This is a genomic window from Rhodosalinus sediminis, from assembly GCF_003385555.1.
In the GTDB taxonomy this organism is placed as follows: domain Bacteria; phylum Pseudomonadota; class Alphaproteobacteria; order Rhodobacterales; family Rhodobacteraceae; genus Rhodosalinus; species Rhodosalinus sediminis.
The window spans coordinates 1-55911 of record NZ_QOHR01000004.1 but is presented as its reverse complement, the minus strand read 5'-3'; the positions used below and the strand labels follow the sequence as shown (position 1 = coordinate 55911).

Here is a 55911-nt window from a genome sequence, read left to right as displayed (position 1 = left end):
AGGTGCTCGAGGCCTTCGAGCAGGCGGTGCGGCGGGTGCCGGACGTGCTGGAATGTCACCTCATGGCAGGGACGGCGGATTACATCCTGAAGCTCGTGGCCGAGGACACCGAGGATTTCGCCCGCATCCACCGGCAGTATCTGACCCGCCTGCCCGGGGTCGCGCAGATGAAGTCGAGCTTCGCGCTGCGCACCGTTTCGGAGACGACCGCGCTGCCGGTCTGAGGGCGCGGCGGCCGGGACCGGGGCGCGGCACCGCGCGCGCCGCATCCGCGGGGCCTGACGCCCCACATGTGCGACCGGCCCCTCGGGCCGGTGGCCCGCGCCGCCGCGCCCTGCCCCGGCAAGGCCTCCGCTCGTCTCACACGTGGACCGGCCGTCAGGGGCCGCGCCAGGGTCGCGCAGTGGGCCGCAACTCCGACGCACGCGGCGCGGCGCCCGCCCTCACCCCGCCGCCTCGCGCAGGAAGGCGGTGCCGCGGGCGAGCGCGTCCTCGGTGGTCTCACCATCGAAGGAGAGGAAGCTCAGCGCCGCGCGCTCCTGCTGGTCGAAGCCGTGGGTGACGCCGGAATAGACGTGCTCCCGCACCGGCAGGCCGCGGCCCGCCTCGCGCGCGACGAGGCGGCGGCAGGGCCGCTCGCTCGCGATGGCGTCGCCCTCGACGAGCAGGAAGAGCGCCGGGACATGGCTGCGCCAGCCCTGCCGGCTCGCCCGCGAGAGCTGCCCGCAGTAGGGGTAGAGGAGGAGCGCCGCCCGCACGCCCTTGAGCGGGCGCGCGGCCATTCCCTCGGGCCAGTGGGTGAGCGTGAGCGGCACCTGCCCGTGGTCGGCCATCGACAGGAACTCCAGCACCGCCCAGCCACCGTGCGAGAAGCCGACGAGCGCGATGCGCCCCGCGTCCACCTCGGGCCGCGCCTTCGCCGCGGCGACGGCCACCGCGACGTCGCCCGCGCGCTCCGCGCCGGTCAGGAGCTGCCCCGCGCAGATCAGCCGCCAGAGCTGAAACTCGGTAAAGCCGCGCGGCGCGTGGCTGTCCACCACGAGCGAGGCCCACCCCGCCTCGGCGAGCGCGCGCGCCCAGCGGTCGAGATTGTCGCGCGGCCCGTCGCAGCCCGAGACGAGGATCGCGCAGGGCACCGGCCCCGTGGCCCCCTCGGGCGCGGTGAAGCGCAGATGCGGCGCGAGCAGATGCGCGAGCGTCGCGGGATCGGTGCGCGGCACGGTGAGCCCGGTGTAGCGCCCGAGCATGTTCGCCGCGACGAGCGCGGCCGCGCCGCCCGCCGCCGCGGCCCCTGCGATCAACGCCCACATGGGCCGGTCCCTTCCGTCTCCGCCCTTTCCGGGTAGTATGCCACGCCGCGCCGCGGCGCGCGAGGTCAGGCGGCGGTGGCCTGCGCCTCTTCCATCGCGGCGAGGAAGCGGGCGACCTCGCCCTCGGTGTTGTAATGACAGACCGAGACGCGGATGCAGTCCTCGCGTCCCAGCGGCCCGAGGATGTTGCCGCAGTAGTGATCGTTCTTGCGGATGTGCACGCGCACGCGGCGCGCGCCCAGGTGATCCACCAGATCGGCCGAGGCCATCCCCTCGAGCCAGAGGGAGACGACGCCCTCCCGCCCCGCCGCGTCGGCCGGGCCGATCAGCCGCACGCCGGGCATCTCGGCCAGCCCGCGCAGGTTGCCGGTGCCGTGCAGCATCGCGCCGAGGAGATTCGCCTCGTGCGCCGCGATCGCGCCGCCCGCGGCCTCGAGCCGGGCGCGGCGGTCCTCCGCCCCGCTCACCTCGGCGCCCAGCCAGTCGAGGTAGTCGATCACGTCCGAGAAGGTGGCGTAGGCGCCGGTGTCCCGTGTGCCGAGCTCCCAGGCGCGGGGCGGCCCGCCCGCGAGCTGCTCGTGCGGCAGGGCGGTCAGCCGGTCGGAGGCCCAGCCGACGCCGTAGCCGTGGCGCGAGAACATCTTGTAGGGCGAGACGGCGTAGCCGTCCGCGCCCGCGACCGAGACGGCGCCGTGGCTCGCGTGCTGGATGCCGTCCACGATGACGAAGGCCTCCGGCGCGACCGCGCGCACCGCGGCGATGACGCGCGGAACGTCCACCGCCATGCCGGTGACCGGCGAGGTGTGCACGATGCTGACGACTCGCGTCTCAGGCGTGACGTGGGCCGCATAGGCCTCCGCCGTGACGGTGGCGGCGGCGTCGTCGTGCGGCACGGCGACGAGCGGGCGGCCCGTCGCCTCCGCCCAGTGGGCCATGGCGCTGCGGCTCGCCGGGTGTTCGAGCGTCGAGCAGAGCATCGTTCCGCCGGCCTCCGCGCCCGTCGCCGCGGTGCGGATCAGGCGAAAGAGGATCTCTGTGCCGCTTTCGCCCACGAAGACCTCGCCGTCCTCCGCCCCGAAGAAGGTGCGCATGTCGGCGCGCCCCCGGGCGATCCTGTCCATCAGCGCGCGGGAGGCGGCGTTGGCGCGGCCCTGGTTGTCGGGCAGCGCGGCGTAGAAGGCCGAGGTCTCGGCCACCGTCTTGAGGTGCAGCGCGCCGCCCGCGTTCTCGAAGAAGACGCGCGACCCCTCGAAGGGGCACTCCTCGACATGGGCGAAGCGGGCTCTGACGGCCTCCATCAGGCCGGGGGTCTCTGCGATCACTGCGCGGGCTCCATTTCCGCGGCCCTGTCCCTCAGCCGCAGGCCCTTCGGGTCGAAGGGCGGCTCCGCGAGGACGCGGGCGGCGTGCGGGCGGCCGAGGATCGCGATATGCACCACGTCCCCCGGCCCGGCCAGTTCGGGCGCGAGATACGCCAGAGCGAGCGAGCTGTCCACGTGGTAGCCGTAACCGCCCGAGCTCACCTGCCCCGCGGGCGTGCCGTCGGGCAGGAAGACGGGCTCGCCGCCGCTGGCGTCGGCCTCGGTCGCGTCGATTTCCAGCAGGCGCAGCACCTCGCGCGGGGGCGCGTCGGCCACGGCCTCCCACGCCGGCTTGTTCAGGAAGTCCTTGTCGCGGCGGATCAGTCCGTCGAGCCCCGACTCCTGCGGCCGGTATTCGGGCGAGTAGTCCCGCCCCCAGGAGCCGTAGCCCTTCTCCAGCCGGAGCGACATCAGCGCCCGGCTGCCCGCGGGGCCGGCGCCGACCGCGCGCCCGGCCTCCAGGAGCGCGGTGTAGAGCGCCACCTGGTCCCCGGCCGCGCAATGGAGCTCCCAGCCGAGCTCGCCGGTGAAGGAGACCCGGATCGCCACGCAGTCGATGCCCGCCACGGTGATCCGCCGCGAGCGGAAGAAGGGAAACGCGGCGTTCGAGAGATCGGCGTCGGTGAGCGGCGCGAGCAGGTCGCGCGCCCGGGGACCGGCCACGTTGAAGCCGCAGACCGCCTCGGTCAGGCTCTCGACCGTGGTGCCCGCGGGCCGCGGCACCTCTGCGAAAAACCGCTGGTGGAAGCGTTCGGCGGCCCCGGCGCCGATGACCCAGAACTCCTCCTGCCCGAGCCTCGTGACGGTGAAATCGCCCGCCACGCCCCCGCGCTTGCCGATCAGCGGCGCGAGGCAGGAGCGCCCGACCTCCCGCGGCATGCGGTTGGCCAGAAGCGCGTTCAGCCAGTCCTCGGCCCCCGGCCCGGCGACGCGGGTCTTGGCGAAGTTGGAGATGTCGAGGATGCCGGCGCGCTCGCGCACCATGCGCGCCTCGCGGCCCACGCTCTCCCACCACGGCTGGCGGGTGAAACCGGCGCTGTCGGGGGTGTCCGCGTCGAAGTAGAGCGGATGCTCCCAGCCGTAGTTGAGGCCGAACTTCGCGCCCATCTCGCGCTGCATCTCGTAGGCCGGGCGCGTGCGGACGGGGCGGCCCGCCTCCCGCTCCTCGCCGGGGAAATGGATGGCGAAGCGGTGGGCGTACTGATCGCGCACCCGCGCCTTCGTGAAGTCCTTCGTCGCCCAGGGACCGAAGCGCGCGAGATCCCAGCCGAAGAGGTCGAGCGAGGGTTCGCCCTCCACCATCCACTCGGCGGCGAGGCGGCCCAGCCCGCCGTTCTGCGAGAACCCGGGGATGATGCCGCAGCAGGCGAAGTAGCCGCGCCTCTCCGGCACCGGCCCGAAGAGCGCCGAGGCGTCCGGCGACCAGATCATCGGCCCGTTGATGACCCGCTTGATACCCGCGCTCTCCAGCGTCGGCACCCGGTCGATTGCGCGCATCATGTTCTCCTCGATGCGCTCCAGATCGTCGGCGAATAGCTCGTGCCCGAAGTCCTGCGGCGTGCCGTCCTCGGCCCAGAAGCGCATGTCGCGCTCGTAGGCGCCCACGAGCAGGCCCTTGCCCTCTTGGCGCAGGTAATACTCGCCGTCGCGGTCGGCAAGCGAGGGCAGGCGCCGCTCCATGCCGGCGATCTGCGGGATCGTCTCGGTGACGAAATACTGGTGCTCGGTGGGCAGGAGCGGCAGATCGACGCCCGCCATCGCCGCCACCTCGCGCGCCCAGAGACCGGCGGCGTTCACGACCCACGGCGTGCGGATCTCGCCCTTCGCGGTGCGCACGATCCATGTGCCGTCGGGCTGCTGCTCCGTCCCCGTCACGGGCGTGAAGCGGTGGATCTCCGCGCCGCGCTGCCGCGCGCCGAGGGCGTAGGCGTTGGTCACGCCCGAGGGGTCCACGTTTCCACCGTCGGGCTCGTACATGATGCGGCGCACGCCGTCGAAATCGGCGAGCGGGTGCAGCCGCTCGGCCTCGTCGCGGGTGATCTCGTGGAAGTTCATGCCGTAGCGGCGGGCCTTCGCCTCCTGCAGGCGCAGCTGGTGGTCGCGCGCCTCGGTCTGCGCGAGGTAGAGGCTCCCCGGCTGGAACACCCCGCAGCTCTGGCCGGTCTCGGCCTCGAGCTCCTTGTAGAGCTGCATGGTGTAGTGCTGCAGGCGCGAGATGTTGGTCGCGTCGTGCAGCCCGTGGATATTGGCCGCCGCGTGCCAGGTCGAGCCGCTGGTGAGCTCGTCGCGCTCCAGCAGCACCACCTCCGTCCAGCCGAGTTTCGCCAGATGGTAGAGGATCGAGCAGCCGACGACGCCGCCCCCGATCACGACGGCTTGGGCATGGGTGCGCATGGTCTCTCCTTCCCTGCGCCGCCCAGACTAGAGGCGGCGTGGGAGGCAGACTAGAGGCCCGCGCCCCCGCGCTTCGGGCCTGCCGCCGTCAAAGACAGGCCCGAAGGCGACATGATGCGTCGCGGGCGCGTCACGCCGCGGCGCGCGCGTCCAGCATCCGCGCGACCGTCTCGCCCATGGCGGAGGGGTGCGGGGCGACGGTGATGCCGGCCCGGGTCAGGATCTCGACCTTCTCCTGCGCGCTCTCGCCGAAGGCCGAGACGATCGCGCCCGCGTGGCCCATCTGGCGCCCCTTGGGCGCGGAGAGCCCGGCGATGTAGGCGGCCACCGGCTTGGTCATGTGCGCGCGCGCCCACTCCGCCGCGTCGGCCTCCTGCGGGCCGCCGATCTCGCCGATCATCAGCACCGCGTCGGTCTCCGGATCGGCCTCGAAGAGCGCGAGGACGTCGCGGAAGCTCGAGCCGTTGATCGGGTCGCCGCCGATGCCCACGGAGGTCGAGACGCCGAGGCCGAGCGCCGCCATCTGGCTCGCCGCCTCGTAGCCGAGCGTGCCGGAGCGGCCGACGATCCCCACCCGGCCAGACAGGTAGATGTGCGGCGGCATGATGCCGAGGAAGCCCTTGCCCGGAGAGATCACGCCGGCGCAGTTGGGGCCGATCAGCCGCATGCGCCGCTCCTCCGGATAGCGCAGCAGGAACCGCTTGACCTCCATCATGTCCTGCGCGGGCAGCCCGTCGGTGACGCAGACGGCGGTGCGGATGCCGGCGTCCGCCGCCTCCATGATCGCGTCGGCGGCGGCGGCCGGCGGCACGAAGATCAGGCTCGCCTCGGCGCCCGTGGCCGTCACCGCCGCGCGCACCGTGTCGAAGACGGGGCGGCCCAGCACCGTCTCGCCCCCCTTGCCGGGGGTCACGCCCGCGACGACGTCGGTGCCGTGTTCGATCATCTCCTCGGCGTGGAAACGGCCGATGCGGCCGGACATCCCCTGCACGAGGACTTTCGTGGTCTCGTCGATCAGAATCGCCATGTCGGGTCTCCTTCAGGCGGCGCGTTGCGCGCGGGCGGCGACGGCGGCCTCGGCCGCCTCGGCGAGGGTATCGGCGGTGACGAGCGGCAGGCCCGAGGCGCGCAGGATGCGCCGCCCCTCCTCGACGTTCGTGCCGGAGAGCCGCACCACCACCGGCTGCGTCAGCCCCAGCTCGCGGCAGGCCTGCACCACCCCCTCGGCGACCCAGTCGCAGCGGTTGATGCCCGCGAAGATGTTGACGAGCACGACGCCCACGTTCGGATCGGCGAGCACCGTGCGGAAGGCCTGCGCGACGCGCTCCGGGCTCGCGCCGCCGCCGATGTCGAGGAAGTTGGCCGGCGCGCCGCCCGCGAGCTGGATCATGTCCATCGTCGCCATGGCGAGACCGGCGCCGTTGATGATGCAGCCGATGTCCCCGTCGAGCCCGACGTAGGCGAGCCCGTGATCGGCCGCCGCGCGCTCGCGCGGGTCCTCCTGCGCGGCGTCGCGCAGCTCCGCGATGCGCGGCCGACGAAAGAGCGCGTTGCCGTCGACGCTCATCTTGGCGTCGAGCGCGACCAGATCGCCCGCGCCGGTCACGACCAGCGGGTTGATCTCGAGCATCGTGGCGTCGCTCTCGCGCCAGGCGCGGTAACAGGCGCCGAGGATCGCCACCATCTGCGCCACCTGCGCGCCGGTCAGGCCCAGCGCGAAGGCGAGCTCGCGCGCCTCGAAGTCGCGCAGGCCGGTGGCCGGGTCGATCGCCCGCCGGTGCAGCGCCTCCGGGGCGCGCGCGGCGAGCTCCTCGATCTCCATGCCGCCCTCGGCGGAGGCGACGAGCATCGCCCGCTCCTCGGTGCGGTCGAGGACGAGGCCGATGTAGAGCTCCCGCGCGATCTCCGTCGCCGCCTCGACCCAGACGCTGTCCACCGGCTTGCCGGCCGCGCCGGTCTGACAGGTGACGAGGCGCGTGCCGATGAGGCCGGCGGCGGCCTCGCGCACCTCGGCCTCGGAGCGGCAGAGCGTCACGCCGCCGGCCTCGCCGCGCCCGCCGGAGTGGACCTGCGCCTTGACGACCCAGGCCGCGCCGCCGAGCGCCGCCGCCGTGTGCCCGGCCTGTTCCGGGGTGGTGGCGCGCCCGCCGCGGGGCACCGGAACGCCGGCGTCGCGCAGGATTTCCTTCGCCTGATACTCGTGAATGTCCATGGGGCCTCTCCCGTCGAATGGGCAATAGGGGAGCTGGCGGCGCGGCCGGGGCCGCGCCGTCGCCGGGGCGTCGATCAGGGGCGGCGCTACTCGGCCGCGACGCGCAGCTCGGGGGCCTCGGCGGCGCCGGTGAACCAGGACATCGCGGCCGCCGGGCCGCGGCCGAAATCGACCTGCATCCCCGCCTCGGCGAGCGCCATCTCGGCCACCGAGAGCGCGGTCAGGCACATCCCCTCGTTCAGGTCGCCGAGGTGACCGATGCGGAACACGCGGCCATCGAGCCGGGCGAGGCCCGAGCCGAAGGAGGTGTTGTAGCGGCTGTAGGCCGCGCCGATCACCTCCCGCGCGTCGATCTCGGGCGGCACGCGGATCGCGCTCACCGTGTTGGAGTAGAGCGAGGGATGCTCGGCCACGAGCTCGAGGCCCATCGCCTGCACGCCGCGCCGCACCCCCTCGGCGAGGCGCCGGTGCCGCGCGATCACGGCGTCGAGCCCCTCCTCGAAGATCAGGTCGAGCGACGCGCGCAGCCCGTGGAAGAGCTGCGTCGGCGGGGTGTAGGGGAAATAGCCGCCGGCGTTCATCTTCACCATGTCGGCGAACTCGAAGTAGGCGCGGCGCATGGTGGCGGTCTCCGAGGCCGCCATCGCCTTCTCGCTGACGCCGAGGATGCCGAGGCCCGCGGGCAGCATCAGCCCCTTCTGCGAGCCGGTCACGGCGAGGTCCACGCCCCAGTCGTCCATCCGGAAGTCGATCGACCCGATGGAGGAGACGCCGTCCACGAACAAGAGCGCGTCGTGGAAGCACTCGTCGAGCGCGCGGCGCACCGCGGCCACGTCCGAGGTCACGCCGGTCGCCGTCTCGTTGTGGGTGACGAAGACCGCCTTGATCCGCCCCTCGCGGTCGGCGCCGAGGCGCCGGGCGAATTCCTTGACCGGCACGCCCGCGCCCCAGGGGGCGTCGACCACCTCGACCTCGAGGCCGAGACGCTCGGCCATCTGCGCCCAGAGGGTGGAGAATTGCCCGTGCCGCGCCATGAGCACCCGGTCGCCGGGGTCGAGCGTGTTGGTGATCGCCGCCTCCCAGGCGCCGGTGCCCGAGCCCGGGAACATGAAGACGCGGGCCCTCTCGGTGCGCAGCACGCGCTTCAGCCCGTCGAAGAGATCGAGCGTCAGCTCGCCAAAGTCGGGGGCGCGCATGTCCTGCATGGGCACGTTCATCGCCTGCCGCACCCGCTCGGGGATGTTGGTCGGGCCGGGGACGAAAAGATGGGTCTGTCCGGTGCGCATGGGCTCGCTCCTTGGGGCTTTGTCCTTGTCTTGACCCCTCTCTGCCAGCGCCCGCGATTTGTGCAAAACCAATTCGGGTCCTGCTGTGAATGCGAAGATTTACAGCACCGCGAAGATGTGAAACTGTAAATCAAAGAGACGTAAAGCGTGTGCAAAGGCATGCAGAAGACCTTCATCGGCCCCCACCTGCGCCGGCTCCGGCGCGAGCGCGGCGAGACGCAGGCGCAGATGGCGCGCACGCTCGGCATCTCGACCTCCTACGTGAACCTGCTCGAGAACAACGAGCGCTCGGTCTCGGTGCCGGTCCTGCTGAAGCTCATGGAGGCCTACGGCGTGGACTGGCGCGCGGTCACCGAGGACGAGGGCGCCACGCGCCTCGCCGACCTGCGCGCCGTGCTGCAGGACCCGATCTTCGAGGACGCGCGCCCGGACCTCTCCGAACTGCGCGCCGCGCTCGATCACAGCCCGGCGCTGCTCGACAGTTTCCTGACCCTCTACCGCGCCTTCCAGTCCGCGACCGAGGAGCTCGGCTCGGCCGAGCCCGGCGCCGGCGCGCGGCTCGTCGCGCCGCCGGAGGCGGCGGTGCACGACGTCTTCCGCCGCCACCGCAACCACTTTCCCGAACTGGAGGAGGCCGCCGCGGCCTTCTGGGAGCGCCCGCCGCCCCCCGACGAGATCTACGGCCACGCCAAGCGCCGCCTGCGCGACCGCCTCGGCATCGCCACCCGCCTCGTCCCCGTGGAGGAGCTGCCCGACGCGCTGCGCTTCTTCGACGAGGCGCGCGGCGAGATCCTGCTGAGCCAGGCGCTCGATCATCCGAACCGCGTGTTCCAGCTGATCCACGTCGCGGGGCTGGTGGAGCATCACGATCTGCTCGACCGGCTGCTCGACCGCTGCGGCATCGCGGACGCGCAGGGCGCGGCGCGCTGCCGGGTGGAACTGGCCAACTACTTCGCCGCCGCGGTGCTGATGCCCTACGAGACCTTCCTCGAGGAGGCGCGGGCGTCCAAGTACGACATGGACCACATCGCCACCCGCTTCGGCGTGAGCTTCGAACAGGCCTGCCACCGCGCCACCACCCTGAGCCGCGACGGCGCGCACGGCGTGCCCTTCTTCTTCCTGAGGGTGGACAAGGCGGGCAACGTCACCAAGCGCTTCAACGCGACGAACTTCCACCTCGCCGAGCACGGCGGCGCCTGCCCGCGCCTCGACGTGCACACCTCGTTCCGCACGCCCGGACGGATCGTGCCGCAGTTCGTCGAAATGCCCGACCGCAGCCAGTTCTTCGTCTTCTCGCGCACCGTGGACCGGCCGACCTTCGCCCGGCACACGCAGGATATCCGCCTCGCCGTGGCGATGGGCTGCGCCATCGAGCACGCGGGCGAGATCGGCTACGCCGAGGGCTTCCGGGTCGCCGGCGCGCAGATGACGCCGGTGGGCATCAACTGCCGCATCTGCCCGCGCGCCAACTGCGACCAGCGCGCCCACCACGCCGCGATCCTCGCCCGCCCGGTGGACGCCCGCCGGCGCGGCGCCACGCGTTACGACGGCTGAACCGGCGGCGGGAGGGGGCGCTGCCCCCTCTTGGCCTTCGGCCAATTCACCCCCGGAGTATTTGCGCCAAGATGATGGGCCGGGCGGTCCTCTGGCTGTCATCACCTTGGAGCAAATACTCCCGGGGGTGAGGCCCGAAAGGGCCGAGGGGGGCAGCGCCCCCCTGACCGCACGAAGTGCCAGAGAGCGTGCGGCCGCAAGGCCGCTCCGCAGGGTCAGCGGGGCCTCGGGGCGCAGTCCGACGCGGCGGGAGGGCCGCTGTCGCGGCGGTGGCGGTCAGCCGATCTTCACCACCGGGTTGCGCATCGTGCCGATGCCCTCGACGCCGTATTCAATCACGTCACCCGGCCACATCCATTCCTGCGGCTCGCGGCCCGCGCCGACGCCCTCGGGCGTGCCGGTGGCGATCACGTCGCCCGGCTCGAGCGTGATGCCCGAGGAGATGTCGGCGATCAGCTGCGGAATCTTGAAATACATGAAGCCGGTGTTGGAGCGCTGCTTCTCCTCGCCGTTCTTCGTGAGCCAGAGGGCGAGGTCGTGCGGATCGTCGATCTCGTCGGCGGTGACGATGCAGGGGCCGAAGGGCGCGTAGCTGTCCTGGCCCTTGGAGAAGATCCACTGCCCGGCACGGCGGTTGTCGCGCGCCGAGACGTCGAGCATCACCGAGTAGCCGAAGACGTGATCCATCGCCGCCGCCTCGTCGATCCGGGTCGCCGTGGTCCCCATCACCACGGCGAGCTCCACCTCCCAGTCGAGCTGCTGCGTCATGGCGGCATTGTGCAGGATCGGCGCGTCCGGGCCGATCACGGCGGTGGGCGGCTTGGAGAAGACGACCGGCGCCTCGGGCATCCCGGCCGGCGTGTCGAGCCCGCGCGCGGCCTCCGCGATGTGCTCGAGGTAGTTGAGCCCGATGCCGAAGACGTTCTTCCGCGGGCGCGGGATCGGCGCGAGAAGCGTGACGCTCGCCCGCGGCAGGCGCACGCCGAGCGGCCAGTCGCCCCGCATCTCGTCAAGAAGATCGGACGCGACGCGCACGGCATCCGGCCCGAGGTCGATGAAATCGAGCATCGTCCCGGGCAGCGGCTCCCCCGTCGCCTCGCCGAGGCGGGCGATGTCCACCACCGTGTCGTCCACGAGCGCGCCAAGGCGCCCGGCGTCCGCCGGGTGCCGGCGGTAGGTCACAAGCTTCATCGTCGTCCCCCGTGTCATGGGCCGCGCCGGGCCACGCCCGCCCGCGACCGCCGCGCCACGGGGTAGGCCGCCGTGCAGGCCGGGCGCAAGCCCTGACCATGCGCCGGCGCCCGCGTCACGCGGGGCGGTCGAGCGGCGTGAGCGCCTCCTCGAGATGGGCGCGCAGATGCGCGTGCTGCTCGGGCAGGCAGAGCCGCTCGCCCAGCGTCTCGACCGGCTCGTCGCGGGCGAAGCCCGGGTCGTCGGTCGCCACCTCGAAGAGGATGCCGCCCGGCGTGGCGAAGTAGATCGCGCGGAAGTAGTCGCGGTCGCGGACCTCGGTGACGCGGTGGCCGGCCTCGGTCAGCCCGGCGCGGATGCGCGCCTGGCTCTCCGCGTCGCGCGTGCGGAAGGCGACGTGGTGGATGGAGCCCGCCCCCTGCCGCGCCGCGGGCAGGTCCGGCCGGTGCTCGATCTCGACGAGATGCCCCGGCCCGCCGGTGGCGTCGGCGAGCCGCGTGACCGCGCCCTCCTGCCCCGTCTCGGCGTAGCCCATGAGCGCCAGCAGCGGCAGCATCGCGGCCCGGTCCGCCACGCGCAGGGAGACCGAGTGCAGCCCGCGGATGGCCATGCCCTCGGGGAGCGCGGTCCAGGGCGCGCGGGCGTCCTCCGCCTCCACCAGCACGAGGCGTTCGCCGTCGGGGCCGGTCAACGCCAGCCGCGTCTCGCCGAAGAGGCTTTCGCGCGTAAAAGCCACGTCATGGGCGGCGAGATGGCGCGACCAGTCCGCCGCCGCGCCGGGCGGGATGGATAAGGCGACATGCCCCGCTTCCCCGGTGCCGGGCGTGCCGCGCGGTGCGGCCGGGAAGGGAAAGTGGGTCATCACCGTGCCCGGCGTGCCGACACGGTCGCCGAAGTAGAGGTGATAGACCTCCGGCGCGTCGAAGTTGACCGTCGTCTTGATCCGGCGCAGGCCCATGACCTCGCGCCAGAAGCGATCGACCGGGCGCGGCGGCCCGGCGACCGAGGTGACATGGTGCAGCCCGTCGAGATCGGTGAGCATGGCGAACCTCCTTTGCTGGAGCAGAGGTAGGCCGTGCGCAGCGGCGGGCGAACCGGCGCTCGCGCGCCGGTTCTGTGCACTCATGCACCGATCTGCCTGTCAGGACGGGTCGGCCGCGTCCCAGCCGGAGACCGCCTTGACCTCCATGAAGTCCTCGACGCCCCAGACGCCGCCCTCGCGGCCCTGTCCCGAGCGCTTCATGCCGCCGAAGGGCCGGCCGCCGCCGCCGCCGTGGCCGTTCATCTCCACCATGCCGGAGCGCAGCTGCCGGGCGAGGCGGTTGGCGCGCTCGGGGTCGGCGGTCTGCACGAAGTTGGTGAGGCCGTAGTCGGTGTCGTTGGCGATGCGCACCGCCTCGGCCTCGTCCTCGAAGGGGATGATCGACAGCACGGGGCCGAAGATCTCCTCCCGCTCGATGCGCATGCCGGGCGCGACGTCGGCGAAGACGGTGGGCCGCGCAAAGTAGCCGCGGTTCATACCCTCGGGCCGGCCCGGCCCGCCGGCGACCAGCCGCGCGCCCTCGTCGATGCCGGCCTGGATCAGGTCCTGCACCTTGTCGAACTGCCGCGCGTTGATGAGCGGGCCGATGTGGTCGCCCGCCTCCGCGGGCGGGCCGACCGCGACCCGGCCGGCGATCTCGGCGGCGGCCTCCACCGTGCGCTCGTAGACCGAGCGCTCTACCATCATGCGCGAGGGCGCGTTGCAACTCTGCCCGGTGTTCTGCATCATGTCGAGGACGCCGCGCTCGACGGCGCCCGCATCGGCATCGGCGAAGATCAGGTTGGCGCCCTTGCCGCCGAGCTCGAGGTGCACCTTCTTCAGCGTGTCGGCGGCGGTCTTCGAGATCTGGACGCCCGCGCGGGTCGAGCCGGTGAAGCTCACGATGTCCACCTCCGGATGCCCCGACAGCTGCGTGCCGACGCCCGCGCCGTCGCCGTTCACAAGATTGAACACGCCGGGCGGGAAGCCCGCCTCATGCACCATCTCGGCGAAGAGCATGGCATTGAGCGGCGCCTCCTCCGAGGGCTTGAGGACCATAGTGCATCCCGCGACGACCGCCGCGCCGAACTTCAGCGTGATCTGGTTCATCGGCCAGTTCCACGGCGTGATCATCGCCGCGACGCCGATGGGCTCGTAGATGATGCGGTCGTTGGGCGCGTGATCGCCCAGCGGGCGCTCGAACGCGAAGGCCTTGCCGGTGCGCACGAAATCCTTGAGGTGGCCGTAGCCCGCCCCGGTCTGCGCCTTGCGGGCGAGGTCGATGGGCGCGCCCATCTCGAGGCTGATCGCCTGCGCCATCTCCTCCCAGCGGGCCTTGTAGATGGTCAGCAGCTTCTCGAGCAGCGCGATGCGTTCCTCGGGCGGCGTGGCCATCCAGCCGGGAAAGGCGCGCCGCGCCGCGGCCACCGCGGCGTCGGTGTCGGCCTGCCCGCCGAGCGAGATCGTCGCGCAGGGCTCCTCGGTGGCGGGGTTCGTGACCTCGCAGGCCGTGCCCGCCACCGGCTCCACCCAGGCGCCGTCGATGTAGAACTGGCGTTTCTCGATCATCGCTCGGGTCTCCTCCGTTCGTCGGGGCCGCGGGGGCCGTCCGGTGTTTGCGTCAAACTGTCACCGGCCCATATGGGGCGCAAGGGCTGGACGGCCCGGCGCCCGCAACATATCAAGTATCTGGAATATATCATCGGCGCCGCACCGGCGCGACCAAGGAAAGGAGCCCCATGGGACTGCGCATCAACGACACCGTGCCCAACTTCACCGCCCAGACCGACCAGGGCGAGATCACCTTCCACGACTGGATCGGCGACAGCTGGGCGATCCTGTTCTCGCACCCGAAGGACTTCACCCCCGTCTGCACCACGGAGTTCGGTGCGGTGGCGCAGCTCGCCGACGAATGGGCGAAGCGCGGCACCAAGGTCATCGGCCTCTCGGTGGACGAGGCCGAGGAGCACGTGAAGTGGAAGTCCGACATCGAGACGGTCGCCGAGACCAAGGCCGGCTTCCCGATCATCGCCGACGTGGACCTCGCCGTGTCCAAGCAGTTCGACATGCTGCCCGCCGACGCCTACCTGCCCGACGGGCGCACGGCGGCGGATTCGGCCTCGGTCCGGTCGGTCTACATCATCTCGCCGGACAAGAAGGTGCAGCTCATCATGACCTACCCGATGTCGGTGGGCCGCAACTTCGCCGAGGTGCTGCGCGCGCTCGACGCGCTGCAGGCGACCTACCAGACGCCGATCGCCACCGGCGCCAACTGGGTGCCCGGGCAGGACGTGATCGTGGCGCTCACCGTCTCGGACGAGGAGGCCAAGGAGAAATTCGGCGAGGTGGACTTCAAGCTGCCCTACCTGCGCCTGACCAAGGCGCCGGCCTGAGGCCGCATAGGGCGGGGACGGGGCCGCAGACACGGCCTCGTCCCCGTGACGGCAACGTCTGCACCCTTGATCTGTACAGAAAGCTGTGCATATAGAAGGCGGCCCGACGAAAGGACCGCCTGATGGATGTCGTCACCTACACCGACGCGCGCGCCTCGCTGAAGGACGTGATGGATCGCATCATCCACGACCGCGTCGAAGTCGTCGTGACGCGCAAGAACCGCGAAGCGGTCGTGATGATCTCGCTCGACGAGTACAACGCGATTCAGGAAACCCTGCATCTGCTGAAAAGCCCCGAGAACGCGCGGCGCCTGCGCACATCGATCGCGCAACTGGACGCAGGCGAGGGCGCCGAACGCGACATCGAGGCTTGAAGCTCGTCTTCTCCGATCAGGCCTGGGACGATTACCTCTGGTGGCAGTCGCCCGGCCGGGAAAAGGGGCTCGAGCGGGTCAACGACATCATAAAGGCGACGCGCCGGACGCCGTTCAAGGGGATCGGCAAGCCCGAGCCGCTCAAGGGCGACCTTGCCGGCTGGTGGTCGCGCCGGATCACGGACGAGCACAGGTTCGTGTACCGTGTCAGCGGGAAAGGCGACGCGCAACGTCTCGAGATTGCGCAGCTGCGATACCACTATTGACCCGCGCGCCGCCGGCCCGGCCGGCGCCGGTCCGACCCGACTGGACTCGGACGGGTCCGACCGATACCCCGTCGCGAGCGACACGACAGGAGGCGACGGCGCCTTGGCGAAGGGACGCGCGGATTTCGAGCTCGGCGGGGAGCGGGTGGCGCCCGGGACGCGGCGCACCGTGGACCTGCCGGTCTCGATCCTGTCGGACCACACGCCGGTCACCATGTCCTGCCACGTCGTGCACGGGAAGCGGCCGGGGCCCGTCCTCTTCGTCTCGGCGGCGATCCACGGCGACGAGGTGATCGGGGTCGAGATCGTGCGCCGGCTGCTGCGCGCCCGCCCGCTCGGCAGCATCGCGGGGACGCTGCTGGCGGTGCCGATCGTCAACGCCTTCGGCTTCATCAACCATTCGCGCTACCTGCCGGACCGGCGCGACCTCAACCGCGTCTTTCCGGGCCACGCCGAGGGCTCGCTCGCCGCGCGGCTCGCGCATCTCTTCATGACGGAGATCGTCGCGCGCGCCGATCTCGGGATCGACCTGCACTCGGCCGCGCTGCGCCGGACGAACCTGCCGCAGATCCGGCTCACGCCCGGCAACGACCGGCTGATGGAGCTCGGGCGGGCCTTCGGCGCGCCGGTGATCCTCGAATCGCGCCTGCGCGAGGGATCGCTGCGCATGGCCGCCGAGGCCGAGGGCGTGGACGTCCTGCTCTACGAGGCGGGCGAGGGACTGCGCTTCGACGAGTTCGCCGCGCGCGCCGGCGTCTCCGGCATCCTGCGCGTGATGCGCCACCTCGGGATGGTCGGCGCGAAGGGCGTGCCGCGGCGCCACGGCACGCCCGCGCTCTGCGGCAGCTCGAGCTGGCACCGCGCGCCGGTGGGCGGGCTGATGCGCGCCTACCGCGGCACCGGCGACATCGTGGAGCCGGGCACCGTGCTCTGCGCCATCTCCGACCCCTTCGGCGAGAAGGAAGTCGAGGTCGCCTCCGAGATCACCGGCATCGTCGTCGGCCGCACGAACATGCCCGTGGTCAACGAGGGCGACGCGCTCTTCCACGTCGCCGAGACGCGCCGCCCCGGCCACGCCGAGGCGGCCGCCGAGGCCGTGGAGGCCGCGCGCGAGGCCGCGCCGCTCTTCGACGAGGACGAGATCATCTGAGGCCCCTTCGTCTGAGCCCTCATCATCTGCGGCACCGGGGGGCCGTCCGGCGGCACGGCGCGGCGCGGGTCGGCCCGCGCGTCACCCCTGCCCGAAGCGGACGGCGCTCGCCGTGACCGGGCAAAGGGCGCGCCCGCCCGAGCCGCGATGACGGAGCCCGAGCGCCGCTCGCGTGTCGGGGCGAGACAAGCGCGCCCAAGGGCGGCACCACGCGCCGCCGGATCGACGGGGACTTTCAGGTCGGCGCGCACCCGCACACCCGGGGCACCGGGCTTGCGCTGCAGGGTGCCCGGCTGCGGCTGCAGGCCGCCCGCGCGCGCCCGATCATGTGCGGGGGCGCGCAGCTTGTCGGCTGTCTCGGTCAGGGCAGCCGGGCGCGGCGGGATCACGTCGCTCGGGTCCACCGGGCGCGCGTCAGGGGGGCCGGCCGCCGGGCGCTCAGCCCGCGTCGGAGACGCCCAGCGCCTCGGCGAAATCGCGGTGCACGTAGCGCCGGTCGCAGTAGCCGCATTCGACCCAGCCGGTCTCGCGCGGGATCTGCAGCCAGACGCGGGGATGCCCGAGCGCGCCCTCTCCCCCGTCGCAGGCCACGCGCCAGCGGTCGACGATCTTCGTCTCGGGCGGTTCGATCGGCATGTCTCGCGCGCTCCTCGCGGTTGTGACTCCTCCCGCCGTGATCTAGACGCAAGCCGACGCGAAGGGAAGAGCGGGGACGCGCGCCCATGACCGAGGCCGCCATCGAGATCGAGGGTCTGACCAAGACCTACCGCGCCACCGGCGGGGCGCCGGGCAAGACCGCGCTCGACGGGGTGAGCCTGCGCGTGCCCGAGGGCGCGGTCTTCGGCCTGCTCGGCCCCAACGGCGCGGGCAAGTCCACGCTCATCAACATCCTCGCCGGGCTGGTGCTCAAGACGTCCGGCCGGGTGGCGATCTGGGGCTTCGACCAGGACGTGAACCCGCGCAACTCGCGCGCCGCGATCGGCGTCATGCCGCAGGAGCTCAACCTCGATCCCTTCTTCACGCCGCGCCAGACGCTGGAGGTGCAGGCCGGTCTCTACGGGGTGCCGCGCGCGCGCCGGCGCTCCGACGAGATCCTCGAGACGGTGGGGCTTTCGGACAAGGCGCACGCCTACGCGCGCACGCTCTCGGGCGGCATGCGCCGGCGGCTGCTGCTCGCAAAGGCGCTGGTGCATGACCCGCAGATCATCGTCCTCGACGAGCCGACCGCGGGCGTGGACATTGAACTCCGACAGATGCTCTGGGCCGAGGTGCGCCGGCTCAACGCGGCCGGCAAGACCATCATCCTGACCACGCATTACCTCGAGGAGGCCGAGGAGATGTGCGACGAGATCGCCATCATCCACCACGGCCGCGTGGTCGCCCACGACACGACGCCGAAGCTCCTCGCCCGGCTCGACGCCAAGACCATGGTGATCCACCCCGACGGCGAGGTGCCGGTGCTGCCCTCGGGCCCCGGCCTCGAGGTGGCGCGCCGCCCGGACGGGGCGATCGCGCTTAGCTACAAGACCTCGCAGACCAAGGCCGAGGCCGTGCTCGAGGCGATCCGCGCCGCCGGCATCTCGATCCGCGACGTGCGCACCGAGGAGCCCGACCTAGAGGACGTGTTCCTCGACCTGACGCGCGCCGGCTGACGGCGCGCCCGGCGGCCCGAGGGACGGGGGCGCGCGCTTTCGGAGGGCAGGACCGCAGGGGCGACAGACGGACGGGAGCGCCGACGTGACGCACGACACGGACATCTGCATCGTCGGGGCGGGCCTTTCGGGGCTGGCGCTCGCGCAGGCCCTGCGGGCCGAGGGCCGCGACGTGACCCTGCTCGAGGCGCGTGAGAGGGCCGGCGGCCGCGTGCTGTCGCCCGGCGGGCACGACCTCGGGCCGTCGTGGATCTGGCCGCACAATCGCCGGATGCGCGCGCTGATCGAGCGGCTCGGCCTGCGGCCCTTCGCGCAGCACGCCGCCGGGCGGCTCGTCTTCGAGGATGCGGGCGGCACCCTGCGCCGCGACCTCGAGTTCGCCACCATGGGCGACGCGCTGCGCGTCGAGGGCGGGCTCGCCCGGATCACCGACGCGCTCGCCGCCGAGGTGGACGACGCCCTGCGCCTCGGCTGCCCGGTGGACCATCTCGCAGAGGACGCCGAGGGGGTGACGCTGACCACGCCGGCGGGCGCGCTCCGCGCCCGGCACGTCGTCCTCGCGCTGCCGCCCCGCCTCGCGGCCGGGCTCGGCGTAGCGGGGCCCGACGTGCCGACCTGGATGGCCGGGCACGCCAAGCTGGTCGCGCGCTACGCCACGCCCGTCTGGCGCGAGGCGGGGCTCAACGGCGACGCGATCTCGCACCGCGGCCCGCTGGCCGAGATCCACGACGCCTCGCCCGCCGACGGGCAGGCGGGCGCGCTCTTCGGCTTCGCGCAGCCCGGCGCGGCGCGCGACCCGCGGTTCCGGGCGGCCGCGGTCGCCCAGCTCGGGCGGCTCTTCGGGCCCGCCGCCGGCGCGCCGGAGGAGGTGCTCGTCAAGGACTGGAGCGCCGACCCCGCGACCGCGACCGAGGCCGATCGCACCCCGCCCGCCGGGCACCCCGCCTATCGCCCCCGCCCCCCGGCCGGGCGGCTGATCTTCGCGGGAAGCGAATCGGCGCCGGAGGACGGCGGCTTTCTCGAAGGCGCGCTCGCCGCGGCGGAGGCGGCGCGCCACCACCTGCGCGACGCCGCGGCCTGAGGACTGCCCCGCTAGTGCGGCGCGCACGGGATCAGCGGGCGGGATCGCCCGCGCGCCGAGACGTTCAGATGCACGATCTGCCGGTCACGGGGAGGGCCGGGGCCGGGGCACGCACCGCGTCGCGGACCGAGACCGCCGGGATCGGCCACGCCGCGCCGGCAGCGGCGCCCCCCCCGGACCTTCGCGCGCGGGCGCCACTTTCCGCGCAGGGATGCCCTCTTCCACGGCATCGCGCGCGGGCGTCCCGCGGGGCGACGCCCGCCCGTTCCAGCCGTCGGCACGCGACGCGCTCGCCGCGCCCCGATTGCCGCGGCATCCCCTCTTGCCCGAGACGCCCGCCGACGCCCGTCCCGCAGCAAGGCGGCGCCCCGCGCGCCTCAGGGCGCCCGCACGACCCAGGGCACGTCGAACCAGTGCTCCTCGAGGTTGTCGCCCGCCCCGATCCGGTCCACCACGGCGAAGCGCCCCGGCGCGGCGAGCGGCGTGAGCACCCCGTGCCACGTGCCCGCCGGGTAGTTCACCCCCTGCGCCCCGGACGTGAGAAACGCGCGCGGCCGCCCCGGCGCGCCGCCGTCGTCCGGCGCGACCACGACGAGGAAGGGATCGTCGCTCATCGGCAGGAAGGCCTGCGCGCCCAGCGGATGCCGCTCCATCATCTCGAGCGTGAGCGGCAAGCTGCGCGCCTCCGCCTCGAAGAGGCTGATCCCCGCCCGCCCGTCAGCGATGTCGAGCCGGGCGAGATCGTGCCACCGCCCGCAGCGCCCCTGGTTGATCACCCTGTCCGGCGCGCCCGCCGCCTCCAGCACGTCGCCGAAGGGCGCGAAGGCCTCCGCCGTCAGGGCCGCCGCGACGATCTCCCGGCTCACCCGAGCATCTCCATGAGCCGAAGCTCCGCGATGCGCTCCACCTGGGCACAGGCCTCGGCGATCTCGCTCTCCCGGTCCTGCTCCAGCCGCCGCTCGAAGGCGGCGAGGATGCCGGGTTTGTCGTGGTCGCGCACCGCGATGATGAAGGGAAAGCCGAACTTCGCCGTGTAGGCCTCATTCAGCGCGGCGAAGCGGTCGCGCTCGGCGTCGGTCAGCGCGTCGAGCCCCGCGCTCGCCTGCTCCGCCGCGCTCTCGGCCGTCAGCCGCCGCGCCGCCGCGAGCTTGCCGGCGAGGTCGGGATGCGCGCGCAGCACGGCCAGCCGCTCCTCCTCGCTCGCCTCGCGGAAGGCGCGCGCCAGCGCCGCATGCACCCCCCTCGCCGTGCCGTGCGTCGGCCCCAGCTCCATCGCGTGCGCCCGCTCCGCGATCCAGGGCGAATGCTCGAAGACGCCGCCGAAGGCCGCGACGAAGGCGTCGAGATCCATCTCCGAGGGCCGCCGCCGCTCGACCGGCGGATGCACCTCCGCCCAGTGCTCGGCGATGGCGAGCCGCGTGGCGAACCAGACGCCCTCGTGCGCAAGCATGTGATCGAGCGCGCGCTTCAGCCCCATGATCCGCCCCGGCCGCCCGGCGAGGCGGCAGTGCAGCCCGATCGAGAGCATCTTCGGCGCCCCCGCCGCCCCCTCGGCATAGAGCGCGTCAAAGCTGTCCTTCAGGTAGGTCTCGAACTGATCCCCCGCGCCGAAACCCGCGGGCACCGCGAAGCGCATGTCGTTGGCCTCGAGCGTGTAGGGCACGATCAGCTGATCCCGCCCGCCGACCCGAGACCAGTAGGGCAGATCGTCGGCGTAGCTGTCGGCGACATAGGCGAAGCCGCCCTCCTCCGCCGCGAGCCGCACGGTGTTCATCGAGGTCCGGCCCGTGTACCAGCCGCGCGGCCGCGCGCCCGTGACGGCGGCATGCAGGCGGATCGCCTCGGCCATCTGCGCGCGCTCCTCGGCCTCCGGCATGCCGCGGTGCTCGATCCACTTCAGCCCGTGGCTCGCGATCTCCCAGCCAGCCTCGCGCATCGCGGCCACCTGCTCCGGCGCCCGGGCGAGCGCGGTGGCCACGCCGAAGACGGTCACCGGCAGATCGGAAAGCAGCCGATAGAGCCGCCAGAACCCGGCGCGCGCGCCGTATTCATAGACCGATTCCATATTCCAGTGCCGCTCGCCCTCCCAGGGCGCGGCGCCCACGACCTCCGAGAGGAACGCCTCCGACGCCGGATCGCCGTGCAACAGGCAGCTCTCGCCGCCCTCCTCGTAGTTGACGACGATCTGCACGGCGATCTTCGCCCCGCCCGGCCAGCGCGGGTCGGGCGGATTGGGGCCATGGCCCGTCATGTCGCGGGGATAGCGCAGCACGTGAGGCCTCCATCTTGACGCAACGCGCCGCGGATGACACCGGAAAGCGCGGCGAAAGAAAAGGGGGCGCGCATGGCCGGATACCTCACCACCCACGTCCTCGACACCGCGCGGGGCCGACCCGCCGCGGGCCTCACGATCACGCTCGCCCGGATCGAGGGCGACAGGCGCACCGACCTCGCCCGCGCCACGACCAACGCCGACGGCCGCACCGACGCCCCGATCCTGCCCGCGGACCGTTTCGCCCCCGGCGCTTACGAACTCGTCTTCGCCGCAGGCGATTACCTGCGCGCGCAGGGGCACGACGCGCCCCTCTTCCTCGACGAAATCCCGATCCGCTTCCACCTCGCCGAGGACGCGCACTACCACGTGCCGCTCCTGCTCTCGCCCTACGGCTACACGACCTACCGGGGCAGCTGAGGCGCCACCGGCGCCCACCCCATCATCTTGGTCCAAATACTCTCGGGGGTGAATGCCGCGCCAGCGGCAGAGGGGGCTGAAAGCCCCCTGAGCCCAGGCTTGCCCAGCGCGCAGGCGCCGGCCCAAGGCGCGCGCGGTCGCACGCCGCCCGGCCCTTCCCTCCGCGCCGCGGCGCCGCTATGCGGGAGGCCGGCCGCAGAAGGGGCAGAGCCATGCAGGACATCGCCATATTCTGGGACTGGGCGGGTTTCGCGCTGCGATGGCTGCACGTGATCACCGCGATGGCCTGGATCGGCACCTCCTTCTATTTCATCGCGCTCGACCTCGGGCTCATGAGACCGCGCGACATGCCCGAGGGCGTCACCGGCGAGGAGTGGCAGGTCCACGGCGGCGGTTTCTACCACATCCGCAAATACGCGGTCGCGCCCGAGCGCATGCCCGAGCACCTCACGTGGTTCAAATGGGAAAGCTACTGGACCTGGCTTTCCGGCGCGGCGCTTCTGGCGGTGCTCTACTGGGCGGGGGCGGAGCTCTACCTGATCGACCCGGCGAAGGCCGATCTCGCGATCTGGCAGGCGATCGCCCTCTCGGCGGGGTCCATCGCGGTGGGCTGGCTGGTCTACGACGCGCTCTGCCGCTCGGCGCTGGGGCGGCGGCCGACGGCCATGATGCTCGCGCTCTTCGCGCTGATCGTCGTCATGTCCTGGGCCCTGAACCAGGTCTTCACGGGCCGCGCGGCGCTTCTGCACCTCGGCGCCTTCACCGCGACGATCATGACGGCCAACGTCTTCTTCGTCATCATGCCGAACCAGCGCGTGGTCGTGGGCGACCTGAAGGCCGGGCGGACCCCGGACCCGGAGTACGGCCGCATCGCCAAGCTGCGCTCGACGCACAACAACTACCTCACCCTGCCGGTGATCTTCCTGATGCTGTCGAACCACTATCCGCTCGCCTTCGGCACCGAGCGGGCGTGGATCATCGCGGCGCTGGTCTTCCTGATGGGGGTGACCATCCGGCACTACTTCAACACCATGCACGCGCGGCAGGGGCGGCCGAACTGGACCTGGGCGGCGACGGCGGTGATCTTCATCGCCATCGTCTGGCTCTCCACCGCGCCCATGCGCGGCGATCTCGGCGCCGAGGCCGCCGGCCGCGCGCCGACGCCCGGCGAGGCGCGTTTCGTCGAGGCGGCGGGCTTCGAGACGGCCGAGAACGTCGTGCTCGGCCGCTGCTCCATGTGCCACGCCCGCGACCCGGTCTGGCCCGGCGTGCGCGTGCCCCCCGGCGGCGTCGCGCTGGAGACGCCGGCCGACATCGCGCGCCACGCCCGCGCGATCTACCTGCAGGCCGGCGTGAGCCACGCCATGCCGCCGGGCAACCTGACCTGGATCGAGGCGGAGGAGCGCGCGGCGCTGGTGGACTGGTACCGCGCCGCGACCGGAGGCTGAGCCTTCGGCGCGGGCGGGAGGGGGGCTGTCTGCCCCCCTCTTGGCCTTCGGCCAATTCACCCCCCGAGAGTATTTGGGCCAAGATGATGGACCGGCGCACGCCGCCGGCCGGTGATGCCCCGGTGCGTCGGCGCGGTTGGGGGCGGGCGCAGCGCAGGGTTTGTTCGTCCCGGCCGCCGCGGCGTCTTTGGGCAGATGGCACCGCCCGCGACGCGGGGCGGGCCGCTCCGGGCCTCGTCAGCCGAGGGGGGCGGCGGCCGGCGCGGCGAGGCCGCCGAGGGCGCGCAGCTGCGCGACGGCCTCCGCCGCGCCCTCGCCCGCGCGGAGCGCGGCGAAGACGGTGGGGCGGCCCTCGCGTGCGACCGCGGCGTCGCGGCGCATGAGGTCGAGGTCGACGCCCACGTGCGGCGCGAGGTCGGTCTTGTTGATCACGAGGAGGTCGGACTTGCGCAGGGCCGGGCCCTTCTTGCGGGGGATGTCCTGCCCCATGGCGACGTCGATCACGTAGACGGTCAGATCGGCGAGCTCGGGGCTGAAGCTCGCGGCGAGGTTGTCGCCGCCCGATTCGATGATCACCGCCTCGAGGTCCGGGTGCCGGCCTTCGAGCTCGGCCACGGCGGCGAGGTTGATCGAGGCGTCCTCGCGGATCGCGGTGTGCGGGCAGCCGCCGGTTTCGACCCCGATGACGCGGCTTGCGGGCAGGATCTGCCGGCGCAGGAGCGCCTCGGCGTCCTCTCGGGTGTAGATGTCGTTGGTGATCACGCCGATGGAGTGATCCGGCGCGAGGGCGCGGGCGATCTCGGCGGTGAGCGTGGTCTTGCCGGCGCCGACGGGGCCGCCGATGCCGATGCGGAGGGGGCCGTTCATCATGAGCGAAAGAGCCTCGGTTGCAGGGTTTCGTGGCGCATGGCGGCGATGTCGGCCGCCCATGCGGCGGAGGAGAGATCGTCGCGGGTGAGCGCCGCCGCCTCTTCGGCGAGGCGCGCGCAGAGCGGCCCCACGCCGGCGAGGGCGGCCTGCGCGTCGGTCTGGCCCAGCGGCACGAGGCGCTGCGCGGCGCCGGCGAGGTTGGCGGCCGTGGCGTGGAGGTAGAGCGCCGCCGCCTCCTCGAGCGGGAGGCCCGCGCGCGCCGCGGCGTGGCCCAGCGCGACGGGGTGGGTGAGCGGCGGCAGGTCGAGGCCCCAGACCGCGGCGGTGGTGCGGGCGAAGGCCGCGCCCTGCTCGGCCGTCTCGGCGCGGCGCTCGGCCGAGGGGGCGAAGGCGCGGGCCTCGGCGTCGAGGGCGGGAAGCGTCTCCGGCGCGGCGCGATGGGCTTCGGCGAGGAGCACCGCGTCGGTGCGACCGAGCCCGTGCTCGAGCACGTCCGCGAGCCAGGCGGCGAAGCTCGCCTGATCGGTCACGCGGCCCTCGGCCACCTCGGTCTCGAGCCCGTGCGACCACGCGAAGCCGCCCGTCGGATAGGCGGGCGAGAGCCACTGCGCGAGCGTGATGCGCGCCTCAATGGGCGTGGGCATGGGTCCTCCCGTGGCCGTAGGCGCCGCGCTCGGGGGTGAAGGGCGCCTCGACGGCCGCGATCTCGGCGCCGAGGCGCTCCAGCATCTCGCGCAGCACGTGGTCGGCCTGAATCAGCAGGCGGTCCGCCTCGATCTGGCAGGGGGTGTGGCGGTTGCCGATGTGCCAGGCGAGGCGGGCGAGGTCGCCGCGCACCTCCAGGAGCGGCTCGGGCGCGGCGATCACCTCCACCAGACGGCCGTCGGAGAGTTCCAGCGCGTCGCCGTGGTCGAGCGAGACGGTCTGCGCCAGATCGACGAGGAGCGGCATGCCGCCCCCGGTCTCGAGCCGCTTGCGGCGCAGGAAGCGCGCCTCGTAATCCAGCCGCACCCAGTCGGCGGGGCCCTGCCATTGGCCCTTGCGGTGCAGCGTCTGCGCGATCGGAAGCTCGGTCATCTCGGGGTCCTCAGAACAGGAAATAGCGCTGCGCCATCGGCACGGTCTCCACGGGCGCGCAGGTCAGCAACTCGCCGTCGGCGCGCACCTCGTAGGTCTCGGGGTTCACCTCCATCGCGGGCAGCGCGTCGTTGAGCACGAGATCGCGCTTGGTCACACCGCGGATGCCGCGCACGGGGGCGGTGTCCTTGGCGAGGCCCAGCGTCGCGCCGACGCCCGCGGCCTCGGCCGCCTGGCTGACGAAGGTCACCGCGCTGCGCTCGACCGAGCGGCCGTAGGCGCCCCACATGGGCCGGGTATAGACCGGCTGCGGCGTGGGGATGGAGGCGTTCGGGTCGCCCATCTGGGCACACGCGATGGTGCCGCCGAGGAGCACCAGATCGGGCTTCACCCCGAAGAAGGCGGGCGACCAGAGGCAGAGGTCGGCGCGCTTGCCCTCCTCGATCGAGCCGATCTCGTGGGCGATGCCGTGGGCGATCGCCGGGTTGATGGTGTATTTCGCCACGTAGCGGCGCGCGCGGAGGTTGTCGTTCTCGCCCGTCTCCTCGGACAGGCGGCCGCGCTGGCGCTTCATCTTGTCGGCGGTCTGCCAGGTGCGCAGGATCACCTCGCCCACGCGGCCCATAGCCTGACTGTCGGAGGCGATGATCGCGAAGGCGCCCATATCGTGCAGGATGTCCTCGGCCGCGATGGTCTCGCGCCGGATGCGGCTCTCGGCGAAGGCCACGTCCTCGGGGATCGCCTTGTCGAGGTGGTGGCAGACCATGAGCATGTCGAGATGCTCTTCGATGGTGTTCACCGTGAAGGGCCGCGTCGGGTTGGTGGAGGACGGCAGGACGTGCGCCTCGCCGCAGATCTTGATGATGTCGGGGGCGTGGCCGCCGCCCGCGCCCTCGGTGTGAAAGGCATGGATCGTGCGGCCCTTCATCGCCGCGACGGTGTTCTCGACGAAACCGCTCTCGTTCAGCGTGTCGGTGTGGATCATGACCTGCACGTCGTGATCGTCGGCCACCGACAGGCAGCAGTCGATCGCGGCGGGCGTCGTCCCCCAGTCCTCGTGCAGCTTGAGCGCGCAGGCGCCGGCCTCCACCTGTTCCACGAGCGCCTGCGGGAGCGAGGCGTTGCCCTTCCCCGCGAAGGCGAGGTTCATCGGAAAGGCGTCGGCGGCCTGCAGCATCCGCCCGATGTGCCACGGCCCCGGCGTGCAGGTGGTGGCCATGGTGCCGGTCGCCGGGCCGGTGCCGCCGCCGAGCATGGTGGTGATGCCGGAGTGCAGCGCATCCTCCACCTGCTGCGGGCAGATGAAATGGATGTGGCTGTCGAAGCCGCCGGCGGTCAGGATCTTGCCCTCGCCCGCGATGGCCTCGGTCCCGGGGCCGACGACGATGTCGACGCCGGGCTGCACGTCCGGGTTGCCGGCCTTGCCGATCTTCGCGATGCGGCCGTCCTTCAGCCCGACGTCGGCCTTGTAGATGCCGGTGGCGTCCACGATCAGCGCGTTGGTGATGACGGTATCGACGGCGCCCTCGGCGCGGGTGGCCTGCGCCTGCCCCATGCCGTCGCGGATCACCTTGCCGCCGCCGAATTTCACCTCCTCGCCGTAGGTGGTCAGGTCGCGCTCGACCTCGACGACGAGCTCGGTGTCGGCGAGGCGCACGCGGTCGCCGGTGGTGGGGCCGAACATCGCGGCGTAGTCGGATCGCGGAATGCGGGCGGGCATGGACGCTCCTTTTCTGGTGCGCGCCGCCCCGGCGGGGCGGCGCAGGGTCTCACATCTCTTCGGCGAAGCGGCGCAGGTCCTGCCTGCGCCGCTCGGTCAGCCGTTCGCGGCAGGCGTAGACGAGCATCGGCATCATGCTGCCGCCCCAGGCGCGGTGGCTCTCGGCGGTGCAGGCGCGGTCGCGGAACTCGATCCAGACGCGCTGCGCCGCGCGCAGGTCCTCTTCGACGTCCACCGGCGCGTCGGCGGGCAGGGCCGACTGGATGGCCCGCCCCTCTTCGATGGCCAGCCCCCAGGCGAGGGTCAGGGCCTCGTCGGCGCGCAGCCACGCCTGTTCCGCGCAGTAGGTCATCTCCACCTGCGTGACCGCCTCGGCGCAGTCGACGTCCTGCGCGGCGGCGGGCGTGGCCAACAGGAACAGCGCAACAGCGGCCTCAGACCTTGAAGGCATCGTCCACCTCCACCTGCATCGCGGTGACGAGGCCGTTCGTCTGCATCGCCATGCCGATCACCGCCAGAAGCTCGGCGTGCATCTCCTCGGTCATGCCCTTCGCCTTCGCCGCGGCGGTGTGGGAGTGGATGCAGTAGCCGCAGGAATTGGCCGTCGAGACGGCGAGATAGACCATCTCCTTGACCAGCGGGTCGAGCGCGCCGGGCGCCATCACCGCCTTCAGCCGGTCCCACGTCGCGCGGAGCTGCGCCGGATCATGCGCCAGCGCGCGCCAGAAGTTGTTGACGTACTCCGTCCCCCGCGCGGCGCGGATCTCCTCGAAGACCTCCACCGCCTCCGCCGAGAGCTCGTCGTCGGCCATTAGTCGGACGGTCGCCATCAGACGGCCTCCTCTCCGGTCAGGGGGGCTGCACAGGGGTGTCGCATGGGGTCTCCCTCCCTCTCGCAATGGCTGCTCAGAGGTCGCCCATCACCTGCCCGTTGAAGCCGTAGACGCGCCGCGCTCCTGCATAGGGGATCAGCGTCACTTCCCGCGTCTGGCCCGGCTCGAAGCGTACGGCGGAGCCGGCGGCGATGTCGAGACGCTTGCCGCGCGCCGCGGCCCGGTCGAACTCCAGCGCCGGGTTGGCCTCGGCGAAGTGGTAATGGCTGCCCACCTGCACGGGCCGGTCGCCGGTGTTGGCCACGCGCAGCGTCGCCGTCTCACGGCCCGCGTTGAGCTCGATCTCGGCGTCGGGGGTGAGGATCTCTCCGGGGATCATCGCTCAGACCCCCGCCGCCAGCGCCGCGCCCGCCGCGGCCACGAGCCCGCCCGCGACCCGGGGCGCGGTGCGCCCGGCCCGCGCGAGCGCCACGGCGAGGGCGAGGCCCGCCGCATGCAGCGCCGCCGTCGCCACGAGGAAGCCGGCGAGGTAGGGCAGCGCGCCCGCCGCGCCCATCTCGGCGCCGTGCGCCGCCCCGTGGAAGAGCGCGAAGGCGCCGACGAGCGCCGCGCCCGCCGGGACCGGCAGCCGCAGCCCCGTCGCCGCCACGAGGCCGAGGATCACGACAGAGGCGAGGATCGCGGGCTCGACCAGCGGCAGCGCGACGCCGGCGAGCGCCAGCGCGAAGCCCGCCGCCATGACGCCGACGAAGGCCGCGGGCACCGCCCAGCGCGCGCGCCCGCCGAGCATCCCCGCCCAGAGCCCCACGGCGAGCATGGCGAGCACGTGGTCGGCGCCGAAGACCGGATGCGTCGCGCCCGCGGCGAAGGAGCCGTGCGCGACCGGGTCGAGATGGGCGAGCGCGGGACCGGCGGCGAGGGCGACCGGCAGCGCGGCGATCAGGCGTTTCATGGCGTTCTCCTTCAGCGGATCTTCAGCGGATCGGGTCGTGGACGGTGACGAGCTTGGTGCCGTCGGGAAAGGTGGCCTCCACCTGCACCTCGGGGATCATCTCGGGGACGCCCTCCATGCACATCTCGCGGGTGACGACCTGCGCGCCGGCCTCCATCATCTCCGAGACGGGGCGGCCGTCGCGCGCGCCCTCCACCACCGCGTCGGTGATCAGCGCGATCGCCTCGGGGTGGTTGAGCTTCACGCCGCGGGCGAGGCGGCGGCGCGCCACCTCCGCCGCCATGGCGACCATCAGCTTGTCCTTCTCGCGGGGGGTCAGCATCATCGGTTCAGAGTCTCCAGGCTCGGGGCAGGCTGTCGTCGGTCAGCAGATCGAGGATCGGCAGGAGCGCGCGGCGCAGCCCCTCGCCGTCGGGCGCCAGCAGGCGCAGCGCGAGAACGTCCGGCGCGAGCAGGCTGGCGCCGCCCGTCTCGGCGAGGTGCGCGCGCACCTGCGGCAGCGCGGCCTCCGCCGTCTCCGCGACGAGGACGAGCGCCGCCATCGCCCCCGCGCCGCGCGCGACGCCCGGCCGCGCCAGCGTCGCCGCGATGTCGCCCGAAAGATGCACGCCGTCGCGGTAGATCGGTTGCCCGTCGCGCGTGATGGTGACGTGGTCGCGGAACATGCCGGAGGTCAGCCGCTCGCCCATGGCCGCGCGGCCGAAGATCAGCGGCTCGCACATGAGGCACCGCGCGCCGGGGGCGAGGTCGATCTCCAGCCGCCGCTCGAGCGCCGCGCCGTCGTAGAGGATCGTCTCCTGCGGCAGCCAGGCGAGCCGCGCGCCGGCCTCCGCCGAGAGCCGCACGGAAAGCCGCCCCGGCGGGCCCGGCGGCGCGCGGTAGGCGCGCTCGCAGGCCTGCGTCGAGAGGGTGAGCGCCGCGCCCGCCTCCGCCGCGGCCTCGACCGAGAAGCGATCGCCGCCGGTGACGCCGCCCGCGGTGTTGACGAGCACCGCCTCCACCGCCGCGCCGGGCCGCACGCGCGGAAAGACCGCGCGCAGCGAGCCCGCGTGCCGGAAGGTGGCGAGCGCGCTGCCGCCCCGCGCCGCGCGCACGGACAACCGCGCCGCGCCGCGCGCCCGCGGCGGCTGCGCGCCCTCCTGCGCCTCGGGGGCGTCGGTTGTCACGGCCTGCAGGATCGCTGCCTCCTGTTCGTCTCGCGGGCGCGGGCGGTCGCCGGCCGGGCCGCTCCCGGTCGGGCGCTCGCCGCGCGTCGGCGCCGATCAGAGGGAGCGCCCCGGTCCGTGTCCAGCGCCGCCGCGCGCGTTCAGGGCGCGGAGGGCCACGCAGCGCCCGCTTTCGCGGCGGGTTGCCCAAAACTTCGGCAGATTGTTTGATGAGCGCGTCCGGAGCGGCCGCTCCGGCGATTCTCCGGTGGCCTCGGGGCCCCGGGCACGCGAGTCGGGCGAGAGACCCGACACAACGACAGGAGAGGTGCCACCCGTGTTCGTCCGTCCGATCCTCACCGCCGCCGCCACGCTCGCCGCGGGCGCCGCCACGGCGCAGACCGAGATGCCCTTCGCCCTCGACTGGAAGTTCGAGGGGCCGGCCGCGCCCTATTTCGTCGCCATCGACGAGGGCTACTTCGCCGACGCGGGGCTCTCGGTCGAGATCACCGCCGGCCAGGGCTCGCTCGACGCGATCCCGAAGGTCGCCACCGGCGCCTTCCCGGTGGGCTTCGCCGACATCAACTCGCTCATCAAGTTCCTCGACCAGAACCCGGGTGCGCCGGTGACGGCCGTGATGATGGTCTATGACAAGCCGCCCTTCGCCGTGGTCGGCCGCAAGAGCCAGGGCGTCGAGGCGCCCGAGGACCTCGAGAGCCGCGTGCTCGGCGCGCCGCCGCCGGACGGCGCCTGGGCGCAGTTCCCGATCTTCGCCGCCGAGAACGACCTCGACATGGAGGCGATCACGGTGGAGCCCGTCGGCTTCCCCACGCGCGAGCCGATGCTCGCCGAGGGCGAGGTGGACGCGGTGACCGGGTTTTCGTTCTCCTCCTACCTGAACCTCGTGCGCCTCGGCGTGCCGGAGGACGACATCTCCACCATCCTGATGGCCGATCACGGCGTCGCGCTCTACGGCAACGCGGTGATCGTCAACACCGACTTCGCCGAGGCGAACCCCGAGGCGGTCTCGGGCTTCCTGTCGGCGGTCGCGCAGGGCTGGACCGACGCGATCGCCGACCCGGAGGCCGCGATCGAGAGCCTCGTGGAGCGCAACCCTGCCGCCGACGCCGCGCTGGAGGAGCGCCGCCTCGAGCTCGCCATCGAGGCGAACGTGGTCACCGACTGGACCACGGCCAACGGCATGGGCCCGATCGACCCCGACCGCATGGCCGAGGCGCTGGAGCAGATCCAGCTCACCTACGAGTTCGAGACCCCGCCCGAGGCCGGGCTCTACTTCACCGACGCCTACCTGCCCGAGGGCGGTTTCCCGCTCGAGTGACGCGAGAGTGACACGACAGGCCGCGGGCGCCGGGCGCCCGCGGCCGAGCCTTCGGAGGACCCTTGGACAAGCTCATCGACATCCGCGACGTGCGCCACACCTTCACCACGCGCACGGGGCCCCTGCCCGTCCTCGACGGGCTCGACGTTTCGGTGGACGAGGGCGGCTTCACCGCCGTGGTCGGCCCCTCGGGCTGCGGCAAGTCCACCCTGACGCGGCTGATCGCGGGGCTGATGATCCCCGACGCGGGCGAGGTGCGCGTGCACGGCGCGCCCGTCACCGGGCCGCGCTCGAACGTCGGCATGGCCTTCCAGAACCCCGTGCTGCTGGAGTGGCGCACGATTCTGCAGAACGTGCTCCTGCCGCTCGAGATCGTGCCGACCACCCTGCCCAAACGCGAGCAGGAGGCGCGCGCCCGCCGCCTCCTGTCGCTCGTCGGCCTCGAGGGCTTCGAGGACAAGCGCCCCTCGGAGCTCTCGGGCGGCATGCGCCAGCGCGCCTCGCTCTGCCGCGCGCTCATCCACACGCCCGAGGTGCTGATCCTCGACGAACCCTTCGGCGCGCTCGACGCCTTCACCCGCGAGGACCTCTGGCAGATCATGCACGAGGTGAAGCGCGCCGAGCCCTTCACCGGCGTGCTCATCACCCACGACCTGCGCGAGGCGATCTTCCTCGCCGACAGGGTCGTGGTGCTCTCGGGCCGGCCCGCGCGCACGCAATACGTGCTCGACGTGCCCGACACCGGGCCCCGGGATCTCGATCACCTCTACACGCCCGAGGCGGCGGAGATGCTCAATCTCCTGCGCCACCAGATCGAGATCGCCCAGGGTCGCGCGCCCGCCGAACCCGCCGCCGGGGACCCCTCCCCCGGGGACACCGCCACCGAGACCGACGGCGCGCCCGCCCCGCCCCCCGGTTCGGCCGCGCGCGGCATGCACTGAAACAGGAGGCCCGCTTGACCGAAACGACCAGCGCGCCCGCCCCCGTCGCCGCGCCGGAACAGGCCGCGCGCCCCGCCCTCGGCCGGCGCGTCGCCGCCGCGCTCGGCAGTCGCGCGGTGCTCGCCCCGGTGATCGCCACCCTCGTGCTGATCGCGCTCTGGGAGGCGCTCGTCGCCGCCAACGGCTGGCCCGACTACGTCATGGCCTCGCCCTCCGACCTGGTGCCCGCCTATGCCCAGTACTGGGAGCTCTTCCTCGTCATGGGCTGGCAGACGCTCTGGCGCACGGTGCTCGGCCTCGTGATCGCGGTGGTGGTGGGCGTCGGCCTCGGCATGGTCATGGGCTTCTCACGCACCATGCGCGACGCGCTCTATCCGCTGCTCGTGGGCTTCAACGCGATCCCGAAGGCGACCGTGGTGCCGATCGTCGCGCTGATGTTCGTGGGCGCGCACGACTTCAACACGGTGCTCATCGCCTTCATGATCTCCTTCTTCCCGATCGCCGTCTCGGTCTCGATCGGGCTTTCCACGCTCGAGCCCGAGTATCGCGACATCCTGCGCGCCCTCGGCGCCTCGCAGGCCACGATCTTCTGGAAGATCGCCCTGCCCAAGACCCTGCCGGAGTTCTTCGGCGCGCTGAAGGTCGCGGTGACGCTCGCCTTCATCGGCACCAACCTGATGGAGATCGTCTCGCCCCACGGCCGCGGGCTCGGCGCGCTCTTCGATTCGGGCAAGACGAACTCCGACTACCCGCTCATGTTCGCCGTGCTCATCGCGCTCGCCGTGCTGGGGATCCTGCTCTACTACGTCGTCGTCGTGCTCGAGAAGATCTTCGCCGGCTGGGCCGAACGCAGCCCCGGCTGAGGGGCGCCCGCCCGGCATCCCCGGCCCGGCGGCGGCCCGCACCGCCAGGACGAGCGCCGCCGCCCCGGCCCGGCGCCGGCCCGCACCGCCTCACCCCTTGTCAAAGCCGCGCCGGCGATGCAGCTTTCCTTATGGCGCGCGAACCGCCGGCCCCTTCTACGCCGCATCGAAGGGGAGCGCCCCGGCCCACGGGTATCGCGGCGAACACGTATCCATGCGCACAGCCTTCCTGCTCAACGGCATCCCCGTCGAGACCGAGACCCGTCCGACCGAAACACTCCTCGACTGGCTGCGCACGCACCGTGGCCTCACCGGCACGAAGGAGGGCTGCAACGAGGGCGACTGCGGCGCCTGCACCGTCGTCGTCACCGACCGCGAGCGCGGCGCGCGCGCGCTCAACGCCTGCATCCTCTTCCTGCCGCAACTCCACGGCAAGGCCGTGCGCACCGTCGAGGGCCTCGGCGACGACGGCGCCCCCCACCCCGCGCAACAGGCCATGGTCGACCACCACGGCAGCCAGTGCGGCTTCTGCACCCCGGGCTTCGTCGCGGCCATGGCCGCCGCCCACGCCGAAGAGCGCAGCGATCACGCCGACGCGCTCGCCGGCAACCTCTGCCGCTGCACCGGCTACGCGCCGATCCTGCGCGCCGCGAAAGCGATCGAAACCGCCCCCCGCCCCGCGTGGGTCGCCGGGGACCGCGCCGCCCTCGACACGCACCGGTCCTTCTTCTTGGGCGAAATATCCTCGGGGGGTGAGGCGGCGCAGCCGCCGAGGGGGGCAGACAGCCCCCCTGACCCCGCCTGCGTCCTGCCCGAAACCTCCGATCAGCTCGCCACGTGGTACGCCGCGCACCCCGACGCCACGCTGATCGGCGGCGCGACGGACGTCGGCCTCTGGGTGACGAAGGAGCTGCGCGATCTCGGGCCGGTGGCCTTCCTGCACCGCTGCCGCGACCTGCAGGAGATCGAGGTGGGCGAGCGCGAGATCCGCATCGGCGCCGCGGTCACGCTCGACCGGGTGCGCGCGCTGATGGCGGAGTATCATCCGTCCTTCGCCGAGCTCCTGCGGCGCTACGGCTCGGCGCAGGTGCGCGCGGCGGCGACGCTCGGCGGCAACATCGCCAACGGCTCGCCCATCGGCGACAGCCCGCCGCCGCTCATCGCGCTCGGCGCGACGCTTCACCTGCGCCACGGCGCGACGCGGCGCAGCCTGCCGCTCGAGGACTTCTTCCTCGACTACGGCCGCCAGGACCGCGCGCCGGGCGAGTTCGTCGAGGCGGTGAGCTTCCCGCGCCGCCCCGACCGGCTGCGCGTCTGGAAGGTCTCCAAGCGCTTCGATCAGGACATCTCGGCGGTCTGCGGCGCCTTCGACCTCGCGGTCGAGGACGGCCGCATCGCCGCCGCGCGCATCGCCTTCGGCGGCATGGCCGCCACGCCGAAGCGCGCCCGCGCGGTGGAGACGGCGCTCCTCGGACAGCCGCTCACGCCCGAGGGCGTGGCCGCCGCCGACGCGGCCTGGACCGAGGATTTCCGCCCGATCTCGGACATGCGCGCCTCGGCGGACTACCGCCTCAATGTCGCGCGCAACCTGCTCCAGCGCTACGCGCTCGACCATGCAGGAAGGGCGACCAGCGTCCTGGAGGTGCGCCCATGAGCGTCGCGAAGCCCCTGCCTCACGACGCCGCGGCGCGCCACGTCGACGGCACTGCGCGCTACGTCGACGACATCCCCGTGCCCGCGGGCACGCTGCACCTCTGTTTCGGCACGAGCACGGTGGCGCGCGGGCGGGTGACGGCGATGGACCTCACCCCCGTGCGCGCGGCGCCCGGCGTCGTCGCGGTGCTGACGGCGGAGGACCTGCCGCTGCCGGCGGATGTCTCGCCCTCGGCGCACGACGAGCCGCTCCTTTCGGACGGCACGGTGCACTACGCGGGCCAGCCGCTCTTCCTCGTCGTGGCCGAAAGCCATTTGCAGGCGCGCAAGGCCGCCCGGCGCGCGCAGGTGAGCTACGAAGAGGACCCCCCGATCCTGACGGTGGACGAGGCGCTCGCCGCCGGGTCGCGCTTCGAGGAGGGGCCGCGCGTCTACGGCCGGGGCGACGTGGAGGCCGCGCTCGCGACCGCGCCGCAGGTCGCCGAGGGCGAGATCGAGATCGGCGGGCAGGAGCACTTCTACCTCGAGGGGCAGGCGGCGCTCGCGCTCCCGCAGGAGGGCGGCGACATGATCGTCCACGCCTCCTCCCAGCACCCGACCGAGATCCAGCACAAGGTGGCCGACGCGCTCGGCCTGCCGATGCACGCGGTGCGCGTCGAGGTGCGGCGCATGGGCGGCGGCTTCGGCGGCAAAGAGAGCCAGGGCAACGCGCTCGCCGTGGCCTGCGCCGTCGCGGCGCGCGCCACGGGGCGGCCCTGCAAGATGCGCTACGACCGCGACGACGATTTCATCATCACCGGCAAGCGCCACCCCTTCGTCATCCGCTACCGCGCCGGCCACGACGCCGAGGGGCGGCTGCTGGCCGTGGAGTTCCGGCAATACGCCGTCTGCGGCTGGTCGCAGGACCTGTCGCTGCCGGTGGCCGACCGCGCGATGCTGCACGCCGACAACGCCTACTGGCTGCCCCACGTGCGGATCGAGAGCCACCGGCTGAAGACCAACCACCAGTCCCACACCGCCTTCCGCGGCTTCGGCGGCCCGCAGGGCATGGTGGGGATCGAGCGTGTGCTGGACCATGTCGCGCACCGGGTCGGGCGCGACCCGGTCGAGGTGCGCCGGCTGAATTACTACGCGGAGGCGGAGGAAGGGGGGCCGTCGGCCCCCCTCGGCGGCGATGCCGCCTCACCCCCCGAGGATATTTCCGCCAAGAAGAAGGCCCCGCGGGACCGCCGCGTGACGCCCTACGGGCAGGTGGTGGAGGATTTCGTCCTGGGGGCGATGACGGAGCGCCTGCTGGAGACGAGCGATTATGCCGCGCGGCGGGCGCGGGTGGCGGAGTGGAATGCGCAGAACGACGTGATCAAGTGCGGGCTCGCGCTGACGCCGGTGAAATTCGGCATCTCCTTCACGCTCACCCATCTCAACCAGGCGGGCGCGCTGGTGCATGTCTACCAGGACGGCTCGGTGGCGCTGAACCACGGCGGCACCGAGATGGGCCAGGGGCTGTTCCAGAAGGTGGCGCAGGTGGCCGCATCGGTCTTCGGCCTGCCGATGGAGGCGGTGCGGATCACCGCCACCGACACGGGCAAGGTGCCCAACACCTCCGCCACGGCGGCGTCTTCGGGGTCGGACCTGAACGGGATGGCGGTGCGGCTCGCCAGCGAGGAGATCGCGGGGCGGATGGCGGCGTTCCTCGCCGAGCGGCATCAGGTGAAACCGGAGGCCGTGCGCTTTCGTGACGGCCGGGTCGAGGTGGGCGCCGAGAGCTACGCCTTCGCCGAGGCGGCGCGCGCCTGCTGGATGGGGCGCGTGAGCCTCTCGGCGACAGGGTATTACCGGACGCCGGACATCTCCTGGGACCGGATGAAGGGCGCGGGGCGGCCGTTCTACTACTTCGCCTACGGCGCGGCGGTGAGCGAGGTCGCGGTCGACACGCTGACCGGCGAGCACCGCATCCTGCGCGCGGATATCCTGCACGACGCCGGCGCCAGCCTGAACCCGGCGCTCGACCGCGGCCAGATCGAGGGCGGCTACGTGCAGGGCGCGGGGTGGCTGACGACGGAGGAGCTCGTCTGGGACGGGGCCGGGCGGCTCCGGACGCATGCGCCCTCGACCTACAAGATCCCGGCGGCCTCGGACGCGCCGGAGGTCTTCGAGGTGGATTTCTGGCAGGCGGAGAACCGCGCCGAGACGATCCATCGCTCCAAGGCGGTGGGCGAGCCGCCCCTGATGCTGGGGATCTCGGTGCTGATGGCGCTTTCGGACGCGGTGGCGGCCTGCGGGCCGGGCTACCCGGCGCTCGACGCGCCGGCGACGCCGGAGCGGGTGCTCGCTGCCATCGACCGGGTGCGCGGGGGATGAGCGCGGCGGCGCTGCGTTTCGACCGGGCCGCCCTCGCCCGGGCGGTGGCGCGGGAGGGGCGCGTGGCGCGAGTCGTCGTCACCGCGGCGGAGGGCTCGGCCCCGCGCGAGGCGGGCGCGGCGATGCTCGTCTGGCACGGCGGGCAGGAGGGCACCATCGGCGGCGGCGCGCTGGAGTGGGAGGCGGCGGCGCGGGCGCGGCGGTGCCTCGACGCGGGGCGCGACGCGGCGCGGCGGGTGCCGCTCGGCCCCGGGCTCGGCCAGTGCTGCGGCGGCGCGGTGCGCCTGCTGTGGGAGGTCTACGACGCGGCGCGGCTGGCGGAGGTGCCGGAGGCCGGGCTCTACGCGCGGCCCCTGCCGGGCGCGGACGGTGGCGCGGCGCCGGTGGCGCCCGGCGTCGCCGGGGGCTGGATCGCCGAGGCGGTGGCGCCCGCGGGCCGACCGCTCTGGATCTGGGGGGCGGGGCACGTAGGCCGCGCGCTGGTCGGCGTGCTCGCGGCCCTGCCGGGGCGCGCGATCACCTGGGCCGACACCGGGCCGGAGCGGTTCCCCGAGGCGGTGCCGGAGGGGGTCGAGACCGTGCCGGCGGCGGATCTGCCACGGCTCGCGGCCCATGCGCCGGAGGCGGCGGAGCACCTGATCCTGACCTACAGCCACGACATCGACCTCGCGCTTTGCGATGCGCTGCTGCGCCGGGGCTTCGCGGGCTGCGGGCTGATCGGCTCGGCGACGAAGCGGGCGCGCTTCCGCTCGCGCCTGCGGGCGATGGGCCATGCGGAGGAGGCCGTTGCCCGCATTCGCTGTCCGATCGGCGACCCAACGCTCGGCAAGCATCCGCAGGCGATCGCCGTGGGCGTGGCGGCGGAGATGCTGCGCGCGGAGGCGGCGGAGTGAGACGGCCCGCCGGGACGCGGGGACCGCGCCGCCGTCGATCGAGGCGCCTGCGCGCGCGGCGCCGGCGGGCCGCGCGCGTTGGGCTAGGAGCCCGTCTTCACCCGGCCGAAATCGGGCGCGTCGGTGTCCTGCCCGGCCTCGATGATGCCGCGGCGGATCGCGCGGGTACGGGTGAAATAGGCGTGCAGCATCTCGCCGTCGCCGGTGCGGATGGCGCGCTGCAACGCGAAGAGCTCCTCGGTGAAGCGGCCGAGGATCTCGAGCGTGGCGTCCTTGTTCGTCAGGAACACGTCGCGCCACATCGTCGGGTCGGAGGCCGCGATGCGCGTGAAGTCGCGGAAGCCCGCGGCCGAGTACTTGATGACTTCGCTGTCGGTGACGCGGCGCAGGTCGTCGGCGACGCCCACCATCGTATAGGCGATGAGATGCGGCGCGTGGCTCGTCACGGCGAGGACGAGGTCGTGGTGATCGGCGTCCATCTCGTCGACATGCGCGCCCATGCCCGCCCAGAGCGCGCGGAGCCGCGCGGTGGCCGCCGGGTCCGTCTCCGGCTGCGGCACCAGCAGGCACCAGCGGTTTTCGAAGAGCGTGGCGAAGCCCGCGCGCGGCCCCGAGTGCTCCGTCCCGGCGAGGGGATGGGCCGGGATGAAGTGCACGCCCGCGGGGATGTGCGGCGCCACGGCGTCCACGACCGCGCGCTTGACCGAGCCCACGTCCGTCACCGTGGCGCCCGGCGCGAGGTGCGGCGCGATCTCCTCGGCGAGCGCGCCCATGGCGCCCACGGGCGCGGCGAGCACGACGAGATCGGCGCCGACGACGGCTTCGGCCGCGGTCTCGGTCACCCGGTCGCAGAGCCCGATCTCCTGCGCGGTGGCGCGCGTCTCGGCGGAGCGGGCGGTGCCCACCACCTCGCGGGCGAGGCCCGCGCCGCGGATCGCCCAGGCCATCGAAGAGGCGATGAGGCCGAGACCGATCAGCGCGACGCGATCGTAGAGGGGCGCGGCGCTCATGCCGCGCGGGCCCTGAAGCGGCCGACGGCCTCGACCACCCGGCGGCAGGCGCTTTCGTCGCCGACCGAGATGCGCAGGCACTCCGGCAGGTTGTAGCCGGCCACCGGGCGCACGATCAGCCCCTCGGACTTCAGGAAGGCGTCGCAGGCGCGCGCCTCCTCGGCGTCGGCGAAGCGGGCGAGCACGAAGTTGGCGTGGCTCGGGTCAGAGGCCACGCCATGCGCCGCGAGCCCCTCGGCGAGGAGCGCGCGCAGGCGCGCGTTGTCGCGCCGGCAGCGGTCCACGAAGACGGTGTCGGTCACCGCCGCCTCCGCCGCGGCGAGCGCCGGCGTCGAGAGGTTGAAGGGCCCGCGCACGCGGTTCAGCACGTCGGCCACGTGATCCGGGCCGTAGCCCCAGCCGACGCGCAGCCCCCCCAGCCCGTAGATCTTGGAGAAGGTGCGCGTCATCACGACGTTCGAGCGCGCCTCCACCAGCGCCGCGCCGCCGTCGAAGCCCTCGACGTATTCGGCGTAGGCGCCGTCGAGCACGAGAAGCGCCTGCTCGGGCAGTCCGGCGGCGAGACGGGCGACCTCCGCCTCGGGAATCATCGTGCCCGTGGGGTTGTTCGGATTGGCGACGAAGACGAGGCGCGTGCGCTCGCTCGCCGCGGCGAGGATCGCGTCGACGTCCGTGGTGCGTTCGCGCTCGGGCACCTCGACGGGCGTCGCCCCGCTCGCCAGCGCGCTGATGCGGTACATCGAGAAGCCGTGCTCGGTGTGGATCACCTCCGCCCCCGGGCCGGCGTAGGCCTGACAGAGGAAGGCGATGATCTCGTCGCTGCCCACCCCGCAGACGACGCGCGCCGGGTCCACCCCGTGCGCGGCGCCGATCGCCGCGCGCAGGGCCGCGTGATCGGTGGGCGGGTAGCGGTGAAGCCCGGCGGCGGCGGCCCGCACGGCCTCGACCGCGGCGGGGGGCGGGCCGTGGGGGTTCTCGTTCGAGCTGAGCTTGACCGGAGAGGCCACGCCCGCGGCGGCGGAGGCGCCGCCTTGGTAGGGCGCGATCTCGAGAATGCCGGCGCGCGGCTGGATGGGCTGCGTCATGGGCCTCTCCCCTGTCCGGCCTCTCCGCTGTGCGCCCCGTCATAACGCCCGCGCCGGCGCGCGACCAGAGGCCACCGACGCGGCGTCGCGACACACGAAAGGCGGCGGGGACACCCCGCCGCCCTGTCGGTCCGGCGCGCGGGCCGTATCAGTTCTGCGCGTAGAACTCGATGACGAGGTTCGGTTCCATGACGACCGGGTAGGGCACGTCCGAGAGGCCCGGCGTGCGCACGAAGCGCGCGGTCATCTTGGAGTGATCGACCTCCATGTAGTCGGGCACGTCGCGCTCGGGCGACTGGATCGCCTCGAGCAGCGCGGTCATCTGCTTGGACTTTTCGCGCACCTCGATCACGTCGCCCTCGCGGACGCGGTAGGAGGGGATGTTCACCCGCTTGCCGTTCACGAGGACGTGGCCGTGGTTCACGAACTGGCGCGCGGCGAAGATCGTCGGCACGAACTTGGCGCGGTAGACCACCGCGTCGAGGCGCCGCTCCAGAAGGCCGATCAGAAGCTCGCCGGTGTCGCCGCGCTTGCGCTCGGCCTCGGCGAAGATGCGGCGGAACTGCTTTTCGGTCAGGTCGCCGTAGTAGCCCTTGAGCTTCTGCTTGGCGCGCAGCTGCAGGCCGAAGTCGGACATCTTGCCCTTGCGGCGCTGCCCGTGCTGGCCGGGGCCGTATTCGCGGCGGTTCACGGGGCTCTTGGCGCGGCCCCAGATGTTCTCGCCCATGCGGCGGTCGATCTTGTACTTGGCAGAGGTGCGTTTGCTCACCGTCTGATCTCCTTCGCTGCCGGGGCCCTCCTCCGCCCTCGCGGGCGTCGTCGGGCCGCCTGTTGCGCCGCGCGCCCCCGGGGGCCGCCACGGCGATGGAAGGGCGTTGTCCTTTGCCGGCGCCCGCGGCGGGGCGCGCGGCCGACAGGCATCCCCTCGCGGGGGCCGCCAACACCAATGGAGCGCGCCGTATACACGGCCCGACCGCGCCGTCAAGGCGTGGGGCGCTTAACCGTCGCTTAGGGCCTCGCGGTGCAGGCTCGCCCCGAGAGAGGGGAGCCGCCCATGACCCGCCACGACCCCGTCGCCGACAGCCCGCTCGACCACGCGGTCGCCGCGCGCGACAGCGCGACGTTGCGCATGGTCGAAGAGGCGGTGCACCACCGGCAGGTGCTTCTCGCCTTTCAGCCGATCGCCGTGGCGGCCGAACCGGGCCGCACCGCCTTCTGGGAGGGGCTGGCGCGCGTGCTGGACGAGACCGGGCGAATCATCCCGGCGCGCGATTTCATCCACGCGATCGAGGAGACGGAGACCGGCCGGCTGATCGACTGCGTCGCGCTGGAAAAGGGGCTCGCCGCGCTCGCGCGCGCGCCCGATCTGCGCCTCGCGGTGAACATGTCGGCGCGCTCCATCGGCTTCCCGCGCTGGCGCGCCACGCTCGACCGCGCGCTCCGCCGCGACGCGCGCCTCGGCGAGCGGCTGATCCTCGAGATCACCGAGCAGTCGGCGATGCTCATGCCCGAGATCGTGGCGAGCTTCATGGCCGATCAGCAACGCCGCGGCGTCGCTTTCGCGCTCGACAACTTCGGCGCGGGCGCGACGGCGCTGCGCCACTTCAAGCATTTCACCTTCGACGTCCTCAAGATCGACGGGCAGTTCGTGCGCGGCGTGGAGGCCGACGCCGACAACCAGGTGCTCACCGGCGCCATCGTCGCCATCGCGCGGCAGTTCGACATGCTCACCGTCGCGCAGCAGGTGGAGCGCCCGGCGGAGGCGGACACGCTGCGCGCGCTCGGGGTCGACTGCCTGCAGGGCCACCACGTCGCCGCGGCCACGACACGCCCGCCCTGGGCGGAGCGCCCCCGCGAGACCGGCTGAGGCGCCACCGGCGCGGCGCGCAAGGCGCTTGCAAGCGCCTTGCGCCAAGCGGCTTGCAAGCCGCTTGGGCGGCGCCGCCGACGCGTTGCCGCGGCGCGGCGGATGCAGTATTGACGCGAGGGAGGATGGCGCCCGCACGGGCGCCGCGCGCCCAGTCTGGAGGACCAGCATGACCAACGTCGTAATCGCCTCGGCCGCCCGCACCCCGGTGGGCAGCTTCAGCGGTGCCTTTTCCACCGTCCCCGCGCACGACCTCGGCAAGACCGTGCTCGAAGCGCTGGTCGCCCGCGCCGGGATCGACGCCTCCGAGGTCAGCGAGACCATCCTCGGCCAGGTGCTCACCGCCGCGCAGGGCATGAACCCGGCGCGGCAGGCGCACGTCAACGCCGGGCTGCCGATCGAATCCGCCGCCTGGAGCATCAACCAGGTCTGCGGCTCGGGCCTGCGCTCGGTCGCGCTCGGCGCGCAGCAGATTCAGCTGGGCGACGCCCAGATCGTCTGCGCCGGCGGGCAGGAGAACATGACCCTCGCGCCGCATGCCGCGCATCTGCGCGCCGGGCACAAGATGGGCGACGTCACCTACATCGACACGATGATCCGCGACGGGCTCTGGGACGCCTTCAACGGCTACCACATGGGCCAGACCGCCGAGAACGTCGCCGAGAAGTGGCAGATCAGCCGCGAGCAGCAGGACGAATTCGCGCTCGCCAGCCAGCACAAGGCCGAGGCCGCGCAGAAGGCGGGCCGCTTCGAGGACGAGATCGTGCCGGTCACCGTCAAGGGCCGCAAGGGCGACACCGTGGTGGAGCAGGACGAATACATCCGCCACGGCGCCACCATCGAGAACATGCAGAAGCTGCGCCCCGCCTTCGCCAAGGACGGCAGCGTCACCGCCGCCAACGCGAGCGGCATCAACGACGGCGCGGCCGGCGTTCTGCTGATGACCGCCGAAGAGGCCGAGCGCCGCGGCATCGAGCCGCTCGCGCGGATCGTCTCCTACGCGACCGCGGGCCTCGACCCCTCGATCATGGGCATGGGCCCCGTCCACGCCAGCCGCAAGGCGCTGGAGAAGGCCGGCTGGAAGCCCGAGGACCTCGACCTCGTCGAGGCGAACGAAGCCTTCGCCGCGCAGGCCTGCGCGGTGAACAAGGACATGGGCTGGGACCCGGAGATCGTGAACGTCAACGGCGGCGCGATCGCCATCGGCCACCCGATCGGCGCCTCCGGCGCGCGCGTGCTCAACACGCTCCTCTTCGAGCTCAAGCGCCGCGGCGCGAAGCGCGGGCTCGCCACGCTCTGCATCGGCGGCGGCATGGGCGTCGCGGTCTGCGTGGAGCGGCCCTGAGGCCGCGCCGGGCACGGGAGGACGAGGGGCGCTCCGGCGCCCCTTTTTCCTGAGGGCTGGCGGAAAACAGGGCGCGCAACAATGTTGCGCATCGCGGCCACACAGGATACGCAATCTTTCAAAGAACGAATTGGAACTGGAGGACAGACATGGCACGAGTCGCGCTCGTCACCGGCGGCACCCGCGGGATCGGAGAGGCGATCTCCAAGAAGCTGAAGGCCGACGGCTACGAGGTCGCCGCCACCTACGCGGGCAACGACGAGAAGGCGCAGGCCTTCACCGACGCCACCGGCATCAAGACCTACAAGTGGAACGCGGCCGACTACGAGGCCTCCAAGGCGGGCATCGAAAAGGTCGAGGCGGAGCTCGGCCCGATCGACGTGGTGGTCGCCAACGCCGGGATCACCCGCGACGCGCCCTTCCACAAGATGACGCCCGAGCAGTGGCGCGAGGTGGTCGACACCAACCTCACCGGCGTCTTCAACACGATCCACCCGGTCTGGCCCGGCATGCGCGAGCGCAAGTTCGGCCGCGTGATCGTGATCTCCTCGATCAACGGGCAGAAGGGCCAGTTCGGTCAGGTGAACTACGCCGCGACGAAGGCCGGCGACCTCGGCATCGTCAAGAGCCTCGCGCAGGAGGGCGCGCGTTTCGGCATCACCGCGAACGCGGTCTGCCCCGGCTACATCGGCACCGACATGGTGATGAACGTGCCCGAGAAGGTGCGCGAGGCGATCATCGGGCAGATCCCCGTCGGGCGCCTTGGCGAGCCCGAGGAAATCGCGCGCTGCGTCGCCTTCCTCGCCGCGGACGACGCGAGCTTCGTCACCGGCTCCACGATCAGCGCGAACGGCGGGCAGTTCGTCGTCTGAGCCCGCCGCCCGGCCGATCATCGCGCCGGCCCGCGCGGGCCGGCGCCACCGCTCAGGCGATCCGCTCGCTCAGGCGCTGGATCTCCTCCTTGAGCTTGAGCTTCTGCTTCTTCAGCTCGGCGATGCGCTCGTCGGCGGTGCCGGGCGCGCGCTGCGCCGCCTCGACCTCCTCGGACAGGACCTTGTGCCGCCGTTTCAGCTCCTCGACGTGGGCGCTCAGGCTCATGGTGTCCTCCTCTTTCAAGACCCCCTCACTGCAGCACAAAGCGGGCCACCTGTCACGCCGCAGGCGCAGCATCGCGGCCCTGCGGCGGGCTCATGCCGGGAAGTCGAGCGCCGCGCCCTCGCGCAGCACGGCGCGCAGGCGGCCGGTGAAATGCTCGCGATCGCCCGGATGCGCGGCGCCCTCGTGCAGCACCTCGCCCGCGTGCAGGCGGAAGGCCGCGCGCCCGCCCGCCCGCGCGCGCGCGACGATCAGCCGCGCGGCGCGCCCCGCCCGCGGCCAGAGCGGCAGCACCTCGGGGCTGCCGACGGAGGCTGGCAGGCCCGAGAGGATGTCGGGCAGCCGCTCGGCGCGGTGAATCAGCGTGAGCGTGCCGCGCGGGGCGAGGCGCTTCGCCGCCGCGGCGAGCCAGGTGGCGAGCGGCGCGCCCTCGCCGAGCCCCGTCTCGCGCCCCGCGTCGGCGGCCGGGACGGAGGCCGTGCGCGCGAACCACGGCGGGTTGAGCATGACGTGATCGAAGCGCCGCGCCTTGAGCGCGCCGGGCATCGCGGCGACGTCCCCCTCGACCACCTCGAGCGCGAGCGCGTTGCGCGCCGCGTTCGCCCGGGCGAGCGCCGCCATCTCGGGCAGAAGCTCGAGCGCGGCCTGCGCGAGCCCCGGCACCCGCGCGCCCAGCGCGAGCGAGGCGACCCCCGCCCCGCAGCCGAGCTCCAGCACGCTCTCGCCCGGCCGGGCCGGCACCGCGGCGGCCATCACGATCGGGTCGATCCCGGCGCGATAGCCGCGCGCGGGCTGTTCCACGGTCAGCCGCCCGCCGAGGAAGGCATCCTCGGTGGTCTCCATCACCCCTCGCCCGGCAGCGGCACCTCGTGCTCGCGCAGCACGGCGGCCGCGCGGAAGTGATCGGCGCTGCGCACCATCAGCCGCCGCGGCAAAATGCCGATGGACCCTTCGAGGACGCTCATATTTACGTCGAACTCGAAGACATCTATATCCTCCGCCCGAAGGAGCGCCTGCACATAGGCGATCAGCGCGATATCGTTGGTCCGCAGCAGCTCTTTCATGGGCGGGAATTAGGCCGGAAGAGCGGGGGCTGTCGAGTCCCGCCGACGAGGGAGCGATGAGTCTGGACCAGAGCGCGCAGAAACCGCAGGATCGCCTCGCGGCGTATCTTTCCGAGGACCTTGAGCGCGTCGATGCGCTGATCCGCGAGCGGATGGCGTCGAAGCACGCGCCGCGCATCCCGGAGGTTACGGCGCATCTGGTGGAGGCCGGGGGCAAGCGGATCCGCCCGATGCTGACCCTCGCGGCGGCGCGGCTCTTCGGCTACGCGGGCGCGCATCACGTGCTGCTGGCGACGACGGTGGAGTTCATCCATACCGCGACGCTTCTGCACGACGACGTGGTGGACGAGAGCGGCCAGCGCCGCGGGCGACCGACGGCCAACCTCCTCTGGGACAACAAGTCGAGCGTGCTGGTGGGCGATTACCTATTCGCGCGGGCCTTCCAGCTCATGGTGGAGACCGAGTCGCTCCGCGTGCTCGACATCCTGTCCGACGCCGCGGCGACCATCGCCGAGGGCGAGGTCCTGCAGCTTCAGGCGGCGCGCAACCTCGCCACGACCGAGGAGACCTACCTGCAGGTCGTGCGCGGCAAGACCGCGGCGCTCTTCTCCGCGGCGACCGAGGCGGGCGCGGTGATCTCGGGCGCGGACGCGGACGCGCAGCGCGCGCTCTACACCTACGGCGACGCGCTCGGCATCGCCTTCCAGATCGCCGACGACCTGCTGGACTGGCAGGGCGACGCGGGCGCGACCGGCAAGAACGTCGGCGACGACTTCCGCGAGCGCAAGCTGACGCTGCCGATCATCAAGGCCGTCGCCGCCGCCGACGCCGAGGAGCGCGCCTTCTGGGCCCGCACCATCGAGAAGGGCGACCAGCGCGACGGCGATCTGGAGCATGCGCGCGCGCTGATGGAGCGCCACGGCGCGCTCGCCGCCACGCGGGCGGAGGCGCTGGACTGGGCGGCGCAGGCCCGCGCGGCGCTCGCCGAGCTGCCGGCGCACGAGCTGCGCGATCTCCTCGGCGCGCTGGCGGAGCAGGCGGTGTCCCGCTTGGCGTGAGATGGCGCGCGCGGGGCATGTTGCCCGGCCCCGCGGAATGCCCCATGCTCTGCCCCGTGATCCTTCGGGAGTGACCGTGCGCCTTCGTGCCTGCCTCGCCTCCATCGTGACCGCCGCCGCCCTCCTCGCCGGGGGGCCGCTCGCCGCCGCGGAGATCCGTCTCGACGTGGAGGGGCTCGGCGACGCGCTGCGCGACGACCTGCGCGCCGCGCTCCTCACGCGCGAGATCGAGCGCACGGAGGACCCGAGCGCGCAGGACCTCGTCGCCGCCGCGCAGGCGGATTACCGCCGCATTCTCACCGTCCTCTACGACGCGGGCTTCTTCGGCGCCTCGGTCTCGATCGAGGTGGACGGGACGGAGGCGGCCGAGCTCTCGCCCATCGCCGCGCCCGAGCGTGTCGAGCGGGTGACCTACCGCGTCCGCGCCGCGCAGCGCTTCAGCTTCGGGCTGGCCCAGATCGGCCCCCTCGCCCCCGGCACGACCCCGCCCGAGGCGTTCCGGCCGGGCCGCGCCGCGCGCACCGAGCGGATTCAGGGCGCGATCGACGCCGCGGTCGCCGACTGGCGCGCGATCGGCCACGCCAAGGCGCGGATCGCGCGCGAGCGCATCCTCGCGCGCCACGGCGCGCGCCGGCTCGACGTGACGCTCGACGTCGCGCCGGGGCCGCGGCTGCGCTTCGGCACGCTCGAGGTGACGGGCAACGCGGGCGTGCGCACCGCGCGCATCCGCGCCATCGCCGGACTGCCCGAGGGCGCGGTCTTCGACCCAGAGGAAGTCGAACGCGCGACGCGGCGCCTGCGCCGGACGGAGGCCTTCTCGGCCGTCGCGCTCCGCGAGGCGGAGACGCCGGGGCCCGACGGCACGCTCGACATCGCGGCCACGGTGCAGGAGGCGCCGCGCCGCCGCGTCGGCTTCGGCGCGGAACTCAACTCGGTGGAGGGGGCCGCCGTCTCGGCCTACTGGCTGCACCGCAACCTTCTCGGCGGGGCGGAGCGGCTGCGCATCGAGGGCGACGTCTCGGGCATCGACGGCGGCACCGACGGGCTCGACTATCGCCTGCGCACCGAGGTGCGCCGCCCGGCGACCTTCGGCTCGGACACCGACCTGCGCGCGACGCTCGCCTTCGAGCGCCTCGGCGAGCCCAATTTCGACAGCACGTCGGCCCGGGCCGTCGTCGGCCTCGACCGGATCGTGCGCGAGGGCTTCGAGGTCTTCGCCGGCGCCGGGCTGCGCTACGAGGACAGCGAGACGGTCTTCGGCTCCGAGGGACACAGGCAGGTCATCCTGCCGCTCGAGGCGACCTACGACCGCCGCGACGACCCGGTGGACCCGCGGGCGGGTTATTTCCTCGGCGCCACCGCCCTGCCCTTCGTCGCGCTCGACGACGACGCCTCCGGCCTGCGGCTGACCGCCGACGCGCGCGCCTACCGCGCGGTCGGCTTCGACGATCGCGTGGTCCTCGCCGGGCGGCTGCAGCTCGGCTCGGTGATCGGCCCGGAGCTGCGCGACGCCGTGGCGGAGGATCTCTTCTTCTCCGGCGGCGGCGGCACGGTGCGCGGGCAGGACTACCAGTCGCTCGGCATCGACGTGCCCGCGCTCGGCGGCACCTCGGGCGGGCGCTCCTTCGTGGGGCTCTCGGCGGAGGTGCGCGGGCGCCTGACCGAGCGGATCAGCCTCGTGGGCTTCTACGACCGCGGCACCATCGGGCGCGACGCGCTGCCCGACGCCGACAGCCCGAGCCACGCCGGCGCGGGCCTCGGGCTGCGCTACGACACGGGCTTCGGGCCGATCCGCCTCGACGTGGCGACGCAGGCCGACGCGGACGCCGCGGGCGAGGACGTCTTCTTCTACATCGGCATCGGGCAGGCCTTCTGATGCGCACGCTCCTCATCGCCCTCGCGCTCCTGACGCTCGCCCTGCCCATGCCCGCGGCGGCGCAGGACGAGGGGCCGGGGCGCCTCGCCCGGCTTCTGCAGGACGCGTTCTCGGGGGCCGGGCGCGATGTGCGGATCGAGGGCTTCGAGGGCGCGCTCTCGAGCAGCGCGACGATCGAGCGGCTGACGATCGCGGACGCGCGCGGCGTGTGGTTCACCGCCGAGGGGGTCGCGCTCGACTGGAACCGCGCCGCGCTCCTGCAGCGCCGCGTCGCGGTGGAGCGATTCGCCGCCGAGCGGATCGAGATGCCGCGCCGCCCGGACCCGGCCGAGCGCGCCGCCGACCTGCCCGCCCCGGAGGCGCAGCCGTTTTCCCTGCCCGAGCTTCCCGTCTCGCTGCAGATCGGCGCGATCGCGGCGGAGGAGGTCGCGCTCGGCGCGCCCGTCCTCGGCGAGGCGATGCGGCTCACCCTCGAGGGGTCCGCGCGCCTGCAGCGCGGCGGCGGGGCGCTGTCGCTCGCCCTGCGCGCGGAGCGCACCGACGCCCGGCGCGGGGTGATCGCGCTCGACGCCGCCTTCGATCCGGAGGCGGCGACCGCGGATCTCGACCTCTTGTTCGACGAGGGGCCCGGCGGCCTCGTGGCGCAGGCGCTGGGCATCCCCGGCGCGCCGCCGCTCCGGCTGGAGGCCGCGGGCGCCGGCCCGGTCGACGCGCTCGACGTCGACATCCGCCTCGCCAGCGACGGGACGGAGCGGCTGACCGGCCGCGTGGCGCTGCGCGGCCCCGATGAGACGGGCGGCGACTGGCGCGCGGCGCTCGATCTCGGCGGCGACATGACGCCGCTCTTCGCGCCCGAGCTGCGCGGCTTCTTCGGCCCCGACGTGCAGCTGAGCGGCGTCGCGCGCCGCGCGCCGGCCGGGGCGTTCGCGGTCGAGGAACTCACCCTCGACACCCGCGCCCTGCGCCTCGACGGGGCGGTGACCCTCGGCGCGGACGGCTGGCCGCGCGCCGTCGATGTGACGGGCGAGATCGCCGCGCCCGACGGCGGGCCGGTGCGCCTGCCCACGGGCGGCGCGGCGGTGCGGATCGACCGCGCCGCGCTGTCGCTCGCCTACGACGCGGCGCGGGGCGAGGCCTGGCGGGGCCGGCTCTCGGTCGCGGAACTGCAGGGCCCGGATCTGAGCGCGGTGGAACTCCGCCTCGGCGGCGCGGGCACGCTCCGCCCGCCGGCGGGGGAGACGCCGGGCCGCGTGACGGCCGACCTGCGGATCGACGGCGACGGGCTCGGGCTCAGCGACGCGGCGCTCGCCGCGGCGCTGGGGCCCGAGCTGATCGGCACGCTGCGCCTCGCCTACACGGGCGGCGGCCCGCTGACCGTCGAGGAGATGGACCTCTCCGGCGCGGATTACGCGCTGACCGGGGGCGTCGCGCTCTCGGGCCTCTCCGCCGGCTTCGAGGCGGAGATCGACGCGGCGCTCGCCGCCGAGAGCCTCGCGCGGTTCGGCCCGCTCGCCGGGCGCGACCTCGGCGGCGCTGCGGACCTCGCGGTCGCCGGGCGCGTCACGCCGCTCTCTGGCGCCTTCGACCTGCAGGTCAAAGGCACGGGCCGCGACCTCGCCCTCGGCGTGCCGATGGCCGATCGCCTGCTCGCGGGGCGCAGCACGCTCGACGTCGCCGCGGCGCGCGGGCCGGAGGGGCTGACGCTCCGCCGGTTGGACGTCGCGACGCCCGCGCTGACCCTCGAGGCCGAGGGCCGCGCCTCGAGCGACGGCAGCCGGCTGCGCTACGCCGCCGGGCTCACGGACCTCTCGCGCCTCTCGGCCGACGGCCGCGGCGCCGGGCGCGCGCGCCTCTCCGGCGAGGCGACGCTCGACGGCCGGACGCTCGCGGCGCTCTCGGTCTCGGGGCAGATCACGGGGCCGGAGGGCGCGCGGGCCGCCGTGCCGCTCGGCCCGCGGGAGACGCTGCGCCTCGCGGGCGGGAGGGTGTCGGCCACGCTCGACGGGGACGCCGGGCGCTGGAACCTCGAGACGCAGCTCGACGCGCCCACGGTCGCGGGCGTCGCGGCCGCGGCGCTGCGGCTCGAGGGGGACGGCACGCTGACACCCGGAGAGGCCACCCCCCTGCCGCGCGCGGCCGCGGGGCGCATCGCGCTGACCGCGGAGGGGCTCGACGCCGGGGACCCGGACCTCGCCGCGGCGCTCGGCGACCGGCTGTCGCTGGCGACGCGGCTCGACTACGGGGAGGAGGGCGGCCTCGCGCTCTCGGATCTGGAGCTGAGCGCCGACGCGGCGCGGCTCGCCGGCGAGATCGCGCTCGCGCCGCCCTTCGCCGCGCCGGCCGCGCAATTCGACCTCGCGCTTGAGACCGGGCCGCTCGGCCGTTTCTCGGGGATCGCGGGGCGCGCGCTCGGCGGCCGCGCCACCGCCACCCTGACGGGCGCGGCCGACGCTGGCGCCGAGACCTTCGACGTCACGCTCGACGCCGCGCTGCGCGACGCGCGCCTCGGCGCCGCGCCGCTCGACGCGCTCCTCGGGCGCGACGCGACGCTCTCGCTCGCGGCCCGGCGCACGGAGGCGGGGCGGATCGCCGTGCCGCGCCTGCGGCTCGAGGGCGCGGGCCTCTCGGCGCGCGCCTCGGGCGACGCGCGCGCGGCGGACTACGCCCTGCGCCTCGCCGACGTGGGCGTGCTCGTCCCGGATTTCACCGGCCCCGCGACGCTCGAGGGCCGCGCGCGCGCCGTGGCGGCGGGCTGGCGGGTGGACGCCGAGGCCACCGGGCCGGGCGGGAGCGCGGCGGAGATCGCGGGCACGGTGGCGAACAACCTGCGCCTCGACCTCTCGGCGCGCGGGACGGCGCCCCTCGGCCTCGCCAACGCGGTGCTCGCGCCCCGCCGGCTCGACGGGGCGGCGCAGTTCGACCTGCGCATCGCGGGGCCGCCGCGGCTCTCCTCCGTCTCGGGGCGCGTCACGGCCGGGGACGCGCGGCTGTCGCTGCCCGCGGCGCGGATGACGCTCGATCCGATCCGGGCCGAGGTCGCGCTCGCGAACGGGCGCGCGCAGCTCGACCTCGCCGCGCAGCCCGACACCGGCGGGCAACTGTCGCTCGCCGGAGAAACCGCCCTGCGCCCGCCCTTCGCCGGGGACCTTGAGATCGCGCTCGACCGCGTCGGGCTGCGCGACCCGCGGCTCTACGAGACAACCGTGGACGGCACGCTGACGGTGCAGGGCCCGCTCACCGGCGGCGCGACGATCGCCGGGCGGCTGTCGCTGCCGGGCGCGGAGGTGCGCGTGCCATCGAGCGGGGTGACCGCGCTCGGCGCGCTGCCGCAGGTGCGCCACGTCGCGCCGCCGCCGGCCGTGCGCCGCACCCTGTCCTACGCCGGGCTCACCCCCTCGGGGGAGAGCCCGCGCGAGGCCGAGGGTCGCCCGCCCCGCGCCTATCCCCTCGACCTGGAAATATCCGCGCCGGCGCGCATCTTCGTGCGCGGGCGCGGGCTCGACGCCGAGCTCGGCGGCACGCTGCGGCTCACCGGGACGACCGCCGCCCCGATCCCGCAGGGCGGGTTCGAGCTCATCCGCGGGCGGCTCGACCTGCTGGGGGAGCGCTTCCGGCTTTCGGAGGGCGTCGCGCGGATCGAGGGCGATTTCACCCCCTACCTGCGGCTCGTGGTGACGACCGAGCGCGACGACGTGAGCGTCTCGATCGTCCTCGAGGGGCAGGCCGACGACCCGGAGGTGCGCTTCACCTCGACGCCGCCGCTGCCGGAGGACGAGGTGCTCGCCCAGCTTCTCTTCGGGCGCGGGGTCGAGGATCTCTCGGCGCTGCAGCTCGTGCAGCTGGCCAACGGCGTGGCGACGCTGTCCGGTCGGGGCAACGGCGCCTTCGCGGCGCTGCGCAGCGGGCTCGGGTTCGACGATCTCGACATCGCGGAGACCGAGGAGGGCGGCGCGGCGGTGCGCGCCGGCGCCTATCTCTCCGAGAACATCTACACCGACGTCACGGTGGAATCGGGCGGGCGTTCCGAGATCAACCTGAACCTCGACCTGTCGCCCGACGTCACGGTGCGCGGCGGCGTCTCGACCGGGGGCGAGTCGCGCCTCGGCATCTTCTACGAGCGCGATTACTGAGCCCGGCGAATTTTCGGACGGAAATTCGCCGGGCTCGGCGGGGGGAGAAAATCCTTCGTAGGAAGGATTTTCGGCTCAGCCGCCCCGGACCGCGTCGATCATGCGCTGCACGTTCTCCGGGTCCGCGTCCGGCGTGATGCCGTGGCCGAGGTTGAAGATGTGCGGCCCGCCGGAGAGGGCGCGCACGATACGCTGGGTCTCCTCCACCAGCGCCGCGCCCCCGGTCACCATGTGCGAGGAGGCGAGGTTGCCCTGCACGCAGCCGTCGGTCTGGACATGCGCGGCGGCCCATTCCGGGCTCACCCCGTCGTCGAGCGCCACGCAGTCCACGCCGGTCGCCCGGGCGAACCCCTCGTAGGCTTCCCCTGCGCCGCGCGGGAAGCCGATCACCGGCAGCCCCGGATGGCGCGCCTTGAGCGCCGCGGTGATGCGGCGGCAGGGCTCGACCGCGTAGCGCTCGAAATCCGCGCCCCGGAGCGAGCCCGCCCAGCTGTCGAAGACCTTGACGCATTCCGCGCCCGCCTCGACCTGTTTCGAGAGGTATTCGACCGTCCCGGCCTCGAGCAGCCGGATCAGCCGGTCGAAAAGCGCCGGGTTCTCGTCCTTGAGCTTGTGCGCCGGGCCCTGGTCGGGCGTGCCGCGCCCCGCGATCATGTAGGTCGCCACGGTCCACGGCGCGCCGGCAAAGCCGATGAGCGTCGTCTCGGCGGGCAGCTCCCGCGAGAGGATGCGCACCGTCTCGTAGACCGGGTTCAGCGTCTCGTGCACCGCCTCGGCGGGCTTCAGCGCCTCGAACTCCGCCTCCGTCGTCATGGTCGAAAGGCGCGGCCCCTCGCCGGTGACGAACCAGAGATCGGCGCCGAGCGCCTGCGGCAGCAGAAGGATGTCGGCGAAGAGGATCGCCCCGTCGAAGCCGTAGCGGCGGATCGGCTGCAGCGTCACCTCCGCGGCGAGATCGGGCGTGTAGCAGAGCGACAGGAAATCGCCCGCCTTCGCCCGCGTCGCGCGGTACTCCGGCAGGTAGCGCCCCGCCTGCCGCATCATCCAGATCGGCGGCACCGGCAGCGTCTCGCCCGCCAGCGCCCTCAGGATCGTCTTCGTCTCGGCCATCGTCGCCCTTTCCGCAGCTTCGCAGGGATGCGTCGCCGCCCCCGGGCCCGCTGTCAAGCCGGAGACGCTTGTCAGGCGCACCTGACAGCCTTAGACGGGGGGCATGAGCATCGCCCTGCCCTCCCCCGACGCGCCGCTGAAGATCGGCACCCGTGGTTCGCCCCTCGCCCTCGCGCAGGCCTACGAGACGCGCGACCGGCTCGCCGCGGCCTTCGACCTGCCCGAGGACGCCTTCGAGGTCGTCAAGATCAAGACGACAGGCGACGCGGTCCTCGACCGGCCGCTGAAGGAGATCGGCGGCAAGGGCCTCTTCACCCGCGAGATCGAGCAGGCGCTCATCGACGGCGGCATCGACATCGCCGTGCACTCGATGAAGGACATGCCGTCGGAGCAGCCGCCGGGCCTCACGCTTGACACCTACCTGCCGCGCGAGGACATGCGCGACGCCTTCGTCAGCCCGCATCACGCCGGGCTGGCCGCCCTGCCCGAGGGCACGGTGGTCGGCACCAGTTCGCTGCGCCGGCGCGCGCAGCTTCTCTGGCGGCGGCCGGACCTCTCGGTGGTGGAATTCCGCGGCAACGTGCAGACGCGGCTCCGGAAGCTCGAGGACCGGGTCGCCGACGCGACCTTCCTCGCCATGGCGGGGCTGCGGCGGCTCGAGATGACGCATGTCGCGCGCGGCCCCATCGCGCCCGAGGACATGCTGCCGGCGGTCGCGCAGGGCGCCATCGGGATCGAGCGGCGCGAGGACGACGCGCGCACCGCCGAGATGCTCGCGGCGATCCACGACGCCCCGACCGCGACGCTGCTGGGGGCCGAACGCGCCTTCCTCGCCACGCTCGACGGCTCCTGCGACACGCCGATCGCCGGGCTCGCCGAGGTCGAGGGCGGCACGATCCGCCTGCGCGGCGAGATCCTGCGCCCCGACGGCTCCGAGTGCCTCTCGGACGACGCGACCGCCCCGGTCGAGGACGGCCCGGCGCTCGGCCGCGAGATGGCCGAGAAGCTCCTCGCGCAGGGCGGCCCCGGCTTCTTCGACTGGCGCGCAGCCTGAGGGTGCGGGCCACGCAGCCCGTCCCGGCAGATCGCCACGGCGCCGCCTGACGGCGGGTGCGGCGCTCGGTCGTCGCAGGCGCCTGCCACGGCGCCCTTTCCGGCGCCGTGCACAGGCGCCGCCCCGTGGTACCCCGACGGCATCAATCCGGCGCCTCGCAAGGAGTGACGGCGGGCGCGCAGAGCCCCAGCGGCGCGGTCGTCGCAGGCGCCCCCGCCAGCGACGCGCACAGGCGCCGCCCCGGGGCACCCCGACGGCATCACTCCGGCGCCTCGCAAGAAGTGACGGTGGGCGCACGGCGGCGGCGCGCGCTCAGGCGACCATTTTCTCCGCCCGGCGCAGGTCCACGCTCACGAGCTGGCTGACGCCCTGCTCGACCATGGTCACGCCGAAGAGCCGGTCCATCCGCCCCATCGTGACCGCGTGGTGGGTGATGATGAGGAAGCGCGTGTCGGCGCGGCGGCGCATCTCGTCCAGAAGATCGCAGAAGCGGGTGACGTTGGCGTCGTCGAGCGGCGCGTCCACCTCGTCGAGCACGCAGATCGGCGCCGGATTGGCGAGGAACACCGCGAAGATCAGCGCGAGCGCGGTCAGCGTCTGCTCGCCCCCGGAGAGCAGCGAGAGCGTCGAGAGCTTCTTCCCTGGCGGCTGGCACATGATCTCGAGCCCCGCCTCCAGCGGGTCGTCGGATTCGACCATGACGAGCTTCGCCTCGCCGCCGCCGAAGAGATGGGTGAAGAGCGTGGCGAAATTCGCGTTCACCTGCTCGAAGGCGGTGAGCAGCCGCTCGCGCCCCTCGCGGTTGAGCGCGGCGATGCCCGAGCGGAGCTTGGCGATCGCCTCCTCGAGATCGGCCTTCTCCTGCGCGAGGGTGTCGTGCTCGGCCTGCACCTCGCGGGCGTCCTCCTCGGCGCGCAGGTTCACCGCGCCGAGCCCGTCGCGCTGGCGCTTGAGCTTCGCCACCTCGGCCTCGAGCGTTTCGGCATCGGAGAGGGTGCCGGGATCGACGCCGAGCCGCTCCAGCAGCGCGGCGGGCGCGAGATCCCAGGCTTCCATGATGCGCGCCTCGGCCTCCTCGGCCGCCTCGCGGGCGGCCTCGGCGCGCGCCTCGGCGGCGGCCTCGGCGGCGCGGGCGTCGGCGGCGGCGCGTTCGGCGGCGCGCTCGGCCTCGGCGGCCTCGCGGCTC

The 55911-nt window shown here is 73.4% G+C and carries 52 protein-coding genes and 1 pseudogene (1 of these 53 only partly in view); 23 read left to right on the top strand and 30 right to left on the bottom strand.

Annotated elements, in window-relative coordinates:
• Positions 1–224, top strand: partial view of an Lrp/AsnC family transcriptional regulator gene (locus DRV84_RS04925; RefSeq protein WP_115978766.1) — the end only. 235 nt of this gene lie to the left of the window's left edge; the window shows 224 of its 459 coding nt (coding positions 236–459); its start codon lies beyond the left edge, outside the window; its stop codon occupies positions 222–224.
• 219 nt (positions 225–443) lie between these two features.
• Here DRV84_RS04925 and DRV84_RS04920 read toward each other — a convergent pair whose 3' ends face one another.
• From DRV84_RS04920 to DRV84_RS04895, 6 genes are all read right to left on the bottom strand, one after another.
• Positions 444–1310: a dienelactone hydrolase family protein gene (locus DRV84_RS04920; RefSeq protein ID WP_115978765.1), complete on the bottom strand. Its 867-nt coding sequence runs from the start codon at positions 1308–1310 to the stop codon at positions 444–446.
• A 65-nt stretch (positions 1311–1375) separates the two neighbouring features.
• Entirely contained in the window at positions 1376–2632 is a 1257-nt protein-coding gene (locus tag DRV84_RS04915) for an aminotransferase class V-fold PLP-dependent enzyme (RefSeq protein WP_239994988.1), read from the bottom strand.
• A complete protein-coding gene (locus DRV84_RS04910; RefSeq protein ID WP_115978764.1) occupies positions 2629–5064 on the bottom strand; it encodes a GcvT family protein in 2436 nt (811 codons plus the stop codon). The genes DRV84_RS04915 and DRV84_RS04910 overlap by 4 nt, the downstream gene beginning before the upstream one ends.
• Positions 5065–5194: 130 nt before the next feature.
• Positions 5195–6091 carry a succinate--CoA ligase subunit alpha gene (gene sucD / locus DRV84_RS04905; RefSeq protein ID WP_115978763.1) on the bottom strand — a complete coding sequence of 299 codons (897 nt, stop codon included), beginning with the start codon at positions 6089–6091 and terminating at the stop codon, positions 5195–5197.
• Positions 6092–6103: 12 nt separating this feature from the next.
• Positions 6104–7276, bottom strand: coding sequence for a malate--CoA ligase subunit beta (locus DRV84_RS04900; RefSeq protein WP_115978762.1), 1173 nt, complete (start codon positions 7274–7276; stop codon positions 6104–6106).
• An 86-nt stretch (positions 7277–7362) separates the two neighbouring features.
• Complete coding sequence (locus DRV84_RS04895) at positions 7363–8562, bottom strand: pyridoxal-phosphate-dependent aminotransferase family protein (protein ID WP_115978761.1); 1200 nt, start codon at positions 8560–8562, stop codon at positions 7363–7365.
• Positions 8563–8721: 159 nt separating this feature from the next.
• On the opposite strand from DRV84_RS04895, the gene DRV84_RS04890 reads away from it, so the two are divergent.
• Positions 8722–10116: a helix-turn-helix domain-containing protein gene (locus DRV84_RS04890; protein WP_115978760.1), complete on the top strand. Its 1395-nt coding sequence runs from the start codon at positions 8722–8724 to the stop codon at positions 10114–10116.
• 276 nt (positions 10117–10392) lie between these two features.
• Here DRV84_RS04890 and DRV84_RS04885 read toward each other — a convergent pair whose 3' ends face one another.
• The 3 genes from DRV84_RS04885 to DRV84_RS04875 form a co-directional block, all read right to left on the bottom strand.
• The gene (locus tag DRV84_RS04885) at positions 10393–11307 is read right to left on the bottom strand and encodes a fumarylacetoacetate hydrolase family protein (protein ID WP_115978759.1); all 915 of its coding nucleotides are present in this window, start codon (positions 11305–11307) and stop codon (positions 10393–10395) included.
• Positions 11308–11422: 115 nt separating this feature from the next.
• The gene (locus DRV84_RS04880) at positions 11423–12349 is read right to left on the bottom strand and encodes a VOC family protein (RefSeq protein ID WP_115978758.1); all 927 of its coding nucleotides are present in this window, start codon (positions 12347–12349) and stop codon (positions 11423–11425) included.
• A 99-nt stretch (positions 12350–12448) separates the two neighbouring features.
• Complete coding sequence (locus tag DRV84_RS04875; protein WP_115978757.1) at positions 12449–13897, bottom strand: aldehyde dehydrogenase family protein; 1449 nt, start codon at positions 13895–13897, stop codon at positions 12449–12451.
• Between the two features lie 170 nt (positions 13898–14067).
• Between DRV84_RS04875 and DRV84_RS04870 the strand changes: the two genes are divergently transcribed.
• From DRV84_RS04870 to DRV84_RS04855, 4 genes are all read left to right on the top strand, one after another.
• Complete coding sequence (locus DRV84_RS04870; protein WP_115978756.1) at positions 14068–14721, top strand: peroxiredoxin; 654 nt, start codon at positions 14068–14070, stop codon at positions 14719–14721.
• Positions 14722–14843: 122 nt separating this feature from the next.
• Positions 14844–15095 (top strand): type II toxin-antitoxin system Phd/YefM family antitoxin, encoded by a 252-nt coding sequence (locus DRV84_RS04865; protein WP_115978755.1) that lies wholly within the window; start codon positions 14844–14846, stop codon positions 15093–15095.
• Complete coding sequence (locus DRV84_RS04860; RefSeq protein WP_115978754.1) at positions 15092–15361, top strand: Txe/YoeB family addiction module toxin; 270 nt, start codon at positions 15092–15094, stop codon at positions 15359–15361. The genes DRV84_RS04865 and DRV84_RS04860 overlap by 4 nt, the downstream gene beginning before the upstream one ends.
• A 103-nt stretch (positions 15362–15464) precedes the next feature.
• On the top strand, positions 15465–16511 hold the full coding sequence (locus DRV84_RS04855; protein ID WP_115978753.1) for a succinylglutamate desuccinylase/aspartoacylase family protein: 1047 nt from the start codon (positions 15465–15467) through the stop codon (positions 16509–16511).
• Between the two features lie 438 nt (positions 16512–16949).
• Here the strand turns inward: DRV84_RS04855 and DRV84_RS04850 are convergent, their stop codons facing one another.
• Positions 16950–17147, bottom strand: coding sequence for a zinc-finger domain-containing protein (locus tag DRV84_RS04850; RefSeq protein ID WP_115978752.1), 198 nt, complete (start codon positions 17145–17147; stop codon positions 16950–16952).
• An 86-nt stretch (positions 17148–17233) separates the two neighbouring features.
• On the opposite strand from DRV84_RS04850, the gene DRV84_RS04845 reads away from it, so the two are divergent.
• The gene (locus tag DRV84_RS04845; protein ID WP_115978751.1) at positions 17234–18163 is read left to right on the top strand and encodes an ABC transporter ATP-binding protein; all 930 of its coding nucleotides are present in this window, start codon (positions 17234–17236) and stop codon (positions 18161–18163) included.
• Between the two features lie 85 nt (positions 18164–18248).
• Positions 18249–19244, top strand: coding sequence for a flavin monoamine oxidase family protein (locus tag DRV84_RS04840; RefSeq protein ID WP_115978750.1), 996 nt, complete (start codon positions 18249–18251; stop codon positions 19242–19244).
• A 377-nt stretch (positions 19245–19621) separates the two neighbouring features.
• Here the strand turns inward: DRV84_RS04840 and DRV84_RS04835 are convergent, their stop codons facing one another.
• Positions 19622–20110, bottom strand: coding sequence for an ureidoglycolate lyase (locus DRV84_RS04835; protein WP_115978749.1), 489 nt, complete (start codon positions 20108–20110; stop codon positions 19622–19624).
• Positions 20107–21516: an allantoinase PuuE gene (gene puuE, locus DRV84_RS04830; RefSeq protein ID WP_239994987.1), complete on the bottom strand. Its 1410-nt coding sequence runs from the start codon at positions 21514–21516 to the stop codon at positions 20107–20109. Before puuE ends, DRV84_RS04835 begins: the two co-directional genes overlap by 4 nt.
• Before the next feature lie 72 nt (positions 21517–21588).
• Here puuE and uraH point away from each other — a divergent pair, with 72 nt between their 5' ends.
• Positions 21589–21936: a hydroxyisourate hydrolase gene (gene uraH / locus DRV84_RS04825; protein WP_115978748.1), complete on the top strand. Its 348-nt coding sequence runs from the start codon at positions 21589–21591 to the stop codon at positions 21934–21936.
• A 212-nt stretch (positions 21937–22148) separates the two neighbouring features.
• Positions 22149–23384, top strand: a complete 1236-nt coding sequence (locus DRV84_RS04820) for a urate hydroxylase PuuD (RefSeq protein ID WP_115978747.1) — start codon at positions 22149–22151, stop codon at positions 23382–23384.
• A gap of 237 nt (positions 23385–23621) precedes the next feature.
• Here the strand turns inward: DRV84_RS04820 and ureG are convergent, their stop codons facing one another.
• The 10 genes from ureG to DRV84_RS04770 all read right to left on the bottom strand — a co-directional run bounded on the left by ureG (position 23622) and on the right by DRV84_RS04770 (position 30002).
• Positions 23622–24254 carry an urease accessory protein UreG gene (ureG, locus tag DRV84_RS04815; protein ID WP_115978746.1) on the bottom strand — a complete coding sequence of 211 codons (633 nt, stop codon included), beginning with the start codon at positions 24252–24254 and terminating at the stop codon, positions 23622–23624.
• Positions 24251–24898, bottom strand: a complete 648-nt coding sequence (locus DRV84_RS04810) for an urease accessory protein UreF (RefSeq protein WP_115978745.1) — start codon at positions 24896–24898, stop codon at positions 24251–24253. Before DRV84_RS04810 ends, ureG begins: the two co-directional genes overlap by 4 nt.
• Complete coding sequence (locus DRV84_RS04805; protein WP_115978744.1) at positions 24882–25331, bottom strand: urease accessory protein UreE; 450 nt, start codon at positions 25329–25331, stop codon at positions 24882–24884. Before DRV84_RS04805 ends, DRV84_RS04810 begins: the two co-directional genes overlap by 17 nt.
• A 10-nt stretch (positions 25332–25341) precedes the next feature.
• Positions 25342–27051 carry an urease subunit alpha gene (ureC, locus tag DRV84_RS04800; protein ID WP_115978743.1) on the bottom strand — a complete coding sequence of 570 codons (1710 nt, stop codon included), beginning with the start codon at positions 27049–27051 and terminating at the stop codon, positions 25342–25344.
• Positions 27052–27100: 49 nt separating this feature from the next.
• Positions 27101–27502, bottom strand: a complete 402-nt coding sequence (locus DRV84_RS04795; RefSeq protein ID WP_115978742.1) for a lysozyme inhibitor LprI family protein — start codon at positions 27500–27502, stop codon at positions 27101–27103.
• Positions 27486–27881 (bottom strand): carboxymuconolactone decarboxylase family protein, encoded by a 396-nt coding sequence (locus DRV84_RS04790; protein ID WP_115978741.1) that lies wholly within the window; start codon positions 27879–27881, stop codon positions 27486–27488. Before DRV84_RS04790 ends, DRV84_RS04795 begins: the two co-directional genes overlap by 17 nt.
• Positions 27882–27957: 76 nt before the next feature.
• Positions 27958–28263, bottom strand: coding sequence for an urease subunit beta (locus tag DRV84_RS04785; RefSeq protein ID WP_115978740.1), 306 nt, complete (start codon positions 28261–28263; stop codon positions 27958–27960).
• Positions 28264–28266: 3 nt separating this feature from the next.
• Entirely contained in the window at positions 28267–28836 is a 570-nt protein-coding gene (locus DRV84_RS04780; RefSeq protein WP_115978739.1) for a HupE/UreJ family protein, read from the bottom strand.
• A gap of 22 nt (positions 28837–28858) precedes the next feature.
• Positions 28859–29161 carry an urease subunit gamma gene (locus DRV84_RS04775; protein ID WP_115978738.1) on the bottom strand — a complete coding sequence of 101 codons (303 nt, stop codon included), beginning with the start codon at positions 29159–29161 and terminating at the stop codon, positions 28859–28861.
• A 4-nt stretch (positions 29162–29165) separates the two neighbouring features.
• Positions 29166–30002 (bottom strand): urease accessory protein UreD, encoded by an 837-nt coding sequence (locus DRV84_RS04770; RefSeq protein ID WP_115978737.1) that lies wholly within the window; start codon positions 30000–30002, stop codon positions 29166–29168.
• 316 nt (positions 30003–30318) lie between these two features.
• On the opposite strand from DRV84_RS04770, the gene DRV84_RS04765 reads away from it, so the two are divergent.
• The 6 genes from DRV84_RS04765 (at position 30319) to xdhC (ending at position 38031) form a co-directional block, all read left to right on the top strand.
• A complete protein-coding gene (locus tag DRV84_RS04765) occupies positions 30319–31320 on the top strand; it encodes an ABC transporter substrate-binding protein (protein ID WP_239994986.1) in 1002 nt (333 codons plus the stop codon).
• 62 nt (positions 31321–31382) lie between these two features.
• Positions 31383–32261: an ABC transporter ATP-binding protein gene (locus DRV84_RS04760; RefSeq protein ID WP_115978736.1), complete on the top strand. Its 879-nt coding sequence runs from the start codon at positions 31383–31385 to the stop codon at positions 32259–32261.
• A 116-nt stretch (positions 32262–32377) separates the two neighbouring features.
• Positions 32378–33124 (top strand): ABC transporter permease, encoded by a 747-nt coding sequence (locus DRV84_RS04755; protein WP_115978930.1) that lies wholly within the window; start codon positions 32378–32380, stop codon positions 33122–33124.
• Positions 33125–33338: 214 nt separating this feature from the next.
• Positions 33339–34778 carry a xanthine dehydrogenase small subunit gene (xdhA, locus tag DRV84_RS04750; RefSeq protein WP_115978735.1) on the top strand — a complete coding sequence of 480 codons (1440 nt, stop codon included), beginning with the start codon at positions 33339–33341 and terminating at the stop codon, positions 34776–34778.
• Positions 34775–37138, top strand: a complete 2364-nt coding sequence (gene xdhB, locus DRV84_RS04745; protein ID WP_115978734.1) for a xanthine dehydrogenase molybdopterin binding subunit — start codon at positions 34775–34777, stop codon at positions 37136–37138. The genes xdhA and xdhB overlap by 4 nt, the downstream gene beginning before the upstream one ends.
• Before the next feature lie 11 nt (positions 37139–37149).
• Entirely contained in the window at positions 37150–38031 is an 882-nt protein-coding gene (xdhC, locus tag DRV84_RS04740) for a xanthine dehydrogenase accessory protein XdhC (RefSeq protein ID WP_115978929.1), read from the top strand.
• Between the two features lie 83 nt (positions 38032–38114).
• On the opposite strand, the gene DRV84_RS04735 is transcribed toward xdhC, so the two are convergent.
• From DRV84_RS04735 to rpsD, 3 genes are all read right to left on the bottom strand, one after another.
• Positions 38115–39041 carry a prephenate/arogenate dehydrogenase family protein gene (locus tag DRV84_RS04735; RefSeq protein ID WP_115978733.1) on the bottom strand — a complete coding sequence of 309 codons (927 nt, stop codon included), beginning with the start codon at positions 39039–39041 and terminating at the stop codon, positions 38115–38117.
• Positions 39038–40126: a histidinol-phosphate transaminase gene (hisC, locus tag DRV84_RS04730; RefSeq protein ID WP_115978732.1), complete on the bottom strand. Its 1089-nt coding sequence runs from the start codon at positions 40124–40126 to the stop codon at positions 39038–39040. The genes DRV84_RS04735 and hisC overlap by 4 nt, the downstream gene beginning before the upstream one ends.
• Positions 40127–40274: 148 nt before the next feature.
• On the bottom strand, positions 40275–40895 hold the full coding sequence (gene rpsD / locus DRV84_RS04725) for a 30S ribosomal protein S4 (RefSeq protein ID WP_115978731.1): 621 nt from the start codon (positions 40893–40895) through the stop codon (positions 40275–40277).
• Between the two features lie 285 nt (positions 40896–41180).
• Here rpsD and DRV84_RS04720 point away from each other — a divergent pair, with 285 nt between their 5' ends.
• The 3 genes from DRV84_RS04720 to phbB all read left to right on the top strand — a co-directional run bounded on the left by DRV84_RS04720 (position 41181) and on the right by phbB (position 44210).
• Positions 41181–41993 carry an EAL domain-containing protein gene (locus tag DRV84_RS04720; RefSeq protein WP_115978730.1) on the top strand — a complete coding sequence of 271 codons (813 nt, stop codon included), beginning with the start codon at positions 41181–41183 and terminating at the stop codon, positions 41991–41993.
• A gap of 169 nt (positions 41994–42162) precedes the next feature.
• Positions 42163–43338: an acetyl-CoA C-acetyltransferase gene (locus tag DRV84_RS04715; protein WP_115978729.1), complete on the top strand. Its 1176-nt coding sequence runs from the start codon at positions 42163–42165 to the stop codon at positions 43336–43338.
• A gap of 149 nt (positions 43339–43487) precedes the next feature.
• Positions 43488–44210: an acetoacetyl-CoA reductase gene (gene phbB, locus DRV84_RS04710; protein WP_115978728.1), complete on the top strand. Its 723-nt coding sequence runs from the start codon at positions 43488–43490 to the stop codon at positions 44208–44210.
• A 52-nt stretch (positions 44211–44262) separates the two neighbouring features.
• Here phbB and DRV84_RS04705 read toward each other — a convergent pair whose 3' ends face one another.
• The 3 genes from DRV84_RS04705 to DRV84_RS04695 all read right to left on the bottom strand — a co-directional run bounded on the left by DRV84_RS04705 (position 44263) and on the right by DRV84_RS04695 (position 45497).
• On the bottom strand, positions 44263–44436 hold the full coding sequence (locus tag DRV84_RS04705; protein WP_115978727.1) for a DUF465 domain-containing protein: 174 nt from the start codon (positions 44434–44436) through the stop codon (positions 44263–44265).
• Positions 44437–44526: 90 nt separating this feature from the next.
• Entirely contained in the window at positions 44527–45276 is a 750-nt protein-coding gene (locus DRV84_RS04700) for a tRNA1(Val) (adenine(37)-N6)-methyltransferase (RefSeq protein ID WP_115978726.1), read from the bottom strand.
• Positions 45276–45497 (bottom strand): putative signal transducing protein, encoded by a 222-nt coding sequence (locus DRV84_RS04695; protein WP_115978725.1) that lies wholly within the window; start codon positions 45495–45497, stop codon positions 45276–45278. Before DRV84_RS04695 ends, DRV84_RS04700 begins: the two co-directional genes overlap by 1 nt.
• A gap of 56 nt (positions 45498–45553) precedes the next feature.
• On the opposite strand from DRV84_RS04695, the gene DRV84_RS04690 reads away from it, so the two are divergent.
• The 3 genes from DRV84_RS04690 (at position 45554) to DRV84_RS04680 (ending at position 52561) form a co-directional block, all read left to right on the top strand.
• Positions 45554–46555, top strand: coding sequence for a polyprenyl synthetase family protein (locus DRV84_RS04690; RefSeq protein ID WP_115978724.1), 1002 nt, complete (start codon positions 45554–45556; stop codon positions 46553–46555).
• A gap of 70 nt (positions 46556–46625) precedes the next feature.
• Positions 46626–48431 carry an autotransporter assembly complex protein TamA gene (locus DRV84_RS04685; protein WP_115978723.1) on the top strand — a complete coding sequence of 602 codons (1806 nt, stop codon included), beginning with the start codon at positions 46626–46628 and terminating at the stop codon, positions 48429–48431.
• Positions 48431–52561 (top strand): translocation/assembly module TamB domain-containing protein, encoded by a 4131-nt coding sequence (locus DRV84_RS04680; protein WP_115978722.1) that lies wholly within the window; start codon positions 48431–48433, stop codon positions 52559–52561. Before DRV84_RS04685 ends, DRV84_RS04680 begins: the two co-directional genes overlap by 1 nt.
• A gap of 75 nt (positions 52562–52636) precedes the next feature.
• On the opposite strand, the gene hemE is transcribed toward DRV84_RS04680, so the two are convergent.
• Positions 52637–53671, bottom strand: coding sequence for a uroporphyrinogen decarboxylase (hemE, locus tag DRV84_RS04675; protein ID WP_115978721.1), 1035 nt, complete (start codon positions 53669–53671; stop codon positions 52637–52639).
• A gap of 103 nt (positions 53672–53774) precedes the next feature.
• On the opposite strand from hemE, the gene hemC reads away from it, so the two are divergent.
• Positions 53775–54725, top strand: a complete 951-nt coding sequence (gene hemC, locus DRV84_RS04670) for a hydroxymethylbilane synthase (protein WP_115978720.1) — start codon at positions 53775–53777, stop codon at positions 54723–54725.
• 312 nt (positions 54726–55037) lie between these two features.
• On the opposite strand, the pseudogene DRV84_RS04665 reads toward hemC, so the two are convergent.
• Positions 55038–55911: pseudogene (locus tag DRV84_RS04665) on the bottom strand (chromosome segregation protein SMC); the annotation flags it as partial.

Coding starts and splice junctions, on each gene's coding strand:
- DRV84_RS04920 (WP_115978765.1), bottom strand. CDS start 1,310: ATGTGGGCGTTGATCGCAGGGGCCGCGGCGGCGGGCGGCGCGGCCGCG.
- DRV84_RS04910 (WP_115978764.1), bottom strand. CDS start 5,064: ATGCGCACCCATGCCCAAGCCGTCGTGATCGGGGGCGGCGTCGTCGGC.
- sucD (WP_115978763.1), bottom strand. CDS start 6,091: ATGGCGATTCTGATCGACGAGACCACGAAAGTCCTCGTGCAGGGGATG.
- DRV84_RS04900 (WP_115978762.1), bottom strand. CDS start 7,276: ATGGACATTCACGAGTATCAGGCGAAGGAAATCCTGCGCGACGCCGGC.
- DRV84_RS04895 (WP_115978761.1), bottom strand. CDS start 8,562: ATGCGCACCGGACAGACCCATCTTTTCGTCCCCGGCCCGACCAACATC.
- DRV84_RS04890 (WP_115978760.1), top strand. CDS start 8,722: ATGCAGAAGACCTTCATCGGCCCCCACCTGCGCCGGCTCCGGCGCGAG.
- DRV84_RS04885 (WP_115978759.1), bottom strand. CDS start 11,307: ATGAAGCTTGTGACCTACCGCCGGCACCCGGCGGACGCCGGGCGCCTT.
- DRV84_RS04880 (WP_115978758.1), bottom strand. CDS start 12,349: ATGCTCACCGATCTCGACGGGCTGCACCATGTCACCTCGGTCGCCGGG.
- DRV84_RS04875 (WP_115978757.1), bottom strand. CDS start 13,897: ATGATCGAGAAACGCCAGTTCTACATCGACGGCGCCTGGGTGGAGCCG.
- DRV84_RS04870 (WP_115978756.1), top strand. CDS start 14,068: ATGGGACTGCGCATCAACGACACCGTGCCCAACTTCACCGCCCAGACC.
- DRV84_RS04865 (WP_115978755.1), top strand. CDS start 14,844: ATGGATGTCGTCACCTACACCGACGCGCGCGCCTCGCTGAAGGACGTG.
- DRV84_RS04850 (WP_115978752.1), bottom strand. CDS start 17,147: ATGCCGATCGAACCGCCCGAGACGAAGATCGTCGACCGCTGGCGCGTG.
- DRV84_RS04845 (WP_115978751.1), top strand. CDS start 17,234: ATGACCGAGGCCGCCATCGAGATCGAGGGTCTGACCAAGACCTACCGC.
- uraH (WP_115978748.1), top strand. CDS start 21,589: ATGGCCGGATACCTCACCACCCACGTCCTCGACACCGCGCGGGGCCGA.
- DRV84_RS04820 (WP_115978747.1), top strand. CDS start 22,149: ATGCAGGACATCGCCATATTCTGGGACTGGGCGGGTTTCGCGCTGCGA.
- ureG (WP_115978746.1), bottom strand. CDS start 24,254: ATGATGAACGGCCCCCTCCGCATCGGCATCGGCGGCCCCGTCGGCGCC.
- DRV84_RS04810 (WP_115978745.1), bottom strand. CDS start 24,898: ATGCCCACGCCCATTGAGGCGCGCATCACGCTCGCGCAGTGGCTCTCG.
- DRV84_RS04805 (WP_115978744.1), bottom strand. CDS start 25,331: ATGACCGAGCTTCCGATCGCGCAGACGCTGCACCGCAAGGGCCAATGG.
- ureC (WP_115978743.1), bottom strand. CDS start 27,051: ATGCCCGCCCGCATTCCGCGATCCGACTACGCCGCGATGTTCGGCCCC.
- DRV84_RS04795 (WP_115978742.1), bottom strand. CDS start 27,502: ATGCCTTCAAGGTCTGAGGCCGCTGTTGCGCTGTTCCTGTTGGCCACG.
- DRV84_RS04790 (WP_115978741.1), bottom strand. CDS start 27,881: ATGGCGACCGTCCGACTAATGGCCGACGACGAGCTCTCGGCGGAGGCG.
- DRV84_RS04785 (WP_115978740.1), bottom strand. CDS start 28,263: ATGATCCCCGGAGAGATCCTCACCCCCGACGCCGAGATCGAGCTCAAC.
- DRV84_RS04780 (WP_115978739.1), bottom strand. CDS start 28,836: ATGAAACGCCTGATCGCCGCGCTGCCGGTCGCCCTCGCCGCCGGTCCC.
- DRV84_RS04775 (WP_115978738.1), bottom strand. CDS start 29,161: ATGATGCTGACCCCCCGCGAGAAGGACAAGCTGATGGTCGCCATGGCG.
- xdhA (WP_115978735.1), top strand. CDS start 33,339: ATGCGCACAGCCTTCCTGCTCAACGGCATCCCCGTCGAGACCGAGACC.
- xdhB (WP_115978734.1), top strand. CDS start 34,775: ATGAGCGTCGCGAAGCCCCTGCCTCACGACGCCGCGGCGCGCCACGTC.
- DRV84_RS04735 (WP_115978733.1), bottom strand. CDS start 39,041: ATGAGCGCCGCGCCCCTCTACGATCGCGTCGCGCTGATCGGTCTCGGC.
- hisC (WP_115978732.1), bottom strand. CDS start 40,126: ATGACGCAGCCCATCCAGCCGCGCGCCGGCATTCTCGAGATCGCGCCC.
- DRV84_RS04720 (WP_115978730.1), top strand. CDS start 41,181: ATGACCCGCCACGACCCCGTCGCCGACAGCCCGCTCGACCACGCGGTC.
- DRV84_RS04715 (WP_115978729.1), top strand. CDS start 42,163: ATGACCAACGTCGTAATCGCCTCGGCCGCCCGCACCCCGGTGGGCAGC.
- phbB (WP_115978728.1), top strand. CDS start 43,488: ATGGCACGAGTCGCGCTCGTCACCGGCGGCACCCGCGGGATCGGAGAG.
- DRV84_RS04705 (WP_115978727.1), bottom strand. CDS start 44,436: ATGAGCCTGAGCGCCCACGTCGAGGAGCTGAAACGGCGGCACAAGGTC.
- DRV84_RS04700 (WP_115978726.1), bottom strand. CDS start 45,276: ATGGAGACCACCGAGGATGCCTTCCTCGGCGGGCGGCTGACCGTGGAA.
- DRV84_RS04695 (WP_115978725.1), bottom strand. CDS start 45,497: ATGAAAGAGCTGCTGCGGACCAACGATATCGCGCTGATCGCCTATGTG.
- DRV84_RS04690 (WP_115978724.1), top strand. CDS start 45,554: ATGAGTCTGGACCAGAGCGCGCAGAAACCGCAGGATCGCCTCGCGGCG.
- DRV84_RS04680 (WP_115978722.1), top strand. CDS start 48,431: ATGCGCACGCTCCTCATCGCCCTCGCGCTCCTGACGCTCGCCCTGCCC.
- hemE (WP_115978721.1), bottom strand. CDS start 53,671: ATGGCCGAGACGAAGACGATCCTGAGGGCGCTGGCGGGCGAGACGCTG.
- hemC (WP_115978720.1), top strand. CDS start 53,775: ATGAGCATCGCCCTGCCCTCCCCCGACGCGCCGCTGAAGATCGGCACC.